Below are 54,756 nucleotides of genomic sequence, written 5' to 3'. Positions count from 1 at the left end.
GCGAGGCGACGAGCTTCCTTCGCGCGCATGGCATGATCTGGCAGGCGCAATGCTACCCGAAGAGCGTCGACGACCTGAAGCCGGTGCTCGAGCTGGTCGCCCGGCTCGGCACCGATCATGTCAACCTGCAGCCGGACGTTCGGCCGCGCCGGCTCGCGGATTGCATTCCGCTGCTCGAAGGCTGGCGGCGGCTTGCCGCCGAGGCCGGCGTCGCCGTGCATGTCGAGACCCATCGCGACCGCATGACGACCGACCTGTTCTTCATGCTCGACCTGCTCGACTGCTTTCCCGATCTGCGGCTTACCGCCGATCTCTCGCATTATCTGGTCGGCCGCGAATTCGCCTGGCCGGTCGACGACGTCAACCACGCGATGATCCATCGCATCCTCGACAATGCCTGGGGCATCCATGGCCGTATCGCGAGCCGCGAGCAGGTGCAGATCTCGCTCGGCTTTCCGCAACACCAGGGCTGGGTGTCGCTGTTCATGGGCTGGTGGGACTACGGTATCCGCTCCTGGCGCAAGCGCGCCGGTCCCGACGCGACCCTGACCTTCCTGTGCGAGCTCGGTCCCCCGCCCTATGCCATCACCGGGCCCGACGGCAGGGAACTGTCCGACCGCTGGCAGGACGCGTTGGTCATGAAGGACATGATCCGCGCGCTGTGGGATCGTATCGCGAACGAGCCGCAAGGCGCGCTCCCACATTGATTCAAGCAAGCCACGGCGGCATCCTGAACACCCACAATCCGGAACGCCGCGAGGACCCGTGCGCGACCGCTGGGCTTATCCGCTTCAATGCCTCGTCGCCGTCTCGGCGATGGCAGCCTTCGCGCATACGAAGGCGGCCGCGGCAGAGTTCGCCCTGAATGTCGCGACCCTGCCGCGCGTCGCGACCATCGACCCGCGCTTTCAGTCCTACAACATCGAGATGGTCGAGGTGACCGGCGGACGGTTCTGGAGACCCTATGCAACCGCCGCCACGCGCCGGCGTGCAGAGACGGAGCGGTTCGCAGCTCGCGCTCCGATCGACCTGCACGATGGCAGGCTCCGCAAGCTCGCCGCAGCCCTCTCACCCGCGTATCTGCGCGTCAGCGGGACCTGGGCCAACAGCACGTTCTTTGCGGATTCCGAGACGCCACCGGCTGCACCGACGGCCGGCTTCAACGGCGTGCTGACGCGACGGCAGTGGCGGGACGTGATCGAGTTCTCGCACGCCGTCGACGCTCCGATCGTCACGTCCTTTGCGATCAGCGCGGGCGCGCGTGACGCTGCGGGGCAATGGAGCCCCGAGCAGGCCCGGCAACTTCTCGCTTTCACGCGATCGGCCGGTGGGCGTATCGCCGCAGCCGAGTTCATGAATGAGCCCGATCTGCCGACCATCGGCAGCGCCCCTGACGGCTACGATGCTGCGGCCTACGGCCGGGATTTTGCAGCGTTCCGCGCCTTCATGAAGGACACCGCGCCCGACGTGACGATCCTCGGCCCCGGCACGATCGGCACCGGCGCTGAGGCCCAAGCGCTTTTCGCCGCATCGGCAGCCGGCGTCGACGCGGTCTCTTATCATCATTATGGCGCGCTGTCGGCGCGATGCGGCGGTGATCGCAGGGCAAGGCATGCATTGTCGGACGAATGGCTGGCGCGAACCGGCGAGAGCCTCGCCCTCTACGAGACGCTGCGCGACCAGCTTGCGCCGGGCAAGCCGATCTGGCTGACCGAGACGGCCGAGACCGCATGCGGCGGCAATCGCCTGGCCGCAACCTTCGCCGACACGTTCCGTTACCTCGATCAACTCGGACGGCTGGCCAAGGCCGGCGTCCAGGTGGTGATGCACAACACGCTTGCGGCGAGCGACTATGGGCTGCTCGACGAGCGCACGCATCTGCCGCGGCCGAATTATTGGGCTGCGCTGCTATGGCGGCGGTTGATGGGCACCACCGTGCTCGACGGCGGTATCGCGGAGCGTCACGGCTTCCATGTCTATGCGCATTGCGCGCGCGACATGCCTGATGGAGTAGCCCTGCTCGTCATCAACAATGACCGGCGAACACGGCGCAAGCTCACGCTGTCGGCCGCCTCGCAACGTTACACGCTCACGAGCAAAAAGCCTGCCGACGGCAACGTTCAGCTCAATGGCGCGACGCTTTTGCTTGGAACCTCTGATCGTATCCCCGCCCTGGACGGCAATGCGACAGTCGCCGGAACGATCGTCTTCGCACCCAGAACGATCACGTTCCTGATCGTCGCCGACGCCGGCAACGCCAATTGCCGGTAGCGGCCCGACGTCGCCTTACGCCGCGTCGCGGCTGGCGTCGGAGGATTCCGGCGGGCGCGCCACCAGATGGCCGAGCATGATGGCAGTCATCAGCCGCTCCATCTCGAGCCGCGCGGTGACATGCGACATGGTCGGCCGGCTACCGAGTGCGAGCTGGCTGACGTCGTCGATCGCCGTCAGTCCGCGCGGATAGAATTCGCGGAAGATCACGCGTTCGGCCAGGCCATCGACCAGGCGGAAATTCAGCGTCTTGGCCAATTCGCTCAAGGCTTCGCCGACCAAGCGCTTGTTGCGTGACCCGAGCGTGGAGAGGCGGTTGCGCAGCACCACCCACTCGAATGCCGGCTGATCGTGTGTGCTGCGCTGGCGCCGCGCCTCCTCCACCATCTTCGAATAGTGGCTGATGCCGGTCACCTTGAACTCGTTCGGATCGACGGTGCCGAGCACGTCGAAATCGAGGAAGCTGTCGTTGAGCGGCGTGATCAACGTGTTCGCCAGCGAATGCGTGAACGTCGTCAGATAGGTGTCATGGCCGGGACAGTCGATGACGACGAAATCGTGCGACCGGCCGAGCCGCTCGACGATCTCGGCAAGCGCGCTGCGCCCGAGCGTCTCGACCTCGCTGCTCCTGCCGCTCACCGTCTCGAAGCACATATGCGCGGGAACGCCGAGATCCAGCGAGGTTTCCCGCGCCCAGTCCCGCCGGTTCTCGACGTAGTGCGTCAGCGACTTCTGCTTGTTATCGAGATCGATGGTGGCGACGCGCTGACCCGCCTTGATCAGCGCGATGGCGATATGCATGGCAATTGTCGACTTGCCCGAGCCGCCCTTGTTATTTCCGACAACTATTACTCGTGCGTTTGTCATGGGAATCCATACCGGACGCTTGAGTGAAAGCAGGACGAAACAGAATTTAATGAATGGATCGAATCTCCCTGATTCGATGAATCTCGACAAGAGTCGCTGCTACATTGTCGTGATCGAAATCAAGAAGCTGCGACATCATTGTCACAGCTTCTTCGAGCACGTATCGTGAACGCAGCCTTTGCCCTGAGATTAGCGTCCCTGAAACACCGCGGCGCGGCGCTCAACGAACGACTTGATACCCTCGGCCGCATCTGATGTGTTGAGCACACGTTCGCGGATCTGCGGAATGATCGCGATTGCCGCCTGCTCGCCGGCTTCGATGAACTTGCGGCCCGCCTCCTTGGTCACCTGGATTCCAAGCGGCGCATTGCGCGCGATGATCTCCGCGAGCGCCATCGCGCGCTCGACCTGCTGGCCCGCCGGCACGACTTCCTGCACGAGACCGATCCGATGCGCCTCGGCGGCGGTGAACTCGTCGCACAGCAACAGGTGATACATCGCATCGCCCCACCCGGCGCGGCTGATATAGCGGAAATGCGCGCCCGCCAGCGGCGCGATGCCGCGCTTGGCTTCCATCTGGCAGAAGCGGCTGTCGTCCGCGGCGATCACGATATCGCCGGCCAGCATCATCTCGATGCCGACGGTGAACACGATCCCCTGCACCGCCGTGACGATCGGCTTCCGGCAGCGCTTCGACAATCCGAACGGGTCGACGTTGCCCTCCGGCAGCGGCTTGCGCGTCGCCGTCGGACCGAAGAATTTCGGCATGTCGAGACCCGCGGTGAAACTGCCGCCGGCGGCGCAGAGCACCCCGACCCAGAGGCCGTCGTCATTGTCGAGCAGCGTCAGCGCGTCGGAAAGCTCAGCCATCATCTCCGGACTGAAGGCATTCTTCTTCGCGGGATTGTCGATGATGATCTTGAGGATGTGGTCGTGCCGCTCGTGGCGGACCCGCCCTTCGCTCGCGCTGCCGGACATCAGTTCCTCCCTGCTTTGTGACTGGATAATTTCTGGATGATGGTTGTCATCCAGATGCATGATGGTCATAATCCAGAAAGAGAGTCAAACAGGGGCCAGGCGAGATGGGCCATTCCCAGGCCGACAAGGCCAGGAGCCGTGAGCGTATTCTGAACGAGGCTGCGACGCAGATCCGCGACAAGGGCCTCGACGCGCTCAGCATCGGCGGCCTGATGCAGCAGGTGAAGCTGACCCATGGCGGTTTCTATGGGCACTTCGCCTCGCGTTCCGACCTGATCGCCGCGGCTCTGGAACAAGCGCTGCATGCAGGCGAAGCGTCGGCTCACGCGGCGCGCGATCCCGACAAGCCGGGCAATATCAACACACTGGTGCGGAGCTATCTCAGCCGCGCCCATCGCGACTCGCCCAAGTCGGGCTGCGCGATCGGCGCGCTGATCTCGGATGTCGGTCGCGCCGATGCGCAGTGCCGCGCGGTGATGGAGCCGCACATCGAATCCTTCATCGCCAAGGTCGCCGAGACGTTCGGCGACGATGACGACGGCAACGCAATCCTCGCGGTGAGTGCGATGGTCGGGGCGCTGGCGATCTCGCGCGTCCTCACCGACCAGAAGCGGTCCGATGCCGTCCTGCGCACCGTGCGCGACAGCATCATCGCGATGGCGTCCGACGAATGATTTCGCCCGCGCCGCGGGCACCTTGATGGAGCAAGCCATGAACGACCGATCCGCCCTCGAGCCGACCGCCGTACAAGGAAGCGTGCTGATTGCCGGCGTCGGCGCGTCGAACGGCCTCGGCGCCGCGATTGCGCGTCGCTTTGCCGCCGGCGGCTATCCCGTCGCGATCGCCGGCCGCAACGCCGACAAGCTCGCCGCGACCGCGGCCGAGCTGGCCGCAAGCGGCGCAACGGTCGCGCATGTGGTCGGCGACGCCTCCACGGCGGCCGACGTCGCGCGCTTCGTCGCGGCGGCCGAGCGGCTCGCACCGCTCGCGATGGCTGTGCACAATGCAGGCTCCAACCGGCCGGCACCGTTTCTGAAGGTCAGCGAGCAGCGCTTCGAGGAGCACTGGCGCGAACACGCGCTCGGCGGTTTCCAGCTGGCACAGGCCGCGATCCCCGCTTTGCTTGCGCGCGGCGGCGGCACGCTGGTGTTTACGGGCGCCAGCGGTTCGCTGCGCGGCAAGGCCAACTACTCACCGTTCGCCGCCGCCAAGGCCGCGCTGCGCGCGCTGGCGCAGAGCGTGGCGCGGGAATTCGGGCCGCAGGGCATCCATGTCGGCCATGTCGTGGTCGATGGCGGGATCGAGGGCGACCGCCTGCTGAACATGCGTCCGCAATTGAAGGACGAGCGCGGGCCGGACGGCATGCTCAACATCGCGGCCATCGCCGACGCCTATTGGGTGCTGCACCACCAGCATCGCAGCGCCTGGACGCTGGAGCTCGACTTGCGGCCGTGGGCGGAGCAGTTCTGAACACGCTGCGCCACCCTTCTCGCCCGTGAATATTGGTTGCGATCGGCCGGAATCTTGTCAGCTTATGCGGCAAGGTCCGTCGAGATCGCACCCTGTCCCGGGAGAAGGCCATGTCGCAGCCCACGCCGATCCTGCACCACTTCGATCAATCGCCGTTCTCCGAGAAGATCCGCATCATCTTCGGATTCAAGAAGCTCGCCTGGAGCTCGGTGCGGATCTCCCGGATCATGCCGCGGCCGGACCTGATGCCGATGACCGGCGGCTATCGCCGCACGCCGACGATGCAGATCGGCGCCGACATCTATTGTGACACCCAGATCATCATCCGCGAGCTGGAGCGGCGCTACCCGACGCCGACGCTGTTTCCGGCAGGCAATGCCGGCGTGCCCTGGGCGCTCGGCATGTGGGCCGACCGGCCGTTCTTCCAGAACACGGTCAACCTCGTGTTCGGCTTCGTCGGCGACAGGGTCCCGCGGGATTTCATCGAGGATCGCGAGAAGTTGCGCGGCGGCAAGTTCGACGTCGCCGCCATGACCGCGGCGCTGCCGCAGATGCGCGACCAGTTCCGCGCCAATATCGACTGGATCGAGGCGCAACTCGGCGACGGCCGGCCGTGGCTGTTCGGCGAGTTCAGCCTCGCGGACGTCAGCGCCTACATGAACGTGTGGTACGCGCGACAGAGCCTCGCCATGATGGACGAGATCATGACGTCCTTTCCGCGCGTTGTGGCATGGGAGGAGCGCGTCCGCGCCATCGGCCACGGCACGCGCACCGAGATGTCGTCGGCCGACGCGCTCGAGATCGCGGCGAAGGCGCGGCCGGAGTCGCCCGTGTTCGGCGACCCCACGGACCCGAACGGTCGCAAGCCCGGCGACGTCGTTGCCGTGATGCCGGATGACTACGGCAAGATCCCGGTGCGTGGCGAGATCGTCTCGCTGTCGGCGCAACACATCGCGATCCGCCGGTCGGATGAGCGCGTCGGCGAGGTGGTGGTGCATTTCCCGCGCGCCGGCTTCCTGGTGGTCCCGGGCTGATTGCCGCGGGCTGCTCGACATCGGGCCTGGAAACGCTGCGTTTCGCGGCGTGACCTTGCCGGCCCGCTGAATCGGCAATAGCTCCCGGTTATCTCCAACCCAAGGCTCCACAGCGCAGGCTTGCGGATCGATCCGCAGCAACCCGACCTTTCGGCCTGCGTGCGATGGGTGGCCCGTGGCGGATGCTCCGCCACGCCGACAACCGGACTGACCATGACGACCTCCGTCGAATTCGGGCTTGATACGTTTGGCGACGTCACCAACGACGCCGCCGGCACGCCGCTGCCCCATGCCCAGGTGATCCGCAACGTCATCGACGAAGCGGTGCTGGCCGACGAGCTCGGGATCGATTTCATCGGGCTCGGCGAGCACCACCGCGCCGATTTTGCGATCTCCACGCCCGAGACCGTGCTGGCGGCAATCGCCGCACGCACCCAAAACATCCGCCTCGGCTCGGCGGTGACCGTGCTGAGCTCGGACGATCCGATCCGCGTCTTCCAGCGTTTCGCCACGGTCGACGCGGTCTCGAACGGCCGCGCCGAGGTGATCCTCGGCCGCGGCTCCTTCACCGAGTCGTTCCCGCTGTTCGGCTTCGACCTCAGGCAATACAACGAGCTATTCGAGGAGAAGCTCGATCTGTTCACCGAACTGCTCAAGCAGGAGCCGGTGACCTGGCAGGGCAAGCTGCGGCCACCGCTCAAGAGCCAGTCGGTCTATCCGCCGGTCGAGCACGGCCGGCTGAAGACCTGGATCGGCGTCGGCGGCAGTCCCGAGTCGGTGGTCCGCGCGGCGCATTACGACCTGCCGCTGATGCTTGCCATCATCGGCGGCGATCCCAAGCGTTTTGCGCCCTATGTCGACCTGCACCAGCGGGCCTACCAGCAGTTCGGCCGCGAACCGAAGCCGATCGGCGTGCACTCGCCGGGCTATGTCGCCGAGACCGACGCCCAGGCACGCGAGGAGCTGTGGCCGGACTACAAGGTCATGCGCGACCGTATCGGCAAGGAGCGCGGCTGGCCGCCGATGGGCCGCGACGAGTTCGTGGCCGAGGCCGAGCAGGGCTCGCTCTATGTCGGCGCGCCGGAAACCGTTGCCCGCAAGATCGCGGCGACCGTCAAGGCGCTCGGCGCGGCGCGCTTCCAGCTGAAATACTCGGCGGGCCCGCTGCCGCACGACAAGCTGATGAAGAGCATCGAGCTCTATGGCAGCAAGGTGGTGCCGATGGTGCGCGAGCTGCTCGCCGCGTGATGAGCCAGAACCGGCATGACAAAGCAAAACCCCCGGCGCTTTCGCGCCGGGGGCTCTGTTAGATCGCAATCAGATCAACCGGTATTACCAGTTGCGCTGAGCGCGGAGCAGCATGGTGTAGGTGTTCTGGTCCTTCAGCTCGTAGATCGCGCCGGGCTTGCCGATCGTCGGGCTGCCGGGGAAAGCGACCGTACCAGAGAAGCCCTGGTCCAGACGGGTGTAGGTGAAGTCGGCCGAGAAGGTCAGGTTCTTCACCGGAGTCCACTGGGTCTGCGTGCCGAGCTGCGCGATGCTGTAGTCGGGGTTGCAGGACGTCAGAGCCGAACCAGCACCGAAGAAGTTGCTCAGCGAGCCGCCTACGCCGTTGCCGGCCGGACCGCAGATGTAACCCTTGGACGTGCTGTTGTAGTTAACCTGGGCCCAGGCACCGTAGATGCTGGTGTTCCAGTTCGGGTTCCAGTTATGCACGTAGGCACCGCGGAAGCCGTAGGTCGTGATCAGCTGCTGCTGACCGCCCGTCACGAAGATCGAGTCCGGCGCGATGCCGAAGCCGATGCTCTGATAGGCGCCCGGAACGTTGGTTCCGCCGAAGATGGTGTTGCCACCAGCCGAACCGGCGAGGTCCTGGATGTTATAGCGGGTCGCACCGTTGGTGTAGACACCCTGCAAGTTGATGGTGTCGCCAGGTCCGGTCGGGATGTTCTTGATCGACAAGGCCAACGAACCAGCCCAGCCCCACTTGTCGTCCGGATGACCGGTCAACTCGGTGCCGCCGTAGTAGGCCACGTGGTTGTTATGCGCGGCGAACGATGCCTGGAACAGACCCCAGGCCTGGTCGACACGCAGCATCGCGACGAGGTCCGGAGCGATCGTGCCAGCGTAGTCGCTGATGCCGAACACGTTGGTGTTGCCGGGAACACCGAAGTTGACGGGCGCACCGAGGTTGACCACGCCAGCCTGGTAGTAAGCCGACTGATCCTGCGCCGACAGAGACAGCGACACGCCGTTGCCGAACTGCGCAGTGTAGGTGAACTGGTTCACACCAGTGATCGTGCCGCCGCCGCCGACGAGACCGTCGAAGCTGTTGCCCGGGTAGTTGGCCCACGGAGCCGAGAACTGCGAGACCGCCTTACCCATGGTGAAGCCGGCGAACTGGATGAAGGCGTAGTAGACGCCGACCGTACCAGCCGCAACCGCACCGGAGTTGGCGTTGTTCGGAGCCGAAACCGCGCCGATCGGCGAGTAAACGGTCGCACCGTTGCCCTGACCGGCATAGGTGTCCGAGGTCCAGGAGAAGGTCGCATCGAAGAAGGTGCGGACCACGCCGTATTCGGTCGCGGTGCGCGTATCGATGTTCAGGTCTTCACGAGAACGCCAGGTGTAGCCGTTGGTGAAGCGGTTGTTTGCGCCAGCGGCACCCGAGGTGTTGCCGGTGTGATCCGAGTTCGAGTTGATGACGACGTCTGCGCGCAGGTAGCCGCCCAGCTTGATGCAGGTATCGGTGCCCGGGATGTAGTAGAATCCGGGACCATACAGGGAGCAAACCTTCACGTACTCGACCGCTTTGGCCTTGACGGGAAGATCGGCCGCCTGAGCTCCGCCGACCGCGACGAGAGCCGCCGCCGAGCCGAGGATAAGGCTCTTAACCATCTTCATGTTAAACCTCCAAGTTGCTCTATCTCAGGGAAGGTTCCGGATCCGCCGGGTAAGACACCCTCAGGTTGGTTCCCTTTGTCCCTTAAAATCCCCGCTTAGTCGCTTCGCGCCTTCGGACACACCCGCATGAACGCGAGGGACTTAAGCGAACCACCTAGAACGGGACGACCTCGGGATGCCCCCCTCCGTCGTAGTTCCATATGAGACAGAAGGCCCCCGATCACGCAACAAAAGACCGCTCGGTTTGGGGCGAGTTGCGGCTGTTTTCGGGCAAATGTTGCACAAATATCACGGGCTTTTGAATTGCGACAACTCCACAAGCTATTGAAATATAATACGAATATTTCAGTTACCGCTATCGGGCACAAGATTGGGCAACACCGCGCGGAACGGTGTGCAAAACGCCTAGTCCTACTGAGAAAGCGAAAGCCGGAATCGGCCTCGGCAGCGCTGATTCCGGTATCCGGGCACGACATTTCGGCCCAAAACGCCGCGATTTGAACAACATAGCCCGCCCTGAATACCGTCGACTCGCGCCTGGAAGGGGGCTTTCCGATGGCTCGGAGCAGGCCGAATGACGGCGGGCGGTTTGCCACGCATGTGCAGTAACGATGCTACATGTCACTGGGATGTCAGCGCGCAGAATCGGTCGATTTGTTCTCCCCAGCCCCGGCGCGCTGAAATATCTCTACTGTGCACGGCGCACCCGCAAGGCTCGTCTCCGACGGAGCCGCGTCGCGCTCACTCGTCCAGAATGTCCAGGAGATCCTCGATCCGCTCGAAAGGCGGCTCGTGTATGTTGTCAGAATAGAACACGCGATCGCCGTCGCGCTGGAGCGAACGTGCTCTGGATTTGGGCAGCTTCCCGGGAAGGAACGTCGCCGCGACGGCCTCCGGGCCGACATCGAGCCTCACGATCCCTCTCCGCTTGCAATCGATCCTGAGCCTCGCCGCGGCGAAGAAGTCCCGACCCGCCGACGGCAGCCTGCCGAAGCGGCGCGAGGTTTCTTCCTCGAGATCCTCCAGATCGTCTTCGTTCCGGCACCTCGCGGCACGGCCATAGATTTCAAGCCGCACGGATTCCGATTGCACATAGCTCCTGGGCAGCAAATCCGCGAGCGGAAGGTTGAGATCGGGCACCCACATATCGGCGGACCGGTCGTTGGTCTTCTCCGAGGCTTGCTTGAGAAGGTGGCTGTAGAGCACCGGACCGAAAACCTGCACGTGGCCGGATTGACGCTCCGAAAGCAGATCCCCGGCGCCTCTGAGGTCGAGATCCCGCTCGCTGATCGCAAAACCGGCGCCCGGTCTGCTGAACTCCTCCAGAACGGCCAAACGCCTCCCGGATTGTTCCGAACTGGATTCGGTCAGCATGTATGCGAAGGCGCGTGTCCCGCCGCGTCCCACCCGGCCTCTGAGCTGGTGGAGCTGCGCCAGACCGAACTTTTCCGGCCAGCAGACCACGATGGTGTTGGCCCGGGGGATGTCGAGACCGCTTTCCACGATGTTGGTCGCCAGGAGGACGTCCGCCTCGCCTTCGACGAAGCTCATCATTCGATCGTCGATTTCGTCGACGGGTAGCTTGCCATGCAGGCAGACGATGCGGAGCTCCGGGGCCATCGACTGCACGCGCGCCAGCATCGGATCCAGATCCTGGATGCGCGGACAGATCAGAAAGCTTTGCCCGTGACGTCGCTGCTCGCGCAGCAATGCTGCGGCGATGGCGGCATCCGAGAGCGGAGCGATCTTGGTCGCGACCGGAAGCCGATGAACGGGCGGGGATGCGATCACGCTCAGCTCCCTGAATCCCGCAAGGCCCGCCGCAAGTGTGCGCGGAATCGGCGTGGCACTCATCCACAGCGTATGGGCGCCCTTCGCCAGCCCTGAAAGCTTCGCCTTCTCGGCCGCGCCGAAGTGCTGCTCTTCGTCGACAATGACCAGGCTCAGCTTGGCGAACCTCACGTCCTTCGATGCGATCGCCTGCGTGCCGACCACGACCTTCATCTTGCCGCTTCGCAGGCCCTCCTTGGTCTCCTTCATCTCCGGAGCCGACGTCGCCCGCGACAGGCTTCCCACTTCGATGCCAAGCGGAGCAAACCGTTTGCGGAAGGTTGCAACGTGCTGCCTTGCCAGAACAGTCGTCGGCACGACGACGGCGACCTGCTTGCCCGACAGCGCAACGGCCGCCGCCGCGCGCAATGCCACCTCGGTCTTGCCAAACCCGACGTCGCCGCAGACGACCCGATCCATCGGATGACCGGACGCCAGATCATCGAGGACGTCGCGAATTGCCTTCGCCTGGTCGACGGTCGTGAAATACGGAAAGCGCGCGACGAACCGCTCATAGGCGGGACCGGGAGCGACCAGCTTGGGAGCGCGCCGGCGGCGCCGTTGCGCGATGTGTTTGGCAAGCGCCTTGGCGGCAGTCTGGATTTCCCGCTCCGCCTTGCCACGCCGCGTCCACCACGTACTGCCATCGGCCCTGTCCAATGCCAGCTTGCCGAGCTCCGCGGCATACGGCCAGATCAGCGCAAGATCGGCCGGCGGAACGAGGACGGCATCATCTCCCGCGAATGCCAGCCTGATCATCTCGCGCGATGATCCCTTCCCCATATCGAAGGTCTGCAAGCCATCGAGCACGGCCAGCCCGCGCTGCAGATGCACGACGACCGCACCGCGCTCCGGCACGTCGGGATGATCGAAAGCCGAACTCCAGGCTCTGGCCATGGGCTGCGGATGATGCGCCCTGCTGCCGAGCACGTCGGTCGCCGTCACGACGACGAGCGGCTTGCGCCCTGAGCCGATGAAGCCGGTGTCGAAGTCGGCCAGCAGCGCGCCTTCGCCGCCTCGCCCCTTCGCCGCCTCGTTCCAGTCTGCGAAGCGCTCCGCCTTGATCCCGCTCATTCGCTCCATCGCGCGCAGGTCATCCTCGACCGCCGCGACAAACAGCAGCCGCGATCCGGCGCGCTCGGTGTCGGCGACAAATGCGCGAAGAGCTTTCCGCGACGAGGCGACCTTCGAGAAGTCGGGAGTGGCGGTGAAAGCTGCCTTTCGGGGCAGCGAGCTCATCCGTCTGGTCTGCCGTTTCCAGTCAGCGGGCCCCAGATACTCGCGCTCCGCCTCCCTGCGGCCGGCCGCCTCCTTGATCGTGCTCAGCCAGCTATCGGCGTGGCCCGAAACGCCGGCGTCCGCGATCCAGTGCGCGCGCTGACAATAATCCGGCAGCGCCGCCCGCTGTGCCCGCTTGCCTCCCAACGCGATCCGTTCGGACATCGGGTCGATGTGCAGTTCCTCCGCGTCGAACACGACGTCGTGCTCGTCCGGATCGACACCTGCGATTCTGCGGATCACGCCACCGGAATGCTCAATTCTGAACGGCCCCAGCGCGCCCGCGGGAAATACCTCGAACGTCATTCCGTGGAACAGAGCGCTGCCGGGATAATCCGCCTCTTCGTCGAGATCGTATCCCAGAGCTTCCAGACGATCCTTGAGTTCCTGCTCGGAATAGCCCGCCCCCACCTTCAGGCTGATGCTGAGGCGCGCCGAGCTGGCGGGCAACGGCAACCGCTCCATGATCGCCTCCGCCGTCGACACCAGGAAGACCGGCTTCTTGCTCCGGGCGAGGCGCCTCAACACCGAACTGCGCCTCCCGGCGATCTCTCGTGACGGCTCCAGCCCGTCAAAGGGCAAGGTATTCAGCCGCGGGAACACCAGCACCTCGAGCGAGGGATCGAGCGAATACAGCACGCTGCCCAGGCGCTCGGCCCTGTTCTCGCTTTCCGCAAGGAAAACGATGCCGTCCCGCCCGGACTTCTTCCATTGCTCGAGAAGATGGAGCGCCAGCATGCCGAGCGGTGAGGAAGACGAGATTCCGGAACGCGCCGATCCCTTGCTTTTCTTCTTCGCGCCAGCAGCAGCGCGGGCCTTCTTGGTATTCGCCACGTCAGATCCGTCGTTATGTCGTGATTACGATCGCCCGTTGACCTGGATCTCCGGGCGACTCGGGGCTTGTCGCCCGCCGCCATGGAAACCAAAGCGGCACAGATTTCCAGCCAGCCGGCCCAATCCGCCCGAAATGGCGGCGGGGGCCGGCCGGCAAAAATCGATTCCTCTCTTGAAATCAACGGCTTGCTTGCTGGCTGGGGCGGGAGGGATCGAACCTCCGAATGGCGGAATCAAAATCCGCTGCCTTACCGCTTGGCTACGCCCCAACGCGCCGATCGAAGGCCACGTCGGTCTATAGGGTGAGTCCCGCCATTTCAACAGGGCGGCGATCGAAAAGGCACGAAAGCCGCAGGATGATGACGGTGCTCTTATTATAAGGCGACGCCGCAGTGGCCGAAACAGACCGTGCGATGTCCGTTCGGACTGTTGAGGGGCCGCCGGTTTCATGGGATGACAATTTGCAAACGCCTCGTCGGGAGTAACGCCATGACCTACCGTGCGCCGATCAACGATATCCTGCTGTCCCTCAATCACGGTGCGGGGCTCGCTGCCGCCGTGGAGGCCGGCCACTACGGCGATTTCGACGGCGATATCACCGCTGCGGTGCTGGAAGAAGCCGGCAAGTTCGCCTCCGATGTGCTGGCGCCGCTGAATCGTGTCGGCGACGAGCACGGCATCAAGCTCGACAACGGCAAGGTGACGACCGCGCCGGGCTGGCCCGACGCCTACCAGCGCTGGACCGCCGCGGGCTGGAATGCGGTCTCGGGGCCGGAGGCGTTCGGCGGCCAGGGCCTGCCGCTCGCGGTCAACGCCGCCTGCACCGAGATCTGGAGCGCGTCGAACGTCGCCTTCGGCCTCTGCCCGCTGCTGACGCTGTCGGCGATCGAGGCGCTCGATGCCCATGGCAGCGCCGAGCTGAAGAAGACCTATCTCGAGAAGCTGGTCACCGGCGAGTGGACCGGCACGATGCAGCTCACCGAGCCCAATGCCGGCTCCGACGTCGGCGCGCTGCGCACCCGCGCCGAACGCGCCCCCGACGGCACCTATCGCATCAAGGGCACCAAGATCTTCATCACCTATGGCGAGCACGACATGACCGACAACATCGTGCATTTCGTGCTTGCGCGATTGCCAGATGCTCCCTCGGGGACCAAGGGGATCTCGCTGTTCCTGGTGCCGAAATTTCTGGTCAACGCCGACGGCTCGCTCGGCGATCGCAACGACATCCATGCCTCTGGCGTCGAGCACAAGCTCGGCATGCACGCATCGCCGACCTGCACCATGACGATGGGCGATAAGGGTGGCGCGATCGGTTATCTGATCGGCGAGGAAAACCAGGGCATGCGCTGCATGTTCACGATGATGAACCAGGCCCGCCTCGGCGTCGGCCTCGAAGGCGTCGGCATTGCCGACCGCGCCTATCAGCAGGCGCTGGCCTATGCGCAGGAGCGCAGGCAAGGCAAGGCGATCGGCCACAAGAGCGACGGGATGGATCCGATCATCGTGCATCCCGACGTCAAGCGCATGCTGATGCAGATGCGCAGCATGACGGCGGCGGCGCGCACGATCTGCTACGCCACCGCGGTCGCGCTCGACGTTTCGGTGCGCGCCAAGGACGCCAAGGTGTGCGCCGAGGCAGCGGCCCGCGGCGCGCTGCTGACCCCGATCGCCAAGGCCTTCTCCACCGACATCGGCAACGAGGTCGCCTATCTCGGCGTGCAGATCCACGGCGGCATGGGCTTCATCGAGGAGACCGGCGCCGCGCAGCATTATCGCGACGCCCGCATCACCTCGATCTACGAGGGCACCAACGGCATCCAGTCGATCGACCTCGTCACCCGCAAGCTCGGCGCCAATGGCGGCGCCTCGGTCTGGGCGCTGCTGGACGAGCTCGCTGCCGTCATCAAGCAGGTCGAGACCTCCAACGATCCGGCGTTCGGCACCACGGGCGCCAAGCTGCGCGACGCGCACGCCGCGCTGGATCGCACCAGCAAATGGCTGCTCGAGCGCCTCGCCTCGGCGCCGAACGAGGCACTGGCCGGCGCAACGCCCTATCTGCGGCTGTTCGCCGCAACGCTCGGCGGCTGCATGCTCGCCGGCGAGGCGCTGGCCGCCAAGGCGAACGGCGAAGCCGAGCCGCAGCGCTATGTCGCGCTGGCGCGCTTCTTCGCCGAGAACATCGCCGTGCAGGCGCCGTCGCTGGAAAAGACCGTGACCGAAAGCGCCGAGGCGGTGACCGGCGCGGATGCGGTGCTGGCGGGATAAGATACCTTCCACCGTCATTGCGAGGTGAGAGGGCCCAAAGCGCTGTGCTCGCCAAAGGCCCTCCTCGCTCGTTTGATGCACATGACGTGCCGCATCACAACTGTCGTCCCTGCGAAAGCAGGGACCCATAACCACAGCCTTCCGTTTTGAAACGAGCTGTGGCTCCAGCGTTGCAAACCAATCGGCACTTGTGGTTATGGGTCCCGGGTCGCGCTTCGCTTGCCCGGGACGGCATCGAGTTTTGCGCCTACCGCCGAATCATACGTTTCGTCAGCGATCCGCGCGAAACGCGCGAAATTCCTCCGGGCCGTCGAGCAAGTCACGCTTGCGCGCGGCCTGATCGAACTGGCTGGCGGAATGATCTGCCATTGCGTTGATGGCCGTGCCGGCCAGGTTCTGCGCACGTCGCCGTTGATCGTCGTGCCTCGACCGAATATCCCGATCCACGGCTCGCCGACGACAGATCTCATCGGAGAGACGTTCCTGGAGGCATCCGTTGCCTCGATAAGATCGCTGCGTCATCTTGCACGATCCTTCCAGCAGGATCGGTACGGGCTAGGTCTCCCGTGTGCCGCCTGCTTGCTGTGGCGATTGTGGTGATTGCCTTGGCGCCGAAGGTTTGGACGCCGGGAATTTGGGTTTCCGCGGAGGCGCCGCGATCAATCCATCCCGTATCGCTTGCTTGCGGGCAAGCTTGCGGGCTCGCCGCACGGCCTCGGATTTCTCTCGAGCCCTTTTTTCCGATGGCTTTTCGAACGATCTGCGGCGCTTCATCTCTCTAAAGACGCCCTCGCGCTGCAACCTCTTCTTTAGAACTCGAAGCGCCTGGTCGATGTTGTTGTCCCTGACAAGAACTTGCAACGGATCACCTCTCTCGCGGTACAACGCACTTTGAATGAACAAGACCAGAGCCCGCTCTATCAATGACAGAGCGGGCCGCACTGCCATTCCAGTACATCCGTGGAACGGCAGCCGACGAACAACGTCGCGGAAGCTTCAGCCGCGGTGCTATAAGCACGCGTCCTCGCTTTCATCCGACGATGTCTTTGGAAAAAGGTCCTGGGACCGATCTACAAGGCTCAAGGCCAGTCGATCCATCAAAGCTATGCACTTATCTCGGCTATGCAAGACGCAATCGCAGATCGTGAGAATTATATCCGACGGTTCAGCCACACCGAAATCATGGCTGAACGGCGATGGCGGCTTGACCGCGAACGCGAAAAGCGGTTCCCCAAAATCTCCATCGTTGCCGAGTAGCAAATTCGCTCCAACTAGCGCAGAGTACAGCGCTGCCGGATAACTATTGAGCGCCGGCACCTGAGAGCCTGGGCAGCTCCCGCCACAAAAGGGAGCCGAAGATGGCAACCCGCTACTATTTCGATATCCGCAACGGCGAGCAACTCTATGCCGACAAACAGGGCATCGAGCTACGCGACGAGGAAACTGCCGCGCACGAAGCGATGCAGTCATTGCTCAGCATAGCCAAGGAGAACCTGCCTTTGGATAAACACAGGCTGCTGGCGTTTGAGGTCCGGACGGACGAAGGGCCGCTGTTTCAGGTCAGTCTCAGTCTGGGCATCACAAGGTGCTAGCTGCCGCGCTGCGCAGCCAAACTCAAGAATCCAGCCGGCAACTGCGCCAAGCGATAGCCACCTCAAGCACGGGCCCGTCGCCGTCCCGGACCTCGATGGCAATCTGATGGAAATTGTGACCGCGAAAGGAATCCCGAATCACGTCGGCCAAGGCGCGCGCAGCCTCCTCCTGAACCGCACCGAAGCTGGACATCTCCATGCCCTCTTCGTCGATCGCCAGGCCGCCGCCATCACGAAGATCGAAATAATAGCGCGTCATCGCCATGGTAATTTACCCCGGCTCTCGATTGTTCCTGCGAAGACCGAGGAATGTGGCCGGTGAGGACAGAGGCGCGCGAGCCGTCCGGGTGAGTCATGACCGCAAAAGCGAGAGAGTTCCTTGATTTCTGGATTGAAAACAGCGTCCACGCTGCCGAGCAATATGGAACGCCGGGTGCCTCGCAGGACGTTGCCGAGTTGGCGCGCCGGTGCATCGAGATAGCGGGACAGCAAGGCCTGACGGAACAGGATCTGCGTGATGCGGCCGGCGATATCACTGACTACATCAGGATCAGACTGAAGGCGGCGAACAGGAAGGAAGCCGATCGTCCCAAATAGTTCGGGCCACGGCCTGGCTTCGCGGCCTGAACTGGCGGCCGAGGCCGCGAAACAACAGGTCCGCTTCAGCAACGTATCAGCGACGGACTCGAAGACGTGCGTGATTGAGCGGCTTAACGCACGATGCGCTTGACCCGTTTGGTTCTCTTGGCAGCCACAGATGCCGTGCCAGCGGGTGCAGAGCCAGCCTGCGCGGCGGCCGCCTCGGCGTCACGCGCTTCACGGAGAGCCCGCAGACGCACCATGTTCTTGCGCACGGCGATCGCATCGCGCTCGACTTCAGCGATTGCCTGCGCACCGGCCTCGGCGGCAAGCCGCTGGCGCTGGGCCTTGGCCAGGCGCTCGGCAGAGAGTTCTTCCGGCTTCTTGGCCATGAGCGAATGAGCCCTTTGAAAAGCAGCGAGACCCGCTCAACCCATCAGAGGATCGAGCGGGCCGCGGCTGTCATCCCAGTACATCCGTGGAATAACAGATCGATTCAAGCCAGCCGAAGATCTTCGGCGCTGGTCTTGCCACGCATCTTGTCGACCTTGAGTTCGAACGACAGCTTCTGGCCCTCGGCGAGACCGCCAAGTCCGGCCCGCTCGACAGCGCTGATGTGAACGAACACGTCATTCGTGCCATCATCGGGCTGAATGAAACCGAAGCCCTTCTGGCCGTTGAACCACTTCACAGTACCTGTAGGCATTTGTCTTCTCCAAAGCGGACGCACGTGAATTCGCGCTTGGTTCCGCATCATCCTTCAACCGACGATGTTCTTTGGAAAAGGGCCGCTTTGACCATTCAACAAGGCACAACGGCAAATCGAACGCCGCAAGCATACACACTTAATCCGCTAGGGCAAGCTCGGAAGCGCCATCGATCGGATGAGCGGAGTTGCACCGAGCTGCCGTTCCGATAAACCGAACCATGTTTCGCGTAAGGGCTTGCGCCGTCGGTGATGGCGCGGGCGCAGATCGCGAATTCAACCGCCCGGACTTTTTGCCTTGCGTGGAACTCGCCTGGCGCGCGTCCGAACACTTGCTTTTGCCGCTGCCGGTTCCGTCGGGCGCGTGATCGGAAACGTCTCCCGCATATGCGCTGCCAGCATTGCACAGTAATCGGTCGCGAAACGAGGCAACGGACGCCGCTTGTCCCATGAGATGGTCAGAGGCTCCAGCAACACGCGGCGCCTGTGCGTGAGACCAACAATCCTTAATTCGTAGCGCCAGCACTGAAGCTGGGAGGGAACGATCGCGACGCCGTGCCCCGCCTCGGCCAGTGCCAGCAAGGTGTGCGGACTGCGACTCTCGAACGTGATCTTCGGTTTCAGCCCCGCCATACGGCTTGCCGCATCGAAAGCACGCCGAAATCCGAACCCGCTGTCCAGCAGCAGCAACGGAAGTTCGGCGAGGTCAGCGATCTCGATTGTGCGACGGGAACCAAGCGGCATCGACGGATGGCAAGCAGCCAGTAACTGCACGGATCCAAGCGGAAGGCTGCCGAAGTGCTGTTCGTTCAGTCTGACGGCGTGCAGCAAATTTTGGCCGAGATGAACTTCGCCGCGCTCGAGCATCGCCAATATCTCGCTGCCCATCCCCTCCCTGATCCTGATCTCGACTCTGGGATATCGCTCCGCGTACCGGTGCAGGAATTCCGACAGCACGCTTTCGATGTGTTGCGGCGAGCCGGCGATCCTTAGGACCCCGGCATCTCCTTGACGAAGCAGCTGAGCCTGCTCCTTCAAGGAATTGACGCTGTTGAGCAGCAGACGGCAGCCCGCAATCAACTGCTCGCCTTCGCCGGTCAATAGAAGCCGGCGCCCGACGCGATCGAAGAGCTGCAAGCCGAGCTCCCGTTCGAGACCGATGATTTGCCTGGACAGAGCGGGTTGGGCGACACGCAACCGCAAAGCGGCTTTTGAGACCGTGCCGAGCTCGGCCACCGTCAAGAATGTGAGGGCCTGTTGAAGGTTCATGCCCGCTTATACCATTCGAGCATAAGGTTCGAGAAAATATATGTATTGGACGTATTTCGAAGCCTCGTGGAGAGTCCTGCCAGACTGCGGCTTACGGCATCGGCACTGGCATCGGAGGAAGCTCACATGAATTCTGGAGGCAAGATGGCTCTGGTCATGTTGAGTTGTACCGCTATCGGCGCTCTTGGCACCGAAGCACTGCATGGCGAAGCCAGGCCGCCCGCCTATCTGATCGGCCAAATCGAGGTCACCGACCCCGATGGTTATGCCAGGGAATATCTCCCGAAGGCGAAGGAGATCATCAAGGCGCATGGCGGCAAGCTGATCGCGGCTGCCGGCGCGGCGGCAACCGGTTCGCAGGTCGTTGCCGTCGATGGAGATCCACCCAAGCGCGTCGTCATCTACATGTATCCGAGCATGGAGGCGCTTTGGGCCTGGCGACACGATCCGGCCTACGTGCAGGTTCGGGCGGTCGGCGAGAAATACGCGAGGTACCACACATTTGCGGTCGAGGGCTCCGTCGCCAATTAGCCCTCATCACGCCGTCGGTCGCTGCGACCTGCAACGTGCGCCACCTAATTCCGAAACACCAGGCAGCGCCCGCCGACTGCCTCCAACCGGGCGCACAGCTGATTAGCTCGCTCACGGGTCGTCTCGGCGACCCGGAGCAGATACCAGGTGGCCGAGCCTGGCCCGGCCATGCGCGATCTCAGAACGAGCGGTGCGCGATCGCCGAGCACGGATGCAAATCGTTTCTGAAGTTGCTGGTAGTCGGCGAGTACGCGCGATTGCGACGGGCCGCCGGCCAATTGAAGTCCCCAGGACCCCCACGCAGCTTGCTGCGCGATTGTCGCGGACTCTCTTGGGCCCGCTGGAAGCGCCCGAACGAGCATGCCGCGCACGATGTCACCACAAGCCATGGCCGCATCGGTGTGGACCCGATCCTCAAGCGAGCCTTGCGCCCATTCCTCTGCGGACTTGCCGGTGATGATCCTGACATAGGCGCGCGTTTCGCCCGGCAGGCTTCCACGTCCCGCCAACCAATCCTGAACGCGCCGTGGACCACCATTATAGGCGGCCGCCGCAAGGCCGAGATTGCCGAACTGCGCGCGCAGCTCGCGGAGCCAGCGCGCGGATTCCTGCAAGGCAGGCAATGGCTCGAACGGGTCGGCCAGACCGCGCCACCGCGCAGTACCGGGCATGAACTGGGCGATCCCCTGGGCACCGGCCGAACTGACCGAGTTGGGATCGAAATTGCTTTCCTGCCAGATCAGCCGGACGAAGAAATCCGGCGGCAAGCCGTTCTCCAATGCAGCCTCCTCTAACGCCTTGCAGTACTGCTGTGGCCCATCGAGCTTTGGACGCAAAGCTGTCGGCGCCGGCGACGGAACGGATGACGATTGCTGATCGGACGCCGACCGATCGGCCTCAGCGTTGCGCACTCCGGCGTTGCTATCCGGACGAGACGTTTCTGTTTGCGATGTTTCTGTCTGCGCCGGCTCTGCGCGTTGCGCGCCGGGCGTGACCGCTGGATCGCCGGGAGGTTGGGCGCTTGCGACGGGGACGAACAGCAGCAGGCAAGCCGAGCCGATAGCCGCTGGCAAAATCGATCGATGAACCCGCCGCGGCCCGAAAATCGACTGCATAAAGCGATCATCAAATTGGATGCACTTGCGGAATCATATCATCGGCGCCGCCCGGGCGGCCAGAAAATTTGCTACCTAGCGGTTGGACAGGCTTCCAACGATCGACGCGCGGCGGGACAGTTCGATCCAGTTGCCATCGGGATCGAGGATCATGGAGATCCGTGCGACCTCGCCGAGCGTCACCGGCGCAAGGCCTTCCCGCACGCCCTTGGCGCGCAACTCGTCATGCACGGCGTCGATCTCGGCGACCTGCAGCGTGATGTAGCGCCAGCCGCGCGCACCCCGAACCGGATCGATGGTTGCGGCGCGATCTTCCCTGAGCAAGATCAGACTGTCGCCGAGGCGAAACGCCGGACCATCAGACCAGGACTGCTCGGCGAAGCCGAGGATGTCGCCGTAGAACCTGCGATGCGCGGCAAGGTCGCGCACCGCCATCACGACGCCGATCTGGGCGATGCCGTCATGTCCGGGCGGGACGAGGCAAACGCTGTTGCCGTCGGGGTCGGCCATGCGTTGCGGTGCGTCGACGCCGGCGCGCGCAATGATCAGCTCGCGATAGCCGCTCGGCGCCACATCCGGCAGCGGCTCGACATGATGGTTGAGCTTGATGACCGAACCTTGCGCGTCGTGCCGGTACTGTTTCTGCCCGCGGCGGATCGGCTGCACATGATCGAAGCGAAGTCCGGCCTCCTGCTGCCAGAACCGCAGCATCGGTTCGAGATCGTTGAAGGAAAGGCCGACGTCGATCACGTTCTTTGCCAGTTGCATCTGCTGCCGCCTTCGGATGAAGTGCACCACGATGGATTAGCTATGCGAGGATCAAGTCACCAACGCAAGCACCACGATCACTGTCGCAGGTCGGCCGGCCTGCCGGTGCACCTGCCTGAAACAGTCAATCCAGTGAGGACCGATATGCAAGCAGGCCTCGTTCAAACCTTTCGCGCTTTTGCGTACAATAATGCCTGGGCCAATCACCGCCTGCTCACGGCCTGCGCCGGTCTCAGCCAGGCGGAGTTCGCCGCCGCGCGGACCGGGTTCTTCCCGAGCCTGCAGGCGACGCTGAACCACATTCATGTCATCGATCTCTTCTACATTGATGCGCTCGAGGGCGGCTGGCTCGGGCCGAAGGCGTGGGCCAACGAGGTGCCCTACCCGTCAGTCGCCGCACTGAAAGACGCCCAGCGCGCGATCGATCAGCGGCTGATCATGCACTGCGATGCGCTGACGGCTGAGCGGCTCGATGATGTGGTGAAGATCAATCGCGACACGAGCGTGCAGACCGAGCGGCGCGACCGCCTCTTGATGCATCTGTTTCAGCACCAGATCCATCATCGCGGCCAGGCCCATGCGATGCTCTCGGAGACCACGGTGAAGCCGCCGCAGCTCGACGAATTCTTCGCCGCCGGCGAAGCCCCGCTCCGGGCAGCCGAGTTCAGGGATCTCGGCTGGAGCGAAGCCACCGTGTGGGGCGGCTGATGGTTCCGCCCGCCATCGGCGATGCGGTTCCTGATCCGGAACGAGGTCTTGAAACCCGGCGCCTCCACGCTCACCTCTTGTGAAACGTGGGGAACTCTATCAATGCCATTCGCCAATCACCGGGGCCAACGTATCCATTACACCGTCGAGGGATCCGGGCCGCTGATCGTGCTGCAGCACGGTCTCTTGCTCGACGCCGCGAGCTGGAAGCAATGCGGCGTGGTCGACGCACTTGCCGATCGCTTTCGTGTCGTCTGCGTCGATTCGCTCGGACATGGCCTGAGCGACAAGCCCGCCGATCCGGCGCTCTATAATCAGGCACAGCGCGCCGGCGACATCGTCGCCGTGATCGACGATCTCGGCGACGAGCGCGCCCATGTGGTGGGACACTCGATGGGCGGCTGGGTCGCGGTCGGCGTCGCCCGGTTTTTCCCGGCACGGCTGGCGTCGCTGGCGATCGGCGGCTGGGACTTCCTCACCGGACTGCCGCGCGGCAATGCCGGCCCACTGACCTATGGCGCCTTCATCACCTTTGCCCGCCGCACCGTGCCGGAGCTCGCCGAATGGGTGACGCCGGATCTCGAAGGCGGCGTGCGTGCCTGCTTCAATGCGCTCGGCCAGGTCGATGGCGCCAAGGACGCGGTGCTGTCCTCGCGCGTGCCGGTGCTGTTGTGGAACGGACAGGACGACGGACCCCATGCGCCGATGCAGCGCTTCGCCGCGGAGAACGGCCTCGATGCGATGTCGGTGCCCGGCGATCACCTCGGCGCGCTGTTTCAGCACGGCGCCGCGATCGGCCGGGGCATCGGCTCGTTCGTCGGGCGCGGCTAAAGCATTTAGGTCGAACAGCGCCCCCGACTCGGCTGTGCTCCTCTCCCCGCACGCGGGGCGAGGTGAAGCGTCCCGCGCTACGCCGGCTCCGGCATCCCTGAGAGCAGCTTGTCGAGCGTGATCGGATAGTCGCGCACGCGAACGCCGGTCGCGTTGTGGACCGCATTGGCGACCGCGGCGGCGACGCCGCAGATGCCGAGCTCGGCGACGCCCTTGGCCTTCATCGGCGATGAGATCGGATCGGTCTCGTCGAGGAAGATCATCTCCTGATGCGGGATGTCGGCATGGACCGGCACCTCATAGGCAGCAAGGTCGTGATTGATGAACAGGCCGTGCCGCTTGTCGACCACGAGATCCTCCATCAGCGCCGCCCCCACACCCATGGTCATCGCGCCGATCACCTGGCTGCGCGCCGCCTTCGGGTTGAGGATGCGGCCCGCCGCGCAGACCGCAAGCATCCGCCGCACCCGGATCTCCGCCGTGTCGGCATCGACGCCGACCTCGACGAAATGCGCGCCGAAGGTCGACTGCTGGTAGGTTTTCGCGAGATCGCCGTATTCGATGGCATCCTCCGCCACGAGGTCGCCGCCGCCGGCGGCCTGCGCCAGCGGCACGCTGCGATTGCCGGAGCGGACCACGCCGTCGGCAAACACCGCCTCCGCGGAATTGAAGCCGAGCTTCTGCGCAATGGCCTCGCGCAGCTTGGTACAGGCGGCATAGACGCCGGCGGTCGAATTGTTGCCGCCCCACTGCCCGCCCGAGCCGCAGGACACCGGAAAGTTGGAATCGCCGAGCCGCACCGCGACCTTCTCGAGCGGCACGCCCATCATCTCGGCCGCAGTCTGCGCGATGATGGTGTACGAACCGGTGCCGATGTCGGTCATGTCGGTCTCGACGGTCACGATGCCGTTCTGGTCCAGACGAACGCGGGCCGCCGATTTGGTCACGAGATTGTTCCGGAACGCCGCGGCGACGCCCATCCCGACCAGCCAGCGCCCATCGCGGACGGCGCCGGGTTTCGGATTGCGCTTGTCCCAGCCGAACCGCGCCGCGCCATCGCTCAGGCACTGCACCAGTTGCCGCTGCGAAAAGTGCCGCTCCGGATGCTCGGGGTCGACCTGGGTGTCGTTGCTGATGCGCAGCACGACCGGGTCGATGCCGAGCTTCTCGGCGAGCTCGTCGATCGCGATCTCGAGCGCCATCATGCCGGAGGCTTCTCCGGGCGCGCGCATCGCATTGCCCTCCGGCAGATCGAGCGCCGCAAGCCGCGTCGCCGTCATCCGGCTGGCGCCGGCATAAAGCAGCCGCGTCTGGCTCACCGCCATCTCGGGCTCGCCGTCCTTGACGTTGCCGGACCAGCTTTCGTGGCCGATCGCGGTGATCTTGCCGTCGCGCTCGGCGCCGATGCGGATGCGCTGGATCGTCGCCGGACGGTGCGTCGTGTTGTTGAACATCAGCGGACGTTGCAGCGCGACCTTGACCGGCCGGCCGGCCGCGCGGGCGCCGAGCGCGGCGAGCAGCACCTCGGCGCGCAGGAACAGCTTGCCGCCGAAGCCGCCGCCGATATAGGGCGACACCAGACGGACATTCTCCTTGGCGATGCCAAGCGTCTTCGCCATGTCCTCGGCGCCCCAGGCGATCATCTGGTTGGAGGTCCAGACCGTGAGCTTGTCGCCGTCCCAGGCCGCGATCGAAGCATGCGGCTCCATCATCGCGTGGCCCTGATCGGGCGTGGTGTAGGTGGCATCGAGTTGTACGGGCGCACCAGCGAAGGCGGCGGCGAAATCGCCGACGGCGGTATCGGCCGGGCCGCCGAATGATGGGTGCGGCGTGACGCCCTTGTCCCGCTCCGCGGCGAGATCGAACTTGCCGTCGCCCTTGACGTAGTCGATCCGGACCAGCTGCGCCGCGGCCCGCGCCTGCTCGAAGGTCCCGGCGACGACGACGGCGACGGCTTGGTGATAATGCGCGATCTCGGGCCCGCCGAGCAGCGGCGCCGCATTGCGCTCGCCCTTGCCGAGCTTGCCGGCGTTGTCCGCTGTGACGATGGCGAGCACGCCCGGTGCAGCCTTCGCCGCCTCGAGATCGATCGAACCGATCCGCCCCTTGCCGATCGCCGAACCGACCACGTAGCCATAGGCCTGGTTGGCCGCGACGTCGTGCCGCTCATAGGCGTAAGGCGCGGTGCCGGTGGTCTTCAGCGGCCCGTCGATCCGGCTGGTCGGGTGGCCGATCACCTTGAGCTGGTCGATCGGATTGAAGGTGGCGGGATGTTCAAAACGCATGATGTCAGGCCCTCTTCTTAAGCCCTGGATCTCAAGCCCTGGCCTCGCGCAGCACCGCCGCCAGCGTTCGCTCGGCGAGCGGCAGCTTGTACGCATTGTCCTTGGTCGGCTTGGCATCGGCGAACAGGCGCGCGGCGACGGCCTTGGCGCCGTCGGGCAATTCCGCCTCCGCCGCCTCGACGCGCCACGGCTTGTGCGCCACGCCGCCAAGCGCGACGCGGCCGGTGCCGTCGCGCTGCACGATCGCAGCAACCGAGACCAGCGCAAAGGCATAAGAGGCGCGGTCGCGCACCTTGCGATAGGCCTGCGCGCCGCCGACCGGTTTCGGCAGCACCACCGCGGTGATCAGCTCGCCCGGCTCCAGGCTGGTTTCGATCTCGGGGCTGTCGCCGGGCAGACGATGCAGCTCGGCGATCGGGATGCTGCGCGTGGTGCCGTCGGGCCGCACCGTCTCGACGACGGCGTCGAGCGCGCGCATCGCCACCGCCATGTCGCTCGGATGGGTCGCGATGCAGGCGTCGCTCACACCGACCACCGCATGCTGGCGGCTGAAGCCGCCGATCGCGGCGCAGCCGCTGCCGGGCTTGCGCTTGTTGCAGGGCAGATTGGTGTCGTAGAAATAAGGACAGCGCGTCCGCTGCAGCAGATTGCCCGCGGTCGTCGCCTTGTTGCGTAATTGGCCGGAAGCACCGGCGAGTAGCGCGCGCGACAGCACGCCGTAGTCGCGCCGCACGCGTATATCGGCGGCGAGATCGGTGTTGCGCACCAGCGCGCCGATCCGCAAGCCGCCGTCCGCGGTCTCCTCGATGCGGTCGAGCGCCAGGTCGTTGACGTCGATCAGATGCGCCGGCGTCTCGATCTCGAGCTTCATCAGATCGAGCAGATTGGTGCCGCCGGCGATGAACTTGGCGTTCGCGGTGCCGGCGGCGGCTGCGGCCGCCGCGCCCGGCGAGGCGGCGCGCTCATAGCTGAATGATCTCATGCGCTCCTCCCGGCGACCTCGCTGATCGCCTCGGCGATGTTGGAATAGGCGCCGCAGCGGCAGATGTTGCCGCTCATGCGCTCGCGGAGCTCGGCATTGGTCAGTCGCAGCGGCGCATTCAGATCCGCCGTGACATGGCTCGGGATGCCGGCCTTGACCTCGGCAAGCACTGCGACCGCCGAGCAGATCTGGCCCGGCGTGCAATAGCCGCATTGATAGCCATCATGCTCGACGAATGCCGCCTGCAGCGGATGCAACCCGTCCGGCGTGCCGAGCCCCTCGATCGTCGTGATCTCGTCGCCCTGATGCATCACGGCGAGCGTCAGGCAAGAATTGATCCGCCGGCCGTCGACGATCACCGTGCAGGCGCCGCATTGGCCGTGGTCGCAGCCCTTCTTGGTGCCGGTCAGATGCAGGTGCTCGCGCAGGGCATCGAGCAGCGTGGTCCTGGTGTCGAGCTCGAGCTGGTGGGTTTCGCCGTTCACGTCAAAGGATACTCTCGTCATCACGGGCGCTCCGGTCGGGGCAGATTGGGCGGCCGCAGGCGGCGGCGCGATCGACGACGCCGCAAGCGAGGCGGCTCCAACAATCAACAGATGGCGCCGCGATAGTTCCAAACGTCCGGAGATCTGCATGCCGCTGCTCTCCTCAAGTCAGCCGAGCGCGGAACCACGACAACAACGTGTCGAGGTCTGCTCGGCCTGTCAGCAAAGGGGGAATGCTGCGAACAGCGGAATGTTTCTCGCGGGGAAGTTAAACTCGTCGCGAGCGCCACAGCCGCTCCAGGGAGGCAGCGGCGCCATCAGGCGCGGGCGGCCTCCGCGGCAGTATCGCCGTGCGCGGCCGGCCTACGACCAATGTCCCCTGCCCGGAATCGCAAGATTCCGGTTATCTGCATTGCGCCGTTCTCATGCTCGCCCACGGGGAAAAGCGGCCCGGAACACGCTGGAGCTCTTGGGGCTTGCACCGGATCATGTAGGATGGCGGCACGACCTCCACCGGCGACGATGCCGGCCGACCCTGGGACCGCTCGATGACCGCGCATGTCATAGTGACCGACGAAGCCGCCACGCGCGTGATCCGGCTGCGCAGGCCCGAAAAGAAGAACGCGATCACCCAGGAGATGTTTCGCGCGATCAGCGACGCGATCGACAAGGCGCAGAACAATCCGAAGATCCGCTGCCTGATCATCACCGGCGGCTCCGGCGTGTTCACTGCGGGCAACGACATCGAGGACCTGCTCGCGCAGGGCACCTCGACCAGTGAGACGCCGCCGGCCTCCGACCTCGTCAAGTTCCTGTATTCGCTGGCCCACAATGTGAAGCCGATCATCGCCGCCGTCGACGGCGTCGCGATGGGCATCGGCACCACCATGCTGTTTCACTGCGACTATGTGCTCGCCAGCAAGACCGCGCTGTTCTCGACGCCGTTCTCCAATTTCGGCCTCGTGCCGGAAGGCGCCTCGAGCCTGTTGATGCCGCGCATGATGGGCCACCAGCGTGCCTTCGCGATGCTGGTGATGGGCCGCACCATGTCGGCCGACGACGCCCGCGTCGCCGGCTTCGTCAATACCGTGGTGGCGCCGGGGCATGCCGAGGTGGAGGCGCACAAGGTGGCGCGCGAGATCTGCGCGCTGCCGGCCGAGGCGGTGGCGATCTCGCGGCGCCTGATCCGGCTGCCGCCAGAGGACGTCACCCGCCGCATCGAGCAGGAGAACCATCTGTTCAGCGAACGGATGCGCTCCGAGGAAGCAGTCGAGGCGTTCAAGGCATTCATGGCTCGCCCGAAGGATTGAAACGAAGCGTCGCAATATTGTAGTGGCGCGGCGCCATGATCCCGTGCTCCATGGACAGGTCATGAGACAGCCCCGCCTTTCCCCTCTCGCCGCGCTCTGCGCGTTCGGACTGGCCGCAGCAAACCCCTGCCCGGCGCAGGCCGCGGAGCCGGTGAGCCTGCGCATTCTCGCGATCAACGATTTCCACGGCTATCTGCGGCCGCCGCCGGGTGGCATCCGCATCACCGACCCCGCTGACGCGACCAGGAAGATCATGGAGCCCGCCGGCGGCGCCGAGCGGATGGCCACCGTCGTCAAGCAGCTGCGCGAGGGCCACAAGAACAACATCTTCGTTGCGGCCGGCGACCTGATCGGCGCGAGCCCGTTCCTGTCGGCGATGTTTCACGACGAGCCGACCATCGAGTCGCTCTCGCTGATGGGGCTTGCGATCTCCTCGGTCGGCAATCACGAATTCGACGAGGGCAAGGACGAGCTGCTGCGGATGCAGAATGGCGGCTGCCATCCGATCGACAAATGCCAGGGGCCGCACCCGTTCACAGGAGCCAAATTCCGCTATCTCGCCGCCTCCACGATCGAGAAGGCGACCGGCAAGCCGGTGTTTCCGCCCTACGAGATCAAGCAATTCGACGGCATTGCAGTGGCCTTCATCGGGCTGACGCTGAAGAACACCCCGAACCTGGTGTCGCCGGCCGGCGTCGCGAGCCTCGACTTCCGCGACGAGGCCGAGACCGTCAATGCGCTGGTCCCCGAGCTGAAGGCGAAGGGCGTCGAGGCGATCGTGGTGCTGATCCACGAAGGCGGCTTTCCGACCGGCGACTATAATGAATGTCCAGGGATCTCCGGGCCGATTGTCGACATCGTCAAGAAGTTCGATCGCGCGGTCGACGTCGTGGTCTCCGGCCACACCCACCAGGCCTATGTCTGCGAGATCGACGGACGGCTCGTCACCTCCGGCGACAAATACGGCACCCTGGTCACCGCGATCGATCTTCAGCTTGATCCGAACAGCCATGACGTGATCAGCGCCAGGGCCGCCAACACCATCGTGCGGATCGCCGGCACGGCCAAGGATCCCGAGCAGAGCGCGCTGCTGGAATCCTACGACCGGCTGGCCGCGCCGATCGCGAGCCGCGCGGCAGGCTCGGTCACCGAAACGCTGTCGCGTACACCTGCCGAAACTGGCGAGAGCCCGCTCGGCGACATCGTCGCCGATGCACAGCTGCTTGCAACCAGCGCTGAACCGAATGGCGGCGCGGTGATCGCCTTCACCAATCCCGGCGGCGTGCGCACCGACATCGTCAAGCGCGAGGACGGCGCGGTGACCTATGCCGATATCTTCGCAAGCCAGCCGTTCCGCAACCAGCTGGTGACGATGACGCTGACCGGCAAGCAGCTCAAGGACGCGCTGGAGCAGCAATGGGCCGATCCGAAGCGGCCGCGCGCCCTCCAGGTCTCGAACGGGTTCTCCTATGCGTGGGATGCGAGCAAGCCCGATGGCGCGCGCATCATCGCCGCACGGATGTCGCTGGACGGCAAGCCGATCGACCCGGCCGCGAGCTACCGCGTCACCGTGAACAATTATCTCGCCGAGGGCGGCGACGGCTTCACGGTGTTCAAGCAAGGAACCGCGCAGCAGTTCGGCATCTACGACGTCGATGCGCTCTATGCCTACTTCAAGGCCAACAGCCCGGTAGGCCCAACGGCAGGCAAGCGGATCGAGCGGATCAATTGAGCGAGGTCTAGGGGTGGCGTACGCAGCTCCTCACGTCATTACGAACGGAGCGAACCAATCCATTGTCTCCGAGCATGCGGCGGCATGGATTGCTTCGCTCCGCTGGCAATGACGCGGAAAACACCCCGGCTTTGGAAGGACGGGAACAGGGATGATGTCGGCCCTTTCCGGAACGCCGCTAACGGCCTAGATTAGGGCCTGCTCTTGCATGATCTTGGTCGGAAAACCGCTGCGCACTTTTCCGGATCATGCGCCCTCGCACGCGCATCGATTGCGCCGGGAATTTGCATGACACTGCTTCTGACGCATTCCGCCTGTCTCGACCACCTGACGCCTCCCGGACATCCCGAACGCCCGGACCGGCTGCGGGCGGTCGCCGAGGTGCTCGGCGAGGATCGCTTCAAGGCGCTGGTGCGCGATTCCGCGCCGGAAGGCGACCTCGACACCGTGCTGCTCTGTCACGGCGAGCACTATGTCGGCGAACTCCGCCACATCGCGCCGACCTCGGGCATGATCTATATCGACGGCGACACTTCGATGTCGCCGGGCACCTGGGAAGCGGTGATGCGCGGCGTCGGCGGCGCGGTGGCCGCCACCGATGCGGTGATGGAGGGCAAGCATCAAAACGCGTTCGTCGCGGTGCGCCCGCCCGGGCACCACGCCGAGAAATCGACGCCGATGGGCTTCTGCTTCTTCGACAATGCCGCGATCGCCGCCCGCCACGCGCAGCGCAAATACGGCATCAAGCGCGCCGCAATCATCGATTTCGACGTCCATCACGGCAACGGCACGCAGGATATCTTCTGGGCCGACCCGACCGTGATGTATTGCTCGACGCACCAGATGCCGCTGTTCCCAGGCACTGGGGCCGCCGGCGAGCGTGGCGAGCACGACACTGTCGTCAACGCGCCGCTGGCGCCCGGCGACGGCGGCGCCAAGTTCCGCTCCGCTTTCGAGAACCTGATCCTGCCGCAGCTGGAGAAGTTCTCCCCCGAACTTATCGTCATTTCGGCGGGCTTCGACGCGCATCACCGCGATCCCTTGGCCTCGATCAACCTGACGGGCGAGGATTTCGGCTGGGTCACGCGCAAGCTGATGGATCTCGCCGACAAGAGCGCCGGCGGCCGCGTCGTCTCCGTTCTGGAAGGCGGCTACGACCTGCAGGGCCTGAAAGAGTCGGTGGCATCTCACGTCACCGCATTGATGGACGGGTAAATCCCCGCCACAATACGCCCGCAAAAATTCGATTGATTCTGCGCCGGGGCGAGCATGGCCTGCGACAGGTCATGTTTGGACGACAAGATCAGGTTGCGATCTGATCCACGCAATCGGGAACGCAAGAATGGCCGAGAACACCCAAGCCGACGTGAAGAAGCTCTCCTTTGAACGCGCGATCGAGGAACTCGAATCGATCGTCAAGCGGCTCGAGGACGGCAAGGTCCCGCTTGAGGAATCGGTCGCGATCTATGAGCGCGGCGAGGCACTGAAGCGGCGCTGCGAGGAATTGCTGCGCCAGGCCGAAGCCCGCGTCGACAAGATCACCACCGACGCCTCGGGCCAGCCGACCGGCACCGAGCCGCTCGACGTGCAGTAGCGGCGCCGCCGCCTACCTCGATCGTGCGGCGCGATGTCCGCCACGGCGGGCAATTGTTGCTGTGCATTTCCAGCCACCCGTAAACCCCCGGGGCTACCCGCGGGGGTCGGGTACGGCTGCGAATCAGGCCGAGCCGCCCCGGCCGGCTGCCGCCAAATTAGGCGAATTGGAACCCGGCTCCCGCCCGGCTATTGAAAAGACTAGGGTTTTCAGCGCACCGCATAGGAACCCTGCGCCCCCTATCGGGTTGGCTTTGGCTGCGGCTTTGGTGTAATGCTTCCAGTTCTATGGGCATTTGAGAGTGGCGGGCAGCCCGACTTTTCGGGCGGCATGCATCTCAAATGGTTCGACAAAACTGAACCGGGACGGGTGAAGAGCGACCAAGGTGATGCATATCACGTGGTCCAATCCGGAGTGAATCTAGGCTTACAACCAGGCACCGGCCTGCCGGGGCGGCACCCAGTGTCTGGCATTCGCTGCGCGGTGTGCGCGCCATCCCATCTCGCGTCGGGCGGTTCGTTCCGACAGGCAAAAATTGGAAATTCGCTGTGACCACATTTAGTAAGACGCCGCTTCTTGACACTATTCACACGCCGGATGACCTGCGCAAGCTGAAGGTCGAGCAGGTGCAGCAGGTTGCCGACGAGCTGCGCCAGGAAACCATCGACGCGGTGTCGGTGACCGGCGGCCATTTCGGCGCCGGCCTCGGCGTGGTCGAACTGACCACCGCCATCCACTACATCTTCGACACCCCGCGCGACCGCCTGATCTGGGACGTCGGCCACCAGGCCTACCCGCACAAGATCCTGACCGGACGCCGCGACCGCATCCGCACGCTGCGCACCGGCGGCGGCCTCTCCGGCTTCACCAAGCGCACCGAAAGCGACTACGATCCGTTCGGCGCCGCGCACTCCTCGACCTCGATCTCGGCCGGCCTCGGCATGGCCGTGGCGCGCGATCTCTCCGGCGGCAAGAACAACGTTATCGCCGTGATCGGTGACGGCGCGATGTCGGCGGGCATGGCCTATGAGGCGATGAACAACGCCGGCGCGATGAACTCGCGCCTGATCGTGATCCTCAACGACAACGACATGTCGATCGCGCCGCCCGTCGGCGCGATGAGCGCCTATCTGTCGCGCCTCTACTCCGGCAAGACCTACCGCTCGCTGCGCGAGGCCGCCAAGCAGATCAACAAGCGCCTGCCGAAGATCCTCGCCAACCGCGCCAACCGCGTCGAGGAATATTCCCGCGGCTTCATGATGGACGGCGGCACGCTGTTCGAGGAACTCGGCTTCTACTATGTCGGCCCGATCGACGGTCACAATCTCGACCATCTGCTGCCGGTGCTGAAGAACGTCCGCGACATGGAGACCGGCCCGATCCTGGTTCACGTCGTGACCCAGAAGGGCAAGGGCTACGGCCCGGCCGAAGCCTCCGCCGACAAGTACCACGCCGTGGTCAAGTTCGACGTCGCGACCGGCACCCAGGCCAAGGCCAAGCCGAATGCGCCGGCCTACCAGAACGTGTTCGGCCAGAGCCTCGTCAAGGAAGCCGAGAAGGACGACAAGATCGTCGCCATCACCGCGGCGATGCCGTCAGGCACCGGCGTCGATATTTTCAACAAGGCGTTCCCGGACCGCACCTTCGACGTCGGCATTGCCGAACAGCACGCGGTGACCTTCGCTGCCGGCCTCGCCACCGAAGGCTACAAGCCGTTCTGCGCGATCTACTCGACCTTCCTGCAGCGCGGCTATGACCAGGTGGTCCATGACGTCGCGATCCAGAGCCTTCCGGTTCGCTTCGCGATCGACCGCGCCGGCCTGGTCGGCGCCGACGGCGCGACGCACGCGGGTTCGTTCGACAATGCGTATCTCGGCTGTCTGCCGAACATGGTGATCATGGCCGCCGCGGACGAGGCGGAACTTGTCCACATGGTGGCGACGCAGGTTGCGATCAACGATCGTCCGAGCGCGCTGCGCTATCCGCGCGGCGAAGGCCGCGGCATCGAGATGCCGGAAGTCGGCGTTGCCCTGGAGGTCGGCAAGGGCCGCATCATCCGCGAGGGCAAGAAGGTCGCGCTGCTGTCGTTCGGCACCCGTCTCGCCGAGTGCGAGAAGGCGGCCGACGAGCTCGCCGCCCACGGTCTCTCCGCCACGATCGCCGACGCGCGCTTCATGAAGCCGCTCGACGAAGAAATGATCATGAAGCTCGCGCGCGACCATGAGATCCTGATCACGATCGAGGAAGGCTCGATCGGCGGCTTCGGCTCGCATGTCATGCAGTTCCTGTCGGACAACGCCATGCTCGACAGCGGCATGCTCAAGTTCCGCTCGATGATCCTGCCCGACGTGTTCCTCGACCACGACACGCCGGCGGCGATGTATGCTCGCGCCGGTCTCGACGCCAAGAGCATCGTTGCCAAGGTGTTCGAAACCCTCGGCAAGGACTACAAGGCCGAGACCGTCAAGCTCGCCTGATCGTGACGGGCGGCGCTCACTGGAGCATTTTCGGTTCTGATTGAATCAGAACCGAAGCTCCAGGTTCTCGCTCGAAAACGCACCAGCCCCGGCAAGTCCATGAAGATCTATCTGGCAGGTCCTGACGTGTTCCTGCCGGATGCCGTGGAGATCGGCCGCCGCAAGGCGGAGGTTTGCGCCTATCACGGGCTGACCGGGCTGTATCCGCTCGACAACAGCATCGATCCCACCGCCGCCGGCGTCTCGCTCACCATCTTCAAGAGCAACGAGGCGATGATGGAGTCTGCCGACGCCATCATCGCCAACTTGACGCCGTTTCGCGGCCCCAGTGCCGACGCAGGCACGGTTTACGAACTCGGCTACATGGCGGGACGCGGCAAACTGTGCCTCGCCTATTCCAACGATCCCACGTCCTACGCCAATCGCGTGGCGCGGCTCAGCCAGGTCGTGCCGGCATCCGACGGACGCCTGATCGACGCGGAGGGGCTGACGGTGGAAGAGTTTGGATTGCCGGACAATCTGATGATGATGCACGCGCTCGACCTGCACGGCAGCCCGCTGGTGACCCCGCGCGAGCCGTCGGCCGACCTATGGCACGACCTCACCTCCTTCGAGGCCTGCGTGCGGCTCGCTGCCGCGCAGCGCCGGCAGGCGGCGAAGTGACCAGAGCGGGCGACAACGACGCATCTTCCGGCAAGCGCATCGACGTGCTGCTGGTGGAACGCGGCCTGTTCGAAAGCCGGGCCCGGGCGCGCGCCGCCATCGACGCCGGCCGCGTCACCGCCGACGGTAAGCAGATCGCGAAGGCGTCCGAGATCGTCGCACCGGGCGCGGCACTCTCGGCCGAGCCGGCGCATCCCTATGTCTCGCGCGGCGGCGTCAAGCTCGCCGGCGCGCTCGAGCACTATCCGATCGACGTCGAGGGCCATGTCTGCCTCGATGTCGGCGCCTCGACCGGCGGCTTCACCGAAGTGCTGCTCGCCAACGGCGCAAGCCTCGTGTTCGCCATCGATGTCGGCCACGGCCAGCTGCATCCCTCGCTGCAGGGGCATCCGAAGATCGTCTCCATGGAGGCGACCGACATCAGGAGTTTCGAGGGCAAGCGCCTGCCGGCGCGGCCCGACATCGTGGTGATCGACGTCAGCTTCATTTCGCTGAAGCTGGTGCTGCCGGTGGCGCTGTCGCTGGCGGCCGCCCCGATGCATCTTTTGGCACTGATCAAGCCGCAGTTCGAGGCGGCGCGCAAACACTCCAAGCGCGGCATCATCCGCAACGCGATGGTGCACCAGGAGATCTGCGACGACATCGCCGCCTTTGCCGCCTCGCAGGGCTGCACCGACATCCAGGTGTTCCCGTCCTCGATCCCGGGCGGCGACGGCAATATCGAATTCTTCCTCGGCGCGCGCCGTGGCTGAGCTTCTCACCATCGACCATGTCGGCCACCGCGGCGACGGCGTCGCGATCGAGGGATCGCAATCGATCTTCGTGCCCTATGCGCTGGCCGGCGAAACGGTCGAGGTCGACGACGTCCCGGGCAACCATCCCGATCGGCGGCGGCTGCTGCGGGTCGCGCGGGAAAGTCCCGAGCGCATCGCACCGTTCTGTCCGCATTTCGGCGTGTGCGGCGGCTGCGCGATCCAGCACTGGAACGACGAAGGCTACCATGCCTGGAAGCGCAACATCGTGGTCGAGACGCTGGCGCAGGCGAAGATTGCGGCGGACGTCACAGCGCTGGTCGATGCCCATGGCGCAGGCCGTCGCCGCATCACGCTGCACGGGCGCATGGGCACCCATGACGTCCTCAAGGTCGGCTACGCCGCGGCAGGTTCGCACGACATCATCCCGGTCGATCGCTGCCCGATCCTCGATCCTGCGCTCGACGGCGCGCTTGAGGCGGCCTGGGCCACCGCCGAGCCGCTGACCGCGATCGGCAAGCCGCTCGACATCCAGGTCACCGCAACCGTCAACGGCCTCGACATCGACGTGCGCGGCTCCGGCGCGCTGCCGACCAGCCTGATCACCACTCTGTCGCGCGTCGCGCAGAAGCACCGGCTGGCGCGGCTAACACGCCACGGCGAGCTGGTGCTGCAGCGCGGCTCCCCCGAGATCGCGATCGGAAAGGCGAAGGTCGTGCTGCCGCCCGGCTCGTTCCTGCAGGCGACCGTCAGGGGCGAGGAGACGCTGGCCGCGCTGGTTCGCGAGCATTGCGGACGCGCCAAGCATATCGCCGACCTGTTTTGCGGCGTCGGTCCGTTTGCGCTGCGCCTCGCGGAGAAGGCGCGGATCGCAGCCTTCGACAGCGACACGGGTGCGATCACCGCGCTGCAGAAGGCCGCGCAATCGACGCCGGGGCTGAAGCCGCTCAAGGCCGAGGCGCGCGACCTGTTCCGCCGCCCCTTGATGCCGCAGGAGTTGCGCGACTACGACGCCGTCGTGTTCGATCCGCCGCGGCAGGGCGCGCAGGCGCAGGTCACCCAGCTGGCGGCGAGCAAGGTGCCGGTGATCGTCGCGGTGTCCTGCAACGCCGCGACGTTTGCGCGCGACGCGAAAATCCTGATCGACGGCGGCTACAAGATCGCAGCCGTCACACCGGTCGATCAGTTCCGCCACACGGCGCATGTCGAGCTGGTGGCGCGGTTCGCGCGCTGACAGGACGGAGCGGCTATCGCTGAGCGCGGGCAGTCTCGCTATAGTCTGCGCTCCATGTCCGACGATCCGCTGCTCGCACGCATCATCCCCGTTATCGCCGCCGTATCGGGCGTCGCCGCCATCGTACTCGGCGGCTCGCGGGCGCGCGGCACGGCGCATGACGCCTCCGACACCGATATCGGCCTCTACTATCGGGATGGCGCCGCGCCGGATATCGATCGGCTGCGCGAAGCTGTAACGGGTCTGGTCGACGATCCTGCTGCTGCGCATGTCACGCCGGTCGGCGAATGGGGATCGTGGATCGTCGGCGGCGCCTGGCTCACGATCGGCGGCCGCAAGGTCGACCTGCTCTACCGCAGCATCGATCAGGTCTCCGCTGTCATCGATGCTTGCCGGAACGGCGAGATCGGCATGCACTACCAGCCAGGCCATCCGCACGGCTTCTGCTCGGCGATCTGGATGGGCGAGGTCGCGCTGTGCCGTGCGCTGCACGATCCCGACGGCCTCGTCGCGGCGCTGAAGGCAAGGACCGCGCCCTACCCGCCGGCCCTGCGCGATGCGCTGATCCGGCGCTTTCAATGGGAAATCCTGTTCAGCATCGAGAATGCCGAGCTTGCTCTGCCGCGCGGCGACAGCACGCATATCGCGGGCTGCGCCTATCGCGCGCTAACCTGCATCGCACAGGTGCTGTTTGCGCTGCACGGGCAGTATCTGATCAACGAAAAAGGCGCGCTGGCGCAGGCCGCGAATTTTCCGGTGACGGTTCGCGGCCTCGCTGGCCGCGCCGCGGAGGTCTGGCGGCAGATCGGCGCGACCGAGCATGCCGCCGCGTTGCAAACGTTGCGTTTACTGGAAAACGAGCTTGAGAAGCTGTTGCTCAATACCTAGCCGTATTGCAAAATGCGCTACGCGACTATAGATTATTCGCGATGGAGTAGTCTCCGATGCCCCGGACCGTCCGACACAAAGATCACCCGCTTTCGATGCGGCTGCCCGACGCCGACATCGCCATCATCGACAGGGCGGCAACGCTGCGCGGCCGCTCGCGAACGGATTTCGTCCGCGAGGCGGCCGTGCGCGCCGCCGAGGATGTCTTGATGGAAACGGTCCCGATCCGCATGAGCTCCGCAGGTTTCAAGGCCTTCATGACGGCGATGGCCGGACCTGCCAAACCCGTACCGGAGATGCAGGAGCTGCTTCGGCGTGCCGCACCGTGGGAGAAGTCCGGTTCGAAGAAGAGGAGCTGAGGCTTGGCCATTTCGGGGCCCGAGCCACTGACGTCGGCGCACGCTGTAGCGTCATTCTCTTGTGGCAAGTCGTCGCTCGACCGCTGGCTGAAGACGCGGGCGCTCTCAAATCAGGAGAAAGGCTTCACCGCGGTTCTGGTCGTCCACGAAGGTAATCGCGTGGTTGGCTACTACGGCCTCGCGCCGACCGCGATTGTACCGACGAGCCTGCCGCGTTCGATCCGAGCCGGTCAACCGCCCGATCCCGTACCCTGCCTGCTGTTGGGGCAACTTGCGACGGACCTGAACTGGATTGGAAGGGGAGTCGGCACCGGCCTGCTCAAACACGCGCTGCAACGCTGCGTTACCGCCGCTGGATTGATTGGCGGCCGAGCATTGATCGTGAATGCCGTGGATGCTGAGGCGGCGACTTTTTGGCAACGACGTGGATTCATACCGTCCAAAGATGATCCGCTGATCCTGTTCCGATCGATCGCAGATATCGCGGCCTCGTTGTAACCGCCGCTACCGCCCCCAGCGGTCCTGCCAGATTTTCTCGCCGATCAGGCAATTGACCCGCGGCTCCTTCTCGGCGGTCCGCATGATCGGGCGCTCGGGGGTGCGGCCGGCGACTTCGAGCAGCAGCTTGGTGCGGATCGCCTCCTTGAACTTCTCACGATCCTTGATCGTCACCACGAAGGAGCCCGGTCCGCCGATCACGCAGTCCTCGTAGTAATAGTCGAGATTCTCGATATCCATCGTCGAGTAGGACGGTTCCTTCACCATGATCGGCAGACCGTTGATGACGATGCCCTTGTCGAGCGCCGCGTCGCGCGCGGGCGTGATCGGCGTGCCGTTGTTGTTGGGCCCGTCGCCGGAAATATCGATCACGCGGCGCAGGCCGCGATGCGGATTCTCGTCGAACATCGGGATCGCGAAATAGATCGCGCCGGAGATCGAGGTCCGCGAGGCGCGGCGCACCGGTGTCTTCATGATCTCGGCGGCGACCGCATCGGCGGATTCAGGGCCGTCGATCACCCGCCAGGGGATGATGATCTTCTGATCGTTGGAGGCGGCCCATTCGAAATAGGTGATCGAGATCTTGCCGTTCGGACCGGCCTTCAGCGCCTGCAGGAAATCCTTGGAGACGATCGCCTGCGCATAGCCCTCGCGCTGGATCGCGAGCTCGTCCATGTCCATCGAATAGGAAACGTCGACAGCGATGATCAACTCGATGTCGACGCTCGGTGTGGATTCCTTTTCAGCCAGGCGATGGCCGGGCTGGGTTCCCGGGCCGGGCGCGGCAACACCGGCCACATCGCCGCTGGCCAACATGCCCGCGACAAGCACCGCTCCGATCGAGACATACCAGCGCATTGCGGCCCTCCCGTCGTATGAGTGTCATGGTGACACGCAATTCAGGCGGCGAAAAGCGCAGATATCAGCTGTCCTTCACATTCAGGTTAGACGTCCACGTTCAAGTCAGACTTGGCTTGCCTCGAATGCGGCAACGCGCGCCGTGCCGTTGCCGCAATGACGGCGTGCAAATCGAACGGTTCCAAGGCGCGCCTGAAGACGGTATTCTTACGGACAATCGCGAGGGAGTGCGATGCCGGATACCGTCGTCAAGCCGAAAACCAGGACGAAGACCAAGGTCGAGCGGCCACGCCTGCACAAGGTGATCCTGGTCAACGACGACTACACGCCGCGCGAATTCGTCGTCACCGTGCTGAAGGGTGAATTCCGCATGACCGACGACCAAGCCTACAAGGTGATGCTGACTGCGCACCAGCGCGGCGTCTGCGTCGTCGCTGTCTTCACCAGAGACGTCGCCGAGACCAAGGCGACGCGGGCCACTGACGCCGGCCGCGCCAAGGGCTATCCGCTGCTGTTCACCACCGAGCCCGAGGAATAGCGCGCCAGCGCCAGATTGCCACAGGCCTTGCCGCCAATTTTAGCGATCGCGGCGACCGGTGCTTTAGGGATCGCATGGCATGAACGCGGCATGTCCGTGGCGCTGCGCCAACAACTGTCCCTGCGGAAGACCCGCCCGGAGACCTCGTTCGGGCCATTTCGCCCGTTGCCCGCCCTGCCCTGGCTCATCATGGCGGCGGCGCTGCGGATCGTCGGCTACGGCAATCTCGGCCTGATCGTGCCCGCGCTGGCGCTGGCCAACGCTTGCGTGCTGCTCGCCTTCTTCGCGACGGCACGGGACTCGATCCAGGCTTCCGGAGGCCGATCATCGCTCGGCGAATTGACGCTGGCCGAACAGATCAGACTGTCGCTGTCGATCCTGTGGCGGATCGTGCTCGTGATGATCGTGGCGTCACTCGGCACCGCCGCGATCGGCTTCTCGTCGTTTGCACCGTATCTGTTGTCGGGCCTCGACGGCATGGCCTTCGATCAGGTCACCCATATCGGCCGGTTCTGGAGTGCGGCGATCGCGGCGCTGGTGCTGCTGATCATCGTCAATGCGGAAGGCAATGGCGGTCGCGTCGCGCTGTTTGCCGCCGTCAAGGACCTTGGCCGGCACGCGCTCTGGCTTGGCGCGGCGATGCTCGTGCTAGGCACGATCAACGTTGCGCTGGGCTACGGGCAAGCGCTTGTGCGCACCGCAATCTGGCACTTCTGGCAAATCTCGATGGTGGACCAGCCGCTCAAGAACCTTATCTACGTCGTCTTCATCTTCAGCTTCGCGATGCTGCGACTGTGGATCACGCTGACGATCCTGACCTTCGGTCTGAAGCAGTCCTACGCCCGCCACCGCTAGCTCGCAGCAGCGACCGGCGCCTCATCGAATAAGCCATAGACCCGTTCGGCCTTCGCAAATCCCGCGATCGGAAACTCGCCGAGATCGCTCCAGCCGCCGTCGCTGATGCCGGCGAAGCGCTCCGAGGCCACCACGGTGCGGCCGAGACGGCCGGCGATCTTCTCCAGCCGCGCGGCGAGATTGACCGCCGGACCGATGCAGGTGAAGTCGAGCCGGTTGCCGCCGCCAATATTGCCGTAGAGCACGCGCCCGAGATGCAGCGCGAGGCCGAAGCGGAAGCGTTCGACGGCATCGCCATTGGCGAATTGCAGCGCCTCGACGCCGGCGCGGGACGCGCGCGCGGCTTCCAGCACGCGTGAGCAGACCTGCACCTCGTCGCCGAGATATTCGTCGACCGGGAACACCGCGAGCAGGCCGTCGCCCATGAATTTGAGCACCTCGCCGCCATGGTCGCGGATCGCGGTGACCTGGCAATCGAAGTAGAGGTTGAGGATCTCCACGACAGTCTCGGCCGGCAAGCGGTCCGACAGCGCGGTGAAGCCGCGCAGGTCCGACAGCCAGATCGCGGCATCCATCGTATCGGCATGGCCGCGCCGGATCTGGCCGCCCATGATGCGCTCGCCGGCACGGTTGCCGACATAGGTGTCGAGCAAGAGCGAGGCGGTGCGGCGCAGGGTGATGATTTCGATATAGCGCGCCAATGGCACGGCGATCAACCGGATCGCATCGAGCTGCTCGTCGGTGAAGCCGCCCGGCTGCCTGGTGGTCCAGCTCGAGGCATTGACGAAGCCGTCGGTATAGACCAGCGGCACGGCGATGTAGTCGGTGACGCCTTCGGCCTGCAGGTCCACGACGATCGGAAACCGGGCGCTTGCGGGATCGTCGAGCCGCGCGCGCACTTCAACGCCCTGCCTGAACACGGTCGACAGCGGGCTGACGGCAAATTCCGGGGAGTCCAGGATGTTGTGATCGACGGTGCCGGTTTCGACCTCCGCGCCGGGCTTCCAGAAGAAATGGCGGCCATAGATCTCCGGATGCAGCGTGCGCACGAAGACGCCGATGCGCCACAGCGGCAGGCCGGCCCGCACCAGCCGCTCGCAACATTCCGCCATCATCTGCGGCGGGGTCGGCGCCGACCGCGCGCCGCCGATCATCCACTCGATGATGTCCCGAAGCTCCGACGCGTTCATGGCATTCCCCCAGGGCGGTCTGGCGACCGCCACTATATAAGGGATCAGCGCCCGGTCTGCCCGCGGTCGCGCAGAAAATGATCGGCCAGCACGCAGGCCATCATGGCCTCGCCGACCGGCACCGCCCGGATGCCGACGCAGGGGTCGTGGCGGCCCTTGGTCAGGATGTCGGTATCCGCGCCCTTGCGGTCCACGGTCCGGCGCGTGGTCAGGATCGAGGAGGTCGGCTTGACCGCAAAGCGCACCACCACCGGCTGCCCGGTCGAGATGCCGCCGAGGACGCCGCCGGCATGGTTGGACAGGAAACGCGTTCCGTTGTTGCCGGTCCGCATCTCGTCGGCGTTCTCCTCGCCCGACAATTCGGCGGCGCCGAAGCCGGCGCCGATCTCGACGCCCTTGACCGCGTTGATGCTCATCATCGCCGCCGCCAGGTCGCTGTCGAGTTTGGCGTAGATCGGTGCGCCGAGCCCGGCCGGCACGCCCTCGGCGACGACCTCGATGACGGCGCCGATCGAGGAGCCGCTCTTCCTGATGCCGTCGAGATAGCTTTCGAAGAACGCCGCCTTGTCCTTGTCGGGACAAAAGAACGGATTGTTCGCAATCTCGTCCCAGTCCCACTTCTCGCGGTCGATCTTGTGCGGCCCCATCTGCACCAGCGCGCCGCGCACCTTCACCTCGGGCAGCACCTTGCGCGCGATCGCACCGGCCGCGACGCGGGTCGCGGTCTCGCGCGCGGAGGAGCGTCCGCCGCCGCGATAGTCGCGCAGGCCGTATTTCGCTTCATAGGTGAAGTCGGCATGGCCGGGCCGGAACTTGTCCTTGATCTCGGAATAATCCTTCGAGCGCTGGTCGGTGTTCTCGATCAGCAGCGCGATCGGCGTGCCGGTCGTCACCTGCGCGCCGGTTTCCGGATGCGCCATCACGCCGGACAGGATCTTCACCGCATCCGGCTCCTGGCGCTGGGTGGTGAAGCGCGACTGGCCGGGGCGGCGGCGGTCGAGGTCGTGCTGGATCTCCTCCACGGTCAGGGGGATCAGCGGCGGGCAGCCGTCGACGACGCAGCCGATCGCGACCCCATGGCTCTCGCCGAAGGTCGTGACGCGGAACATATGGCCGAAAGTATTGAAGGACATGGCGTGTCGTAACGCGCAGAGGCAGCGGGGTCAAACAGCCAGGCTGTCATTCCGGGGCGATGCGGAGCATCGAACCCGGAATCTCGAGATTCCCCGGGGCTCAATTGCGCCCCTGAGGTTCGCTTCGCGCCCCCGGAATGACAGTGCGAGTTAACTATGCTTCCGCAGGCCCGCCGCGCCGAACACATAAACCGCCCCCTGCTCGATATAGAGCTCGGCGGCCGAGGCCGGCGTCTCGAAGCCGAGCGCCACCATCAGCGCCCGCGCCGTACCGCCATGGGCAACCGCGACTGTGTCTGCCGTCACCGAGCGATACCAGTCGGTCATCCGCACCTGGACGTCGACATAGCTCTCGCCGCCCTCCGGCGACACCGTCCACTTCTCGGCCAGGCGGCGGGCATACAGCACGGGGTCCGCAGCCTGCGCCTGCGCCAGCGTCGAGCCTTCCCACGTCCCGTAGCCGATCTCGCGCAACCGCGCGTCGAGGGCGTAGTCGCCCGGCGGCAGGCCAAGCTCGGCACGCACCAACTCCATGGTCGCCCGCGCCCGGATCAGCGGGCTTGCGACGAACGGCAGCGTCGTCTTGTCACGGCCGTCGCGCGCGAGGAGATCGCCGAGGATGCGCCCGGCATGCGCCGCCTGGGCGCGGCCGCGCTCGTTGAGGGCGATGTCCTGCACGCCCTGGAGCCGGCCTTCGGCGTTCCACGCGGTCTCGCCGTGGCGGATGTAATAGATCGTCGGTACCGGCATTCCCGTAACGGCTGGTCCCTGCTGCGCGAGAGGTCGGCCGCCTCAAGGCTTCCACGCTTCGAATTTTTTCGGCTCGGAGGTACACCAGCACTTCGGCCGGCGACAAGCCCAAATCGGCCGCAGCTTGGGCGGTATGCGCGCAGATCGGCGCAGACGGAATAGCCACGCCGCCAGGGTGTTATGTTGAACAAGGCGACTATCGCCGAGACCATCGAAGACTGGGATGCATGACCGCGTTTCGTCAAAGTGTCGAAGCCATGATACCGGCGCTGCGTCGCTATGCGCGCGCGCTGGCGCGTGACACGGATATCGCCGACGATCTGGTGCAGGACACGCTGGTGCGGGCGCTGCGCTCGGAGCGGCTGTTTCTCGGCGGCGACGTCAGGAGCTGGCTCTACACGATCCTGACCAATCTGAACAAGAACCGCCGGCGTTCGCTGGCGCGGCGGCCGGCCTTCGTGCCGCTGCTCGACAACAACGCCGACGCCAGCGGCACCGAGGCCGAGGGACGCGACATCGAGCGCGCACTGTCGACGCTGGTCGAGGAACAACGCTCGGTGCTGCTGCTCGTCATGCTGGAGGGCATGAGCTACCGCGAGGTCGCCGATATCCAGGGCGTGCCGATCGGCACGGTGATGTCCCGCCTCGCCCGCGCCCGCGCCCATGTCCGGGCCTCGATCGAGGGCCAGCGCCCGGCGCTCCGGCGGGTGAAATGATAATGTGCGCCATGGCCGGCGTTATGCATGAACGATTTTCGAACAAGATTTGGCAGAGACCACTGATATGACCGACCCGAACATTCCCGTCACCGAAGACGAGCTGCACGCTTACGTCGACAATGAGCTGCCGGCCGAACGCCGCGGCGATGTCGAGGTGTGGCTTGACACGCATCCCGACGACGCGGCGCGGGTGCAGTCATGGCGTGCGATGGCCGAGACTCTGCATTCACGCTACGACACCGTGCTGGACGAGGCGGTGCCGAAACGGCTCGAGCTCGAGCGGCTGGTGCGCCAGCCGCGCCGCTGGGTCTATGGCGCGGTGGCGGCGACGGTCATGGCCTTCGTCGCCGGCGGCGGCGCCGGCTGGATCGCGCGCGGAGCGGCGGCGACGCCGTCAGCCTTCCAGAGCTTCACGGTCGATGCACTCGATGCGCATCGGCTCTACGTGGTCGAGGTCCGGCATCCCGTCGAGGTGCCCGGCAGCGAGCGCGACCACCTGCAGCAATGGCTGACCAAGCGCTGCGGCTGGGACGTCCGCGCGCCGGAGCTGACCGGGCTGAAGCTGGTCGGCGGCCGCCTGCTGCCCGGACCGAGCGGCCCGGCGTCGTTCCTGATGTATGAGAGCACGTCGGGTGAGCGGTTCACGGTCTACACCGCCAAGGTGAAGACCGAGGCGACCCAGATGCGCTATGCCGTGCAGGGCAGCGACGGCGCGCTGTTCTGGGCCGATCGAGGCGTCGCCTATGTCGTCAGCGGCGGCACCGATCGCACGCGCCTGACCCAGGTCGCGCAGGCCGTCTACGATCAGATGGAGAAGAGCGGCGGGTGATTTTCCGTAATTTTACGGAAGATCAGGTCGTCGAAATTGCGTCATTTCGGGTAAGTGAATCCAGCCTCACTCAGCGTCCCAATTCCGACATCGAAAACTTCGATTCGCGTCATCGACGCGTCTCATTATCGCACCGGATGCTCACGCGAAGATGATCCGCGCCCGATCCGCCGATCGGCGCACGCGGCCTCGATTGGGGTTTTGTGTACCGCGCTGGTCCCCCTCTCGAGGCCGCACTCTTTTTCCGTCATCCGGTCTGCACGCCGCAGACCTCGGACGGCCGTCATCCTTTGTGACGCGCTCACGATGCCCGCGTCTACCCCGATAGAGTCCGGGGTAGTGCAGTTTCGCGTCTTCGCGTCTTTTGGGGCGCGTTATCGGCGGTCAGCCGAGATCGCTACGCGGATTGTAGGGTTTTTGATCCCGCCATGTCTGCATCAATGCCTCAAGCTCGGCATCGTTCCCGTCGGGAAGGATGATGCGGGTCGTGACATAGAGGTCGCCGGTCGCGCCCGCCTTCGACAGCCCCTTGGCCTTGAGGCGGAAGGTACGGCCGCTCGAGGTGTTCTTCGGGATCGACAGTTCGACCGCGCTGCCGAGCGTCGGCACGCGGACCTTGCCGCCCAGCACCGCCTCGTAGAGGGTGATGGGCAGGTCGATCCTGAGGTCGTTGCCGTCGACCTTGAAGAACGGGTGCGGCGCGATCGAGATCGTGATCAGGAGATCGCCGGGCGGATGGCCTTGCGCGGTCTCGCCCTGCCCCTTCAGCCGGATCTGCTGACCCGCAGCGACCCCGGGCGGAATCTTGACGTTGAGCTCGCGGCCGGTCGGCAGGCGGACGCGCTTGTCGCCGCCCCTGACCGATTCCTCCAGCGACACCGTCATGGCGACCGACAGATCGAGGTCGACGCCGACCCCGCCGCCGTCAAACTCGAACGGACTGGCCCGGCCCGCGCGGCTGCCGCCTCCGCGAGCCGCATTGCCAAACATGCTGTTGAGGATGTCCTCGAAGCTGCCGCCGCCCATGCCGCCGCCGGGCCCGGAGCGGAAACTGTACTCGAAGCCGCCCGGACCGGCACGGCCGCCGGCACCGCTGCCGCCAGGGAAACCCTGGAAGCGCGGCTTGCCTTCGGCATCGATCTCGCCACGGTCGAACTGCTTGCGCTTGTCCTCGTCGCCGACGATCTCGTTGGCCGTGTTGATCTCCGCAAAGCGGGCCGCCGCCTTCGGGTCGTTCTTGTTGTTATCAGGGTGATGCTTCTTGGCGAGCTTGCGATAGGCGCTCTTGATCGTCGCAGCGCTGGCGCTCCGCTGCACCCCCAAGACCTCATAGGGGTCGCGCATCCGTCACGTCTCCTTCACGGGAAAAATCAGTCCTGGCCGGGAACCCGTCCGGGCCCACTTTGCCTTCATGTGGGGGCTCAGTGGCATTTTTGCAACTAGTCCGGCTTCGCCGGAATTCTCAGGATTTTCTCCAGGGCTTCAGGCTATGGATTTCCCACCGCCCTTGTCCAGCCTTGCATGCGGCGCCCTGCAGCCAGCTCTCGGTGGCTCCATTGACGTAGCTGGCAAGGAAATCCCGGCACGTCTTGCCATCCTCGCCCGAATAGGCCTGGGCCAGCGGCGTCACCGAGCCGCGCGCGCCGGTTTCAGGATTTTCCCAGGGCTGGCTGGAATCCTTGTCGCCCTTGGTCAGCACGTCGGAGGCGGCATTGCGGGCGAAGGCGAGGTCGCTGTCGGTCGGCATCACCGCATTGACCTGGGTCGGGCTGATCGAGCCCGTCACATCCTTGTCGTCCAGCTTGGCGAAGGCGTCGCTGCGCGACAGGCTGCAGCCGCTTGCGCCGACGCCGATCAGGATCAATGTCACCACCGCGCCTGCGGGGTGGATCGCCGATAGGCCAACGCGCCCCCATGCCCTATATAGGGCTAGTAACGCGCTTTCAGACGCGGGCGGATGCAAATCGGGACTCCTGACATGACCGACACGACCTCCATCAAACACCCGACACCGTTAACATCGGGTGATTTCACCGCGGCGGAGGAGCCGTTCGCCCTGTTCGCCGAATGGTTTGCGGAGGCGGTCAAGTCCGAGCCGAACGATCCGAACGCGATGGCGCTTGCGACCGTCGATCCCGACGGCCTGCCCGACGTGCGGATGGTGTTGATGAAGGGCTTCGATGCCGACGGCTTCGTGTTCTACAGCCACATTGCGAGCGCCAAGGGCCGCGAATTGGCCGCAAATCCTAAGGCCGCTTTACTCTTCCATTGGAAATCGCTGCGCCGCCAGGTGCGCATCCGCGGGCCGGTCACGCCGGTGACCGATGCCGAGGCCGACGCCTATTTCGCCACAAGGCCGAAGCAGGCGCAGATCGGCGCCTGGGCCAGCAAGCAGTCGCAGCCGCTGGAGAGCCGCTTCGCCTTCGAGCAGGCGATCGCCAAGACCGGTGCGAAATACGTCATCGGCGAGGTGCCGCGGCCGCCGGGCTGGAGTGGCTGGCGGATCACGCCGCAGCGCTTCGAGTTCTGGCACGACCGTCCGTACCGTCTGCACGACCGCATCGAATTCCGCCGCGACGGCGCCGGCAGCGCCTGGTCGAAGGTGCGGCTCTATCCCTGAAAGCTGCGACCGTTATGGCCGGGCGAAAGCGCGAAGCGTGTCTTCGTGTAAGATGACCCGGCCATCGACGTCTTGATCCCAAGTCATCCCGAGTCGTTCGAAGGCGTGGATGCCCGGCACGCCGCCGCGCATGACGAAAACGAAAGAAACCGTCGATGCCCCATCCATCCAATGCACCGCGGCGCACGCTGCTCCTGACCGGCGCAAGCCGCGGCATCGGCCATGCCACCGCGATCCGGTTCTCGTCCGCCGGCTGGCGCGTCATCACCCTGTCGCGGCACGCGTTTCCCGAGGTCTGCCCGTGGGGTGCCGGGCCGGAAGACCACATCGAGGTCGACCTCGGCAGCCATGACGACACCGTGCGCGCGATCTCCGAGATCCGCAGGCGGCTCGAGAACGATGAACTGCACGCGCTGGTCAACAACGCCGCGATCTCGCCGAAGGCTGCGGGCGGCGGCCGGCTCGGCACCATGGACACCGACATCGAGACCTGGACCCACGTTTTCCACGTCAACTTCTTCGCACCGATCATGATCGCGCGCGGGCTGATCGAGGAGTTGAAACACGCCAAGGGCGCGGTGGTGAACGTCACCTCGATCGCCGGCTCGCGCGTGCATCCGTTTGCCGGCGCGGCCTATGCGACGTCGAAGGCCGCGCTCGCGGCGCTGACGCGCGAGATGGCATCGGACTTCGGCCGCGTCGGCGTCCGCGTCAACGCGATCGCGCCGGGCGAGATCGATACCTCGATCCTGTCGCCGGGCACCGAGAAGATCGTCGACCAGCAGATCCCGATGCACCGCCTCGGCACGCCGGACGAGGTCGCCAAGATCATCTACGTTCTCTGTACGGAGACCAGCTCTTACGTGAACGGTGCGGAGATCCACATCAACGGTGGTCAGCACGTCTGAGCTTGGGAAGAGCCGTATTTCGGGGAAGGAAGTTTTGAGGCGATCCCGGCCGCCGCCGCGGCCGTCATTGGGATTGCTTCACTTGCAGGCGTAACAAACACAAACGAGGCTTCTGCCTCCGAGGCTTCGGCCTCTAGTCTGCGTAAAACCGACGCGACTTCTTCTTCTCGGGCTGCCGCAGCGCGACGTCGTTCAGCGCGCTGGAGCATTCGTCTTCGTCCTCGCCATCCAGCAACGCAGCGCCACAGTAACGGCAAAGTCTCGGCGAGATCGCCTGCACCTTGCCTGCTGCGCGGTCCTGTTGATAGCGCGCAAAGTCGATGACGTTACGCCGTGGCGTTATGATCTTCTCAACCATTGCTGTCCTCCGGCTTCGAGGCGGGCGTTATCGCAGACAAGTTTCGCCCAAACGTTCAGCGCAACGCTCAAATTTTAGCAGAGGAAATAAGGCAGGAAGCGCGTCCCAAAACGCGACGCGTGGAACCGGTTTACAGCCACTTCTTCCACTTGAAGATCCAGTACGGCACGACAGCCGCGATCAGCATCAGCACCAGTGCATACGGATAGCCGTGCGCCCACTCGAGTTCCGGCATGATCTTGAAATTCATGCCGTAGATCGAGGCAATCAGCGTCGGCGGCATCAGCACTACCGCCATCACCGAGAACAGTTTGATGATGTTGTTCTGTTCCAGATTGACCACGCCGAGCATGGCGTCGAGCACGAAGGTGATCTTGTTGGAGAGATAGGAGGCGTGGTCGGTCAGTGAGGCCACGTCACGCTGCATGGTCTTGAGCTGCTCGCGCATGTCCTTGGACCATTTCACGCCCTCGACCACCGCGGAGAGAAAGGTGACGAGGCGGCCGATCGAGACCAGGCTTTCGCGAACCTTCGAGGTCAGGTCGCCCTTGCGGCCGATCGCGATCAGAATCTGCGAATATTGCTTGGCGTGGCCGTGGCGCTCGCTCTCCGGCTCGAAGATGTCGTGGGACACCTGGTCGATATCGGCCCCGCAGCGCTCCAGAATGTCGGCGCAACGGTCGATCACCGCGTCCAGCAGTTCCATCAGCACCTGCTCCCCGGTGATGCTGGGGGAACAGGCGCGCGCCAGCTTGTTCTCGACCAGCGCGAACGGCTTCGGCAGGTCGTAGCGCACCGTCACCAGCCGATGACCGGTGAGGATGAAGGTCACCGCCGTGGTGCGCGGCATGTCGGTGTCGGACTGGCACATCAGCGTCGCGGTCATGTAGCGCGCGCTGTTCTCGATATAGAGGCGGCTGGAGATCTCGATCTCCTGCATGTCTTCCCGGGTCGGCACCGCGATCCCCGCGAGCTTCTCGACCGCCCGGTCCTCCTCAACGGTCGGATTCACCAGATCGACCCAGACCGCTCCCTCGGGCAGCGCGCCGAGGTCCGTCGCGGTGGCCTTCTTGAGCGAAAACTCGGACGGAACGAACACCGACAGCATCACGAACTCCACGAAACAGGGCTGGCAGGACCCGCCGACTTAGCGCGATTCTGGGGGGCGCTTCATGACCGGGGTATTAACCGGGCATCCATACTTGTGGCGGCCAGGCGGCAGCGACGTGACGCCGACTCGTCGACCGTTGCCTGTTTGCACAAAAACCAACCCGGCACCAGAACAGTTGCGGCAAAAAAGCCACAGACAGCGTCCCGCGATGCGGGAAAGGCATCTAGACTCTGGGAATAATGGCACGTTTCGGCAATAATGCCGCTAATGGAATCGTGGCGTTTGGGGCGTAATAGTGGCGCTTTCGGGCGCGGATTTTCGATTGGAATGTAATCATGTCGTCGCTCAAAGTTACCCTCGGGATCCTGGCCGCGGGCCTGATGTTGTCGGGCTGCATGCAGGCCACAACCTATGAGGCAACCAACACCGCGAACTTCAAGCCGCGTGACAAGGAACTCCTGGCCAAGACCACCTACGTCAAGACGCCGGTCGCTGAACCGTTCCGCCGCGCCATCGTCGAGTATCACCGCAAGGAAGCCCCCGGCTCGATCGTGGTCGATTCCGACAACCATTACCTCTATTACGTGCTGAACGACGGCAAGGCGATCCGCTACGGCATCACCGTCGGCGAGGAAGCCATGGCCTGGTCCGGCATCGCCAAGGTCGGCAGCATGACCGAATGGCCGGCCTGGCACCCGACCCCCGGCGAAATCTCGCGCCTTGGCGTCCCGACCTTCGTGGCCCCGGGCCCGGACAATCCGATGGGCTCGCGCGCGATGTATCTCTATTCGGGCGGCAAGGACACGCTGTTCCGCATCCACGGCACCAACCAGCCGGAATATATCGGCGCGTCGATCTCCTCGGGCTGCATCCGCATGACCAACGAGGACGTCATCGACCTCTACAACCGCGTCAAGCTCGGCACGATCGTCGTGGTGCTGGAGCCGAAGCACGGCGACTCGCCCTACAAGCCGCAGATGGCGCTGCAGGGCGGCGGCGGCACGACCTACTGATCCAATCGCGATCAAAAGCGCCGGCTTTGCCGGCGCTTTTTTGTTGGCTGCGGTTTGGTCTCGGCACTGCGGTCGGGCGCGGCCGCATCATCTGATTTTGTGGCGTTCGGCTTGCCGGTGCCAGACTTGCCGGTGTCAGACTTGCCGTGGTCAGCTTTGGATGTGTCCGCTTTCGGCGCGTCGGATTTGGCAGCGACCTCGCGCGGCGGCGCCTCTTCGGGGCGCTCGGCCGGCAACAGCGGCGCGACCTGCGGCAGCGGGTCGTCCACGTTCCACTGGCAGATCCGGTAATTGTTACGACGCTCGATCAGATCGAGATGGATGTGGTCCTCGTGGTACCAGTCCGAGCCCGGGCCGAGCACTGTGGAGAAGCGGGCGCAGACCGAATGCAGCACGGTCTCGCGCAAGGTCCGCGGCACGCTGCGGTCGGTCAGCGAGATCGACTTGCCGTTGGCGAGACCGAGCGCGCGGACGTCGAGCGCATTGGCGCGGCCGTGCTCGGAGAGCTGCGCTCCGGCGACCCGATTGCGGCCGCGGCATTCGAACGAGTCGAAATTGTCGAGATTGCTGATCCCGCCCCCGAGGTTCTGCGCGAGCGGCGCGATATCGGTGCGGACCCAGTCGGCGACCGCAGCAGCCATCTTGCAGCGGAGGATCGCGGCGGGCTTGACCGCGACCTTGCGCTTGTCCGCCAGCACGATCGCCTCGAGCCGCACCAGATCCTCGCCGCCGCAGCCCCCGGCGCCGTGGATGTCCGGAATGCTCGGGGCGATCGCGATCTCCTCGGTCAGCGCCTGCCGGCAGGCCGAAGGCTGCGGCGCGGCGGGCTCGGCCGGCTTGGCGGCATCAGCGGGCTTGGCCGTCTCGCTGGGCCTTGCCGCCTCGGCAGGCGCGGCAGGCTGCGTTTTGGCTGTGGCGGGAGGCTCCGCCGGCGCCTCAGCCGGGCGTGGCTTCGGCAGCGGCACCGCTGAGCGGCGGGCTGCCTTGTGCGGCCTTTGCGGCCGGGTGCCGAACAGATCGTCCCACGGAAAGCTGGGCGCGCGGCGGGCGGCCTCGGCTGGGCCTGCTTGCATGCCAAGGCAAAGCAGCACGGCGGCGGCGGTAACCATTGCCGCGCCCCCGCGACGAAACGCGCCAACAGGCCATTTTCGGCTTGCTTTCTCCGCGCTAAAGTTCATGTCAGTTCCATGATTTTACTGCCGGCCGTCCAAGATGCCGGCGGATCATGTGTGAGGATCGAGGAGGGATTCGCGTATGCTTGGTTTGATGCAAGATTGGCCCTTGCTGTGTCACAAGATTATTGAGCATGCCGCCAAATATCACGGCACACAGGAAGTCGTGACGCGGTCGGTCGAAGGCCCGATTCATCGCACCACCTACGCCCAGATCCACACCCGCGCACTGAAGGTCTCGCAGAGCCTGGAACGCGACGGCATCCAGCTCGGCGACCGCGTCGCCACCATCGCCTGGAACACCTGGCGCCACCTCGAGGTCTGGTACGGCATCATGGGGATCGGCGCGATCTGCCATACGGTCAATCCGCGCCTGTTTCCGGAGCAGATCGCCTGGATCGTCAACCACGCCCAGGACCGCATCGTCATCACCGACCTCACCTTCGTTCCGGTGCTGGAGAAGATCGCAGGCCAGCTGCCGAGCGTCGAGCGCTACGTGGTGCTGACCGACAAGGCGCACATGCCGCAGACCACGCTGAAGAACGCGGTCGCTTATGAGGACTGGATCGCGGCATCCGACGGCAAGTTCGAGTGGAAGACCTTCGACGAGAACACCGCGGCGGCGATGTGCTACACGTCCGGCACGACGGGCGATCCCAAGGGTGTACTTTATTCGCACCGCTCCAACGTGTTGCACGCGCTGATGGCCAACTCGAAGGACGCGCTCGGCACCTCCGCGTCGGACACAATGCTTCCGGTGGTCCCCTTGTTCCATGCCAACAGCTGGGGCATCGCCTTCTCCGCGCCGTCGATGGGCACCAAGCTCGTGATGCCGGGCCCGAAGCTCGACGGCGCCTCGGTGTACGAGTTGCTGTCGACCGAGAAGGTCACCCACACCGCCGGCGTGCCGACGGTGTGGCTGATGCTGCTGCAATACATGGCCGCCAACAACGTCAAGCTGCCGGACCTGCAGATGGTGATCTGCGGCGGGTCGGCGATGCCGCGCTCGATGATCAAGGCGTTCCTCGACATGGGCAGCCAGGTGCGCCACGCCTGGGGCATGACCGAGATGAGCCCGCTCGGCACGCTGGCGACGCTGAAGCCGCCGTTCACCGAGCGCACCGGCGAGGAGCGGCTCGACATCCTGCAGACCCAGGGCTATCCGCCGTTCGGCGTCGAGATGAAGATCACCGACGATGCCGGCAAGGAGCTGCCGTGGGACGGCAAGACGTTCGGCCGTCTCAAGGTCTCGGGCCCGGCGATCGCCAAGGCCTATTTCCGGATCGACAGCAACATCCTCGACGATGCCGGTTATTTCGACACCGGCGACGTCTCGACGATGGACGAGCACGGCTACATGCGGATCACCGACCGCTCCAAGGACGTGATCAAGTCCGGCGGCGAATGGATATCTTCGATCGATCTCGAGAACCTCGCAGTCGGCCATCCGGCGGTCGCGGAAGCCGCCGTGATCGGCGTCCATCACCCCAAATGGGATGAGCGGCCGCTGCTGATCGTGCAACTCAAGCAGGGCCAGAGTGCCACGCGCGAGGACATCCTGAAGTTCATGGACGGCAAGATCGCCAAATGGTGGATGCCCGACGACGTCG

56 protein-coding genes and 1 tRNA gene (2 of these 57 cut by a window edge) are annotated in these 54,756 nt (G+C 64.9%); 32 read left to right on the top strand and 25 right to left on the bottom strand.

Annotated features, from left to right (window positions below; all coding sequences use genetic code 11):
- Positions 1 to 707 carry the 3' portion of a sugar phosphate isomerase/epimerase family protein gene (locus tag ACVW1B_RS04660; protein WP_456821232.1) on the top strand. The gene continues 154 nt to the left of window position 1, outside the view, so 707 of the gene's 861 nt are visible here — the last part of the coding sequence; its start codon lies off the left edge, out of view; it ends in the stop codon at positions 705 to 707.
- 58 nt (positions 708 to 765) lie between these two features.
- Positions 766 to 2,271 carry a hypothetical protein gene (locus ACVW1B_RS04655; protein WP_456821231.1) on the top strand — a complete coding sequence of 502 codons (1,506 nt, stop codon included), beginning with the start codon at positions 766 to 768 and terminating at the stop codon, positions 2,269 to 2,271.
- 15 nt (positions 2,272 to 2,286) lie between these two features.
- Here ACVW1B_RS04655 and ACVW1B_RS04650 read toward each other — a convergent pair whose 3' ends face one another.
- On the bottom strand, positions 2,287 to 3,072 hold the full coding sequence (locus tag ACVW1B_RS04650; protein ID WP_456781366.1) for a division plane positioning ATPase MipZ: 786 nt from the start codon (positions 3,070 to 3,072) through the stop codon (positions 2,287 to 2,289).
- Here ACVW1B_RS04650 and ACVW1B_RS04645 point away from each other — a divergent pair.
- The gene (locus tag ACVW1B_RS04645; RefSeq protein ID WP_168857948.1) at positions 3,071 to 3,307 is read left to right on the top strand and encodes a hypothetical protein; all 237 of its coding nucleotides are present in this window, start codon (positions 3,071 to 3,073) and stop codon (positions 3,305 to 3,307) included. The genes ACVW1B_RS04650 and ACVW1B_RS04645 overlap by 2 nt on opposite strands.
- 20 nt (positions 3,308 to 3,327) lie before the next feature.
- Here ACVW1B_RS04645 and ACVW1B_RS04640 read toward each other — a convergent pair whose 3' ends face one another.
- A complete protein-coding gene (locus tag ACVW1B_RS04640; RefSeq protein ID WP_076824401.1) occupies positions 3,328 to 4,116 on the bottom strand; it encodes a crotonase/enoyl-CoA hydratase family protein in 789 nt (262 codons plus the stop codon).
- A gap of 104 nt (positions 4,117 to 4,220) precedes the next feature.
- Between ACVW1B_RS04640 and ACVW1B_RS04635 the strand changes: the two genes are divergently transcribed.
- The 4 genes from ACVW1B_RS04635 (at position 4,221) to ACVW1B_RS04620 (ending at position 7,868) form a co-directional block, all read left to right on the top strand.
- Positions 4,221 to 4,790 carry a TetR/AcrR family transcriptional regulator gene (locus tag ACVW1B_RS04635; RefSeq protein WP_057015234.1) on the top strand — a complete coding sequence of 190 codons (570 nt, stop codon included), beginning with the start codon at positions 4,221 to 4,223 and terminating at the stop codon, positions 4,788 to 4,790.
- Positions 4,791 to 4,827: 37 nt separating this feature from the next.
- Positions 4,828 to 5,586: an SDR family NAD(P)-dependent oxidoreductase gene (locus ACVW1B_RS04630; protein ID WP_057015277.1), complete on the top strand. Its 759-nt coding sequence runs from the start codon at positions 4,828 to 4,830 to the stop codon at positions 5,584 to 5,586.
- A gap of 110 nt (positions 5,587 to 5,696) precedes the next feature.
- Positions 5,697 to 6,620, top strand: a complete 924-nt coding sequence (locus tag ACVW1B_RS04625) for a glutathione S-transferase family protein (RefSeq protein ID WP_456781367.1) — start codon at positions 5,697 to 5,699, stop codon at positions 6,618 to 6,620.
- A 213-nt stretch (positions 6,621 to 6,833) separates the two neighbouring features.
- Positions 6,834 to 7,868, top strand: coding sequence for an LLM class flavin-dependent oxidoreductase (locus tag ACVW1B_RS04620; RefSeq protein WP_456781368.1), 1,035 nt, complete (start codon positions 6,834 to 6,836; stop codon positions 7,866 to 7,868).
- Between the two features lie 84 nt (positions 7,869 to 7,952).
- Here ACVW1B_RS04620 and ACVW1B_RS04615 read toward each other — a convergent pair whose 3' ends face one another.
- The 3 genes from ACVW1B_RS04615 to ACVW1B_RS04605 all read right to left on the bottom strand — a co-directional run bounded on the left by ACVW1B_RS04615 (position 7,953) and on the right by ACVW1B_RS04605 (position 13,735).
- Positions 7,953 to 9,524 carry a porin gene (locus ACVW1B_RS04615; RefSeq protein WP_253603086.1) on the bottom strand — a complete coding sequence of 524 codons (1,572 nt, stop codon included), beginning with the start codon at positions 9,522 to 9,524 and terminating at the stop codon, positions 7,953 to 7,955.
- Between the two features lie 741 nt (positions 9,525 to 10,265).
- A complete protein-coding gene (locus ACVW1B_RS04610) occupies positions 10,266 to 13,370 on the bottom strand; it encodes a DEAD/DEAH box helicase (RefSeq protein WP_456822999.1) in 3,105 nt (1,034 codons plus the stop codon).
- Between the two features lie 290 nt (positions 13,371 to 13,660).
- Positions 13,661 to 13,735: transfer RNA gene (locus ACVW1B_RS04605), tRNA-Gln, on the bottom strand.
- Positions 13,736 to 13,955: 220 nt separating this feature from the next.
- Here ACVW1B_RS04605 and ACVW1B_RS04600 point away from each other — a divergent pair.
- Positions 13,956 to 15,734, top strand: coding sequence for an acyl-CoA dehydrogenase (locus tag ACVW1B_RS04600; RefSeq protein ID WP_456781369.1), 1,779 nt, complete (start codon positions 13,956 to 13,958; stop codon positions 15,732 to 15,734).
- A 270-nt stretch (positions 15,735 to 16,004) separates the two neighbouring features.
- On the opposite strand, the gene ACVW1B_RS04595 is transcribed toward ACVW1B_RS04600, so the two are convergent.
- Positions 16,005 to 16,256: a hypothetical protein gene (locus ACVW1B_RS04595; protein WP_456781370.1), complete on the bottom strand. Its 252-nt coding sequence runs from the start codon at positions 16,254 to 16,256 to the stop codon at positions 16,005 to 16,007.
- A gap of 33 nt (positions 16,257 to 16,289) precedes the next feature.
- Positions 16,290 to 16,595 carry a 30S ribosomal protein S21 gene (gene rpsU, locus ACVW1B_RS04590; RefSeq protein ID WP_075968627.1) on the bottom strand — a complete coding sequence of 102 codons (306 nt, stop codon included), beginning with the start codon at positions 16,593 to 16,595 and terminating at the stop codon, positions 16,290 to 16,292.
- 497 nt (positions 16,596 to 17,092) lie between these two features.
- On the opposite strand from rpsU, the gene ACVW1B_RS04585 reads away from it, so the two are divergent.
- Entirely contained in the window at positions 17,093 to 17,326 is a 234-nt protein-coding gene (locus tag ACVW1B_RS04585; RefSeq protein ID WP_456781372.1) for a DUF6894 family protein, read from the top strand.
- Positions 17,327 to 17,348: 22 nt separating this feature from the next.
- Here ACVW1B_RS04585 and ACVW1B_RS04580 read toward each other — a convergent pair whose 3' ends face one another.
- Positions 17,349 to 17,591 (bottom strand): DUF6894 family protein, encoded by a 243-nt coding sequence (locus tag ACVW1B_RS04580; RefSeq protein WP_425249064.1) that lies wholly within the window; start codon positions 17,589 to 17,591, stop codon positions 17,349 to 17,351.
- 89 nt (positions 17,592 to 17,680) lie between these two features.
- Here ACVW1B_RS04580 and ACVW1B_RS04575 point away from each other — a divergent pair, with 89 nt between their 5' ends.
- Positions 17,681 to 17,923, top strand: coding sequence for a hypothetical protein (locus tag ACVW1B_RS04575; protein WP_456781373.1), 243 nt, complete (start codon positions 17,681 to 17,683; stop codon positions 17,921 to 17,923).
- Positions 17,924 to 18,036: 113 nt separating this feature from the next.
- Here the strand turns inward: ACVW1B_RS04575 and ACVW1B_RS04570 are convergent, their stop codons facing one another.
- From ACVW1B_RS04570 to ACVW1B_RS04560, 3 genes are all read right to left on the bottom strand, one after another.
- Positions 18,037 to 18,297 carry a hypothetical protein gene (locus tag ACVW1B_RS04570; protein WP_057015228.1) on the bottom strand — a complete coding sequence of 87 codons (261 nt, stop codon included), beginning with the start codon at positions 18,295 to 18,297 and terminating at the stop codon, positions 18,037 to 18,039.
- A 104-nt stretch (positions 18,298 to 18,401) separates the two neighbouring features.
- Positions 18,402 to 18,611: a cold-shock protein gene (locus ACVW1B_RS04565; RefSeq protein WP_028339489.1), complete on the bottom strand. Its 210-nt coding sequence runs from the start codon at positions 18,609 to 18,611 to the stop codon at positions 18,402 to 18,404.
- 276 nt (positions 18,612 to 18,887) lie between these two features.
- Positions 18,888 to 19,880, bottom strand: a complete 993-nt coding sequence (locus tag ACVW1B_RS04560) for a LysR family transcriptional regulator (protein WP_456821230.1) — start codon at positions 19,878 to 19,880, stop codon at positions 18,888 to 18,890.
- A 126-nt stretch (positions 19,881 to 20,006) separates the two neighbouring features.
- Here ACVW1B_RS04560 and ACVW1B_RS04555 point away from each other — a divergent pair, with 126 nt between their 5' ends.
- Entirely contained in the window at positions 20,007 to 20,411 is a 405-nt protein-coding gene (locus ACVW1B_RS04555) for a DUF1330 domain-containing protein (protein ID WP_310881771.1), read from the top strand.
- A gap of 44 nt (positions 20,412 to 20,455) precedes the next feature.
- Here the strand turns inward: ACVW1B_RS04555 and ACVW1B_RS04550 are convergent, their stop codons facing one another.
- A complete protein-coding gene (locus ACVW1B_RS04550) occupies positions 20,456 to 21,526 on the bottom strand; it encodes a lytic transglycosylase domain-containing protein (protein ID WP_456821229.1) in 1,071 nt (356 codons plus the stop codon).
- A 75-nt stretch (positions 21,527 to 21,601) separates the two neighbouring features.
- Entirely contained in the window at positions 21,602 to 22,294 is a 693-nt protein-coding gene (locus ACVW1B_RS04545; RefSeq protein WP_456781376.1) for a VOC family protein, read from the bottom strand.
- A 144-nt stretch (positions 22,295 to 22,438) separates the two neighbouring features.
- Between ACVW1B_RS04545 and ACVW1B_RS04540 the strand changes: the two genes are divergently transcribed.
- A complete protein-coding gene (locus ACVW1B_RS04540) occupies positions 22,439 to 23,002 on the top strand; it encodes a DinB family protein (protein WP_456781377.1) in 564 nt (187 codons plus the stop codon).
- Positions 23,003 to 23,104: 102 nt separating this feature from the next.
- The gene (locus ACVW1B_RS04535; RefSeq protein ID WP_028334486.1) at positions 23,105 to 23,833 is read left to right on the top strand and encodes an alpha/beta fold hydrolase; all 729 of its coding nucleotides are present in this window, start codon (positions 23,105 to 23,107) and stop codon (positions 23,831 to 23,833) included.
- 77 nt (positions 23,834 to 23,910) lie between these two features.
- Here ACVW1B_RS04535 and paoC read toward each other — a convergent pair whose 3' ends face one another.
- From paoC to paoA, 3 genes are read right to left on the bottom strand one after another with little or no spacing between them, the layout of a single operon-like run.
- Positions 23,911 to 26,118 carry an aldehyde oxidoreductase molybdenum-binding subunit PaoC gene (gene paoC, locus ACVW1B_RS04530; RefSeq protein ID WP_456821228.1) on the bottom strand — a complete coding sequence of 736 codons (2,208 nt, stop codon included), beginning with the start codon at positions 26,116 to 26,118 and terminating at the stop codon, positions 23,911 to 23,913.
- A 31-nt stretch (positions 26,119 to 26,149) separates the two neighbouring features.
- Positions 26,150 to 27,100, bottom strand: coding sequence for an FAD binding domain-containing protein (locus ACVW1B_RS04525; protein ID WP_253587657.1), 951 nt, complete (start codon positions 27,098 to 27,100; stop codon positions 26,150 to 26,152).
- The gene (gene paoA / locus ACVW1B_RS04520) at positions 27,097 to 27,735 is read right to left on the bottom strand and encodes an aldehyde dehydrogenase iron-sulfur subunit PaoA (RefSeq protein ID WP_229191168.1); all 639 of its coding nucleotides are present in this window, start codon (positions 27,733 to 27,735) and stop codon (positions 27,097 to 27,099) included. Before paoA ends, ACVW1B_RS04525 begins: the two co-directional genes overlap by 4 nt.
- 398 nt (positions 27,736 to 28,133) lie before the next feature.
- Here paoA and ACVW1B_RS04515 point away from each other — a divergent pair, with 398 nt between their 5' ends.
- The 11 genes from ACVW1B_RS04515 to ACVW1B_RS04465 all read left to right on the top strand — a co-directional run bounded on the left by ACVW1B_RS04515 (position 28,134) and on the right by ACVW1B_RS04465 (position 39,092).
- The gene (locus ACVW1B_RS04515) at positions 28,134 to 28,895 is read left to right on the top strand and encodes a crotonase/enoyl-CoA hydratase family protein (RefSeq protein WP_092083615.1); all 762 of its coding nucleotides are present in this window, start codon (positions 28,134 to 28,136) and stop codon (positions 28,893 to 28,895) included.
- Positions 28,896 to 28,956: 61 nt separating this feature from the next.
- Positions 28,957 to 30,627, top strand: a complete 1,671-nt coding sequence (locus tag ACVW1B_RS04510) for a bifunctional metallophosphatase/5'-nucleotidase (RefSeq protein ID WP_456821227.1) — start codon at positions 28,957 to 28,959, stop codon at positions 30,625 to 30,627.
- 288 nt (positions 30,628 to 30,915) lie between these two features.
- Positions 30,916 to 31,842: a histone deacetylase family protein gene (locus ACVW1B_RS04505; protein ID WP_225161639.1), complete on the top strand. Its 927-nt coding sequence runs from the start codon at positions 30,916 to 30,918 to the stop codon at positions 31,840 to 31,842.
- 127 nt (positions 31,843 to 31,969) lie between these two features.
- Positions 31,970 to 32,221: an exodeoxyribonuclease VII small subunit gene (locus ACVW1B_RS04500; protein WP_028334494.1), complete on the top strand. Its 252-nt coding sequence runs from the start codon at positions 31,970 to 31,972 to the stop codon at positions 32,219 to 32,221.
- A 548-nt stretch (positions 32,222 to 32,769) separates the two neighbouring features.
- Entirely contained in the window at positions 32,770 to 34,698 is a 1,929-nt protein-coding gene (gene dxs, locus ACVW1B_RS04495) for a 1-deoxy-D-xylulose-5-phosphate synthase (RefSeq protein ID WP_050387827.1), read from the top strand.
- A 99-nt stretch (positions 34,699 to 34,797) separates the two neighbouring features.
- Positions 34,798 to 35,361 carry a nucleoside 2-deoxyribosyltransferase gene (locus tag ACVW1B_RS04490; protein WP_057015217.1) on the top strand — a complete coding sequence of 188 codons (564 nt, stop codon included), beginning with the start codon at positions 34,798 to 34,800 and terminating at the stop codon, positions 35,359 to 35,361.
- Entirely contained in the window at positions 35,358 to 36,113 is a 756-nt protein-coding gene (locus ACVW1B_RS04485; RefSeq protein WP_253603115.1) for a TlyA family RNA methyltransferase, read from the top strand. Before ACVW1B_RS04490 ends, ACVW1B_RS04485 begins: the two co-directional genes overlap by 4 nt.
- The gene (locus ACVW1B_RS04480; RefSeq protein WP_456821226.1) at positions 36,106 to 37,347 is read left to right on the top strand and encodes a class I SAM-dependent RNA methyltransferase; all 1,242 of its coding nucleotides are present in this window, start codon (positions 36,106 to 36,108) and stop codon (positions 37,345 to 37,347) included. Before ACVW1B_RS04485 ends, ACVW1B_RS04480 begins: the two co-directional genes overlap by 8 nt.
- Before the next feature lie 54 nt (positions 37,348 to 37,401).
- Positions 37,402 to 38,235: a nucleotidyltransferase domain-containing protein gene (locus ACVW1B_RS04475; protein WP_253603119.1), complete on the top strand. Its 834-nt coding sequence runs from the start codon at positions 37,402 to 37,404 to the stop codon at positions 38,233 to 38,235.
- A 95-nt stretch (positions 38,236 to 38,330) separates the two neighbouring features.
- A complete protein-coding gene (locus tag ACVW1B_RS04470; RefSeq protein WP_229159997.1) occupies positions 38,331 to 38,594 on the top strand; it encodes a type II toxin-antitoxin system TacA family antitoxin in 264 nt (87 codons plus the stop codon).
- 3 nt (positions 38,595 to 38,597) lie between these two features.
- Complete coding sequence (locus tag ACVW1B_RS04465) at positions 38,598 to 39,092, top strand: GNAT family N-acetyltransferase (protein ID WP_456821225.1); 495 nt, start codon at positions 38,598 to 38,600, stop codon at positions 39,090 to 39,092.
- Positions 39,093 to 39,098: 6 nt separating this feature from the next.
- Here ACVW1B_RS04465 and ACVW1B_RS04460 read toward each other — a convergent pair whose 3' ends face one another.
- Positions 39,099 to 39,950: a DUF1194 domain-containing protein gene (locus ACVW1B_RS04460; RefSeq protein WP_028339506.1), complete on the bottom strand. Its 852-nt coding sequence runs from the start codon at positions 39,948 to 39,950 to the stop codon at positions 39,099 to 39,101.
- A 232-nt stretch (positions 39,951 to 40,182) separates the two neighbouring features.
- On the opposite strand from ACVW1B_RS04460, the gene clpS reads away from it, so the two are divergent.
- Positions 40,183 to 40,488, top strand: a complete 306-nt coding sequence (clpS, locus tag ACVW1B_RS04455; protein WP_021076758.1) for an ATP-dependent Clp protease adapter ClpS — start codon at positions 40,183 to 40,185, stop codon at positions 40,486 to 40,488.
- Between the two features lie 90 nt (positions 40,489 to 40,578).
- Positions 40,579 to 41,343, top strand: coding sequence for a hypothetical protein (locus ACVW1B_RS04450; protein WP_456821224.1), 765 nt, complete (start codon positions 40,579 to 40,581; stop codon positions 41,341 to 41,343).
- On the opposite strand, the gene ACVW1B_RS04445 is transcribed toward ACVW1B_RS04450, so the two are convergent.
- The 3 genes from ACVW1B_RS04445 to ACVW1B_RS04435 form a co-directional block, all read right to left on the bottom strand.
- The gene (locus ACVW1B_RS04445; RefSeq protein WP_456821223.1) at positions 41,340 to 42,533 is read right to left on the bottom strand and encodes an adenylate/guanylate cyclase domain-containing protein; all 1,194 of its coding nucleotides are present in this window, start codon (positions 42,531 to 42,533) and stop codon (positions 41,340 to 41,342) included. The genes ACVW1B_RS04450 and ACVW1B_RS04445 overlap by 4 nt on opposite strands.
- 44 nt (positions 42,534 to 42,577) lie before the next feature.
- Entirely contained in the window at positions 42,578 to 43,666 is a 1,089-nt protein-coding gene (gene aroC / locus ACVW1B_RS04440) for a chorismate synthase (protein ID WP_253603127.1), read from the bottom strand.
- Between the two features lie 150 nt (positions 43,667 to 43,816).
- Positions 43,817 to 44,416: a histidine phosphatase family protein gene (locus ACVW1B_RS04435; RefSeq protein WP_253603129.1), complete on the bottom strand. Its 600-nt coding sequence runs from the start codon at positions 44,414 to 44,416 to the stop codon at positions 43,817 to 43,819.
- Between the two features lie 227 nt (positions 44,417 to 44,643).
- Here ACVW1B_RS04435 and ACVW1B_RS04430 point away from each other — a divergent pair, with 227 nt between their 5' ends.
- The gene (locus ACVW1B_RS04430) at positions 44,644 to 45,132 is read left to right on the top strand and encodes a sigma-70 family RNA polymerase sigma factor (protein ID WP_016844579.1); all 489 of its coding nucleotides are present in this window, start codon (positions 44,644 to 44,646) and stop codon (positions 45,130 to 45,132) included.
- A gap of 67 nt (positions 45,133 to 45,199) precedes the next feature.
- Positions 45,200 to 45,964, top strand: coding sequence for an anti-sigma factor family protein (locus ACVW1B_RS04425; protein ID WP_456821222.1), 765 nt, complete (start codon positions 45,200 to 45,202; stop codon positions 45,962 to 45,964).
- Between the two features lie 384 nt (positions 45,965 to 46,348).
- On the opposite strand, the gene ACVW1B_RS04420 is transcribed toward ACVW1B_RS04425, so the two are convergent.
- Complete coding sequence (locus ACVW1B_RS04420; protein WP_168857198.1) at positions 46,349 to 47,308, bottom strand: DnaJ C-terminal domain-containing protein; 960 nt, start codon at positions 47,306 to 47,308, stop codon at positions 46,349 to 46,351.
- Between the two features lie 118 nt (positions 47,309 to 47,426).
- Positions 47,427 to 47,834, bottom strand: a complete 408-nt coding sequence (locus tag ACVW1B_RS04415; RefSeq protein WP_026192440.1) for an RT0821/Lpp0805 family surface protein — start codon at positions 47,832 to 47,834, stop codon at positions 47,427 to 47,429.
- Between the two features lie 108 nt (positions 47,835 to 47,942).
- Here ACVW1B_RS04415 and pdxH point away from each other — a divergent pair, with 108 nt between their 5' ends.
- Both pdxH and ACVW1B_RS04405 read left to right on the top strand, forming a co-directional pair.
- Positions 47,943 to 48,584: a pyridoxamine 5'-phosphate oxidase gene (gene pdxH / locus ACVW1B_RS04410; RefSeq protein ID WP_018270355.1), complete on the top strand. Its 642-nt coding sequence runs from the start codon at positions 47,943 to 47,945 to the stop codon at positions 48,582 to 48,584.
- A gap of 155 nt (positions 48,585 to 48,739) precedes the next feature.
- Complete coding sequence (locus ACVW1B_RS04405) at positions 48,740 to 49,492, top strand: SDR family NAD(P)-dependent oxidoreductase (protein WP_018270354.1); 753 nt, start codon at positions 48,740 to 48,742, stop codon at positions 49,490 to 49,492.
- 133 nt (positions 49,493 to 49,625) lie between these two features.
- Here ACVW1B_RS04405 and ACVW1B_RS04400 read toward each other — a convergent pair whose 3' ends face one another.
- Positions 49,626 to 49,850 carry a hypothetical protein gene (locus tag ACVW1B_RS04400; protein ID WP_028334509.1) on the bottom strand — a complete coding sequence of 75 codons (225 nt, stop codon included), beginning with the start codon at positions 49,848 to 49,850 and terminating at the stop codon, positions 49,626 to 49,628.
- Positions 49,851 to 49,980: 130 nt separating this feature from the next.
- Positions 49,981 to 50,958 carry a magnesium transporter CorA family protein gene (locus tag ACVW1B_RS04395; RefSeq protein ID WP_092083830.1) on the bottom strand — a complete coding sequence of 326 codons (978 nt, stop codon included), beginning with the start codon at positions 50,956 to 50,958 and terminating at the stop codon, positions 49,981 to 49,983.
- 338 nt (positions 50,959 to 51,296) lie between these two features.
- Here ACVW1B_RS04395 and ACVW1B_RS04390 point away from each other — a divergent pair, with 338 nt between their 5' ends.
- Complete coding sequence (locus ACVW1B_RS04390; RefSeq protein WP_057015206.1) at positions 51,297 to 51,974, top strand: L,D-transpeptidase; 678 nt, start codon at positions 51,297 to 51,299, stop codon at positions 51,972 to 51,974.
- Positions 51,975 to 51,985: 11 nt separating this feature from the next.
- Here the strand turns inward: ACVW1B_RS04390 and ACVW1B_RS04385 are convergent, their stop codons facing one another.
- Positions 51,986 to 53,152: an extensin family protein gene (locus tag ACVW1B_RS04385; RefSeq protein WP_456821221.1), complete on the bottom strand. Its 1,167-nt coding sequence runs from the start codon at positions 53,150 to 53,152 to the stop codon at positions 51,986 to 51,988.
- 76 nt (positions 53,153 to 53,228) lie between these two features.
- Here ACVW1B_RS04385 and ACVW1B_RS04380 point away from each other — a divergent pair, with 76 nt between their 5' ends.
- A protein-coding gene (locus ACVW1B_RS04380; RefSeq protein WP_456821220.1) for a fatty-acid--CoA ligase crosses the window boundary here: on the top strand, positions 53,229 to 54,756 show its 5' portion. The gene runs 101 nt beyond the window's last position; 1,528 of the gene's 1,629 nt are visible here — the first part of the coding sequence; it begins with the start codon at positions 53,229 to 53,231; the stop codon falls past the right edge of the window.

This window comes from Bradyrhizobium sp. USDA 4502, from assembly GCF_054063355.1.
This window is presented reverse-complemented; position numbering and strand designations above follow the sequence as displayed.

Excerpts from the sequence above, each read along its gene's own strand:
- ACVW1B_RS04625 (WP_456781367.1), top strand. The coding sequence starts at position 5,697 with ATGTCGCAGCCCACGCCGATCCTGCACCACTTCGATCAATCGCCGTTC.
- ACVW1B_RS04650 (WP_456781366.1), bottom strand. The coding sequence starts at position 3,072 with ATGCATATCGCCATCGCGCTGATCAAGGCGGGTCAGCGCGTCGCCACC.
- ACVW1B_RS04425 (WP_456821222.1), top strand. The coding sequence starts at position 45,200 with ATGACCGACCCGAACATTCCCGTCACCGAAGACGAGCTGCACGCTTAC.
- ACVW1B_RS04610 (WP_456822999.1), bottom strand. The coding sequence starts at position 13,370 with ATGCTGGCGCTCCATCTTCTCGAGCAATGGAAGAAGTCCGGGCGGGAC.
- ACVW1B_RS04600 (WP_456781369.1), top strand. The coding sequence starts at position 13,956 with ATGACCTACCGTGCGCCGATCAACGATATCCTGCTGTCCCTCAATCAC.
- ACVW1B_RS04595 (WP_456781370.1), bottom strand. The coding sequence starts at position 16,256 with ATGACGCAGCGATCTTATCGAGGCAACGGATGCCTCCAGGAACGTCTC.
- ACVW1B_RS04540 (WP_456781377.1), top strand. The coding sequence starts at position 22,439 with ATGCAAGCAGGCCTCGTTCAAACCTTTCGCGCTTTTGCGTACAATAAT.
- ACVW1B_RS04570 (WP_057015228.1), bottom strand. The coding sequence starts at position 18,297 with ATGGCCAAGAAGCCGGAAGAACTCTCTGCCGAGCGCCTGGCCAAGGCC.
- ACVW1B_RS04435 (WP_253603129.1), bottom strand. The coding sequence starts at position 44,416 with ATGCCGGTACCGACGATCTATTACATCCGCCACGGCGAGACCGCGTGG.
- paoC (WP_456821228.1), bottom strand. The coding sequence starts at position 26,118 with ATGCGTTTTGAACATCCCGCCACCTTCAATCCGATCGACCAGCTCAAG.
- ACVW1B_RS04635 (WP_057015234.1), top strand. The coding sequence starts at position 4,221 with ATGGGCCATTCCCAGGCCGACAAGGCCAGGAGCCGTGAGCGTATTCTG.
- pdxH (WP_018270355.1), top strand. The coding sequence starts at position 47,943 with ATGACCGACACGACCTCCATCAAACACCCGACACCGTTAACATCGGGT.
- ACVW1B_RS04535 (WP_028334486.1), top strand. The coding sequence starts at position 23,105 with ATGCCATTCGCCAATCACCGGGGCCAACGTATCCATTACACCGTCGAG.
- ACVW1B_RS04560 (WP_456821230.1), bottom strand. The coding sequence starts at position 19,880 with ATGAACCTTCAACAGGCCCTCACATTCTTGACGGTGGCCGAGCTCGGC.
- ACVW1B_RS04385 (WP_456821221.1), bottom strand. The coding sequence starts at position 53,152 with ATGAACTTTAGCGCGGAGAAAGCAAGCCGAAAATGGCCTGTTGGCGCG.
- ACVW1B_RS04550 (WP_456821229.1), bottom strand. The coding sequence starts at position 21,526 with ATGCAGTCGATTTTCGGGCCGCGGCGGGTTCATCGATCGATTTTGCCA.
- clpS (WP_021076758.1), top strand. The coding sequence starts at position 40,183 with ATGCCGGATACCGTCGTCAAGCCGAAAACCAGGACGAAGACCAAGGTC.
- ACVW1B_RS04470 (WP_229159997.1), top strand. The coding sequence starts at position 38,331 with ATGCGGCTGCCCGACGCCGACATCGCCATCATCGACAGGGCGGCAACG.
- aroC (WP_253603127.1), bottom strand. The coding sequence starts at position 43,666 with ATGTCCTTCAATACTTTCGGCCATATGTTCCGCGTCACGACCTTCGGC.
- ACVW1B_RS04630 (WP_057015277.1), top strand. The coding sequence starts at position 4,828 with ATGAACGACCGATCCGCCCTCGAGCCGACCGCCGTACAAGGAAGCGTG.
- ACVW1B_RS04445 (WP_456821223.1), bottom strand. The coding sequence starts at position 42,533 with ATGAACGCGTCGGAGCTTCGGGACATCATCGAGTGGATGATCGGCGGC.
- ACVW1B_RS04430 (WP_016844579.1), top strand. The coding sequence starts at position 44,644 with ATGACCGCGTTTCGTCAAAGTGTCGAAGCCATGATACCGGCGCTGCGT.
- paoA (WP_229191168.1), bottom strand. The coding sequence starts at position 27,735 with ATGCAGATCTCCGGACGTTTGGAACTATCGCGGCGCCATCTGTTGATT.
- ACVW1B_RS04645 (WP_168857948.1), top strand. The coding sequence starts at position 3,071 with ATGGCAATTGTCGACTTGCCCGAGCCGCCCTTGTTATTTCCGACAACT.
- ACVW1B_RS04640 (WP_076824401.1), bottom strand. The coding sequence starts at position 4,116 with ATGTCCGGCAGCGCGAGCGAAGGGCGGGTCCGCCACGAGCGGCACGAC.
- ACVW1B_RS04525 (WP_253587657.1), bottom strand. The coding sequence starts at position 27,100 with ATGAGATCATTCAGCTATGAGCGCGCCGCCTCGCCGGGCGCGGCGGCC.
- ACVW1B_RS04580 (WP_425249064.1), bottom strand. The coding sequence starts at position 17,591 with ATGGCGATGACGCGCTATTATTTCGATCTTCGTGATGGCGGCGGCCTG.
- ACVW1B_RS04390 (WP_057015206.1), top strand. The coding sequence starts at position 51,297 with ATGTCGTCGCTCAAAGTTACCCTCGGGATCCTGGCCGCGGGCCTGATG.
- ACVW1B_RS04490 (WP_057015217.1), top strand. The coding sequence starts at position 34,798 with ATGAAGATCTATCTGGCAGGTCCTGACGTGTTCCTGCCGGATGCCGTG.
- ACVW1B_RS04555 (WP_310881771.1), top strand. The coding sequence starts at position 20,007 with ATGAATTCTGGAGGCAAGATGGCTCTGGTCATGTTGAGTTGTACCGCT.
- ACVW1B_RS04460 (WP_028339506.1), bottom strand. The coding sequence starts at position 39,950 with ATGCGCTGGTATGTCTCGATCGGAGCGGTGCTTGTCGCGGGCATGTTG.
- ACVW1B_RS04565 (WP_028339489.1), bottom strand. The coding sequence starts at position 18,611 with ATGCCTACAGGTACTGTGAAGTGGTTCAACGGCCAGAAGGGCTTCGGT.
- ACVW1B_RS04405 (WP_018270354.1), top strand. The coding sequence starts at position 48,740 with ATGCCCCATCCATCCAATGCACCGCGGCGCACGCTGCTCCTGACCGGC.
- ACVW1B_RS04510 (WP_456821227.1), top strand. The coding sequence starts at position 28,957 with ATGAGACAGCCCCGCCTTTCCCCTCTCGCCGCGCTCTGCGCGTTCGGA.
- ACVW1B_RS04395 (WP_092083830.1), bottom strand. The coding sequence starts at position 50,958 with ATGCTGTCGGTGTTCGTTCCGTCCGAGTTTTCGCTCAAGAAGGCCACC.
- ACVW1B_RS04400 (WP_028334509.1), bottom strand. The coding sequence starts at position 49,850 with ATGGTTGAGAAGATCATAACGCCACGGCGTAACGTCATCGACTTTGCG.
- ACVW1B_RS04575 (WP_456781373.1), top strand. The coding sequence starts at position 17,681 with ATGACCGCAAAAGCGAGAGAGTTCCTTGATTTCTGGATTGAAAACAGC.
- ACVW1B_RS04475 (WP_253603119.1), top strand. The coding sequence starts at position 37,402 with ATGTCCGACGATCCGCTGCTCGCACGCATCATCCCCGTTATCGCCGCC.
- ACVW1B_RS04420 (WP_168857198.1), bottom strand. The coding sequence starts at position 47,308 with ATGCGCGACCCCTATGAGGTCTTGGGGGTGCAGCGGAGCGCCAGCGCT.
- ACVW1B_RS04500 (WP_028334494.1), top strand. The coding sequence starts at position 31,970 with ATGGCCGAGAACACCCAAGCCGACGTGAAGAAGCTCTCCTTTGAACGC.
- ACVW1B_RS04585 (WP_456781372.1), top strand. The coding sequence starts at position 17,093 with ATGGCAACCCGCTACTATTTCGATATCCGCAACGGCGAGCAACTCTAT.
- ACVW1B_RS04515 (WP_092083615.1), top strand. The coding sequence starts at position 28,134 with ATGACCGCGCATGTCATAGTGACCGACGAAGCCGCCACGCGCGTGATC.
- ACVW1B_RS04615 (WP_253603086.1), bottom strand. The coding sequence starts at position 9,524 with ATGAAGATGGTTAAGAGCCTTATCCTCGGCTCGGCGGCGGCTCTCGTC.
- ACVW1B_RS04620 (WP_456781368.1), top strand. The coding sequence starts at position 6,834 with ATGACGACCTCCGTCGAATTCGGGCTTGATACGTTTGGCGACGTCACC.
- ACVW1B_RS04450 (WP_456821224.1), top strand. The coding sequence starts at position 40,579 with ATGTCCGTGGCGCTGCGCCAACAACTGTCCCTGCGGAAGACCCGCCCG.
- ACVW1B_RS04505 (WP_225161639.1), top strand. The coding sequence starts at position 30,916 with ATGACACTGCTTCTGACGCATTCCGCCTGTCTCGACCACCTGACGCCT.
- ACVW1B_RS04545 (WP_456781376.1), bottom strand. The coding sequence starts at position 22,294 with ATGCAACTGGCAAAGAACGTGATCGACGTCGGCCTTTCCTTCAACGAT.